This window comes from Chitinophaga sp. (assembly GCF_039596135.1).
Classification (GTDB): domain Bacteria; phylum Bacteroidota; class Bacteroidia; order Chitinophagales; family Chitinophagaceae; genus Chitinophaga.
Window position 1 is genome coordinate 1 of sequence record NZ_JBCNKH010000044.1, and the last position, 55,362, is coordinate 55,362.

Consider the following 55,362-nt stretch of genomic DNA (forward strand, 5'->3'; position numbering starts at 1 on the left):
GGGAAGGTTTGCCTAAAGTCTGCACGGTGCCACGGGGGCGGGAGGTTCCATTCCCCCTGTCATGCCACATAGGGGTGGCGTCGAGGAAACCACCTCTCCATACCTGTGCCAGCATGCCTCTGTCCATATCGTAAGTGTAGTGTACCTGTTCGGGGCTACCTACGTTTACGGCATGCACAATGCGAAAGTCAGGTACGTCCATGAAGCTGCGGAGAATTGTAGTTACCGGAGCATCTACATAGATAGGATCTACATTGTCGCGGCGGTTGTTGACCACCTGTGGATCATTGGCGGCATCTCTTTTTTTGATGCTGATGTTTTTGAAAGCAACGGCACCATGATCGCCCTGCAGGCGAAGCGGACCGGTAGCGCTTTCGGTACCTCCTGCCATAGCGCCACGGGTAGCGCCGAGGAGTTCTACATCTTCATGAATGACAGCGCCATTCAGGGTGATGAGCAGCATACGGGCATTGGCAATCTTTTTGCCATTGGCGTCGAAGCGGGGTGCCTGGAAGGAGACTTTCAGGTGTTGCCACAGGCCTGGTGCACGGCTTACATTGTAACGGGGAGCATGGCCTTCATAACCCTGGAGTCCCGAGGGACGACTGTCTTCCCAGCGCTCGTAAATACCACCGTTATCGCCGGCGGTAGGATTGGTTTTGCTCCAGCTATCCAGGAGCTGGATCTCGTACCTGCCTTCGAGGTATACACCTGAGTTGGAGCCGGGCGCCATCATATAGTCCAGTTCCAGGTCTATATCCCCATATTCGGTATTGGTGAAGAGGTCCTGGCCCGGGTGTTTCTTGTCCGGGAGGTTCAGAAGCACACCTGTACCTGGGGAGAAGCTCAGTTCATGAGGTTTGTCCAGGGCGGCGGCAGCGTCGGTGACGATGCTCCAGCTGGGACCTGGGTCATGAAATGAAGATAAGTCCTGTAGTGGCAGACTGCCGGATTGTGCGGATGCTGGGTTGACAACAGCTATTCCCATACCACAGAGGCAAAGGAAGCACGTCAAAGACCGGCTAGCATGATTTTTCGATCTAAGTACCATAACGTTACAATAAAATTGCGCCAAAAGAATGTGAAATTTTAGCGTTGAGACCTTTTGACGATTATGCAATATAGAAATTGAAATCGGGAAGTACAAGAAGTTAGGGATAGGCGGAGTATACCCTGGCCATAGTATAGTACTGTAAGGTCATTAAAAGATCACCAAAAGGTCACTTCAATATCCCGGGGATATAGAGGTGACCTTTTGATGACCTTTTAGCAATGCTTTAGCACTAAGGCTTGAGCGAAGGCTCGCCCTGTTCAGGGTGGACTAAAGGTGGACTTATACCCTCCTTATTCCTTAATAAATGATAAATGAATATTCCGGTAGGCAGGTTTTGCCAATTGTACTTTCAGTTTTTTGAAGGTCTCCATTGGCCCTTTGGTGGCGAAGAGATTCACCAGCCAGACAGGGATAGAACCTCCAGGGTCAGTTTCCAATGTATAGTCAATATACACCATATTGTTCTGAAGTGGGGTTAATACCCATTTTCCGTAAGAATTACGAACTCTGATAATATCTTTTTTTTCCGGTACATAATTGTGTACTACCGGGCCATCGATGGTCACCACTCTTGTTTTCGCATCCTGGGTTGCAATGAGGTGCGCTACAAAGTCCCGGTTGGTAATGGGCCATGGTAAGGCAACTTCAGAGTAGTAAAATAGTTCAGAGGGACCTACCTGTTTGAGTAGTGTGGCTGATTTTGTACTGTAAACCCAATCTTTTGCCGACGAAATGTCGAGAATAATGAATACTAATTGACTAAGGGTAGCTTCTACTGCAACTTTGACCCGGATGGCCTTTAAGTTGGAGTTTTCAACTGTCTTCGTATAAATCTTAATCCCGTCCTTATTATCTTTTAGTTTCCAGTCATTCTGGGCGTAACAAAAGAGGGATAACAGCATAGCCGTGCTAATGATCATTAAACGTTTCTTCATGTCTGTGCCTTGGCCAAACGGTTGATAGCAAATTGGCCGGGTTGCTTGCAATTTACGGATTAAATGATTCGGGGAAGTTGGGAAGGCGCTTTCCTGAGTGATAGTACAGCATTTTAGCAATACTATAACACTTTTACAGGTAAGCGCCCTTCCATGCTACTTAGCTGACGGCATACACCACCTCGTGGGCTTCTGTAATATCCGGCACTTCCAGCTTATGTACCAGCCGTTGCATCACAGCAGCCGGTACTATAGCTTCCCGCGCACTGTTTTGTTTAAACAACGCTTTGTATGGGACTTCAACATATATGACGATTATCTCCGCCGTATATTGTATGCACAACGAAATTAATTGTTCCCGCATAGAATGTGTGATGTTTGTAGCATTCCACACAAAACTCTGCTGGTTCCGCAGGTATACTCTTGCTTGTTCTTTTGCCTCCTGGATCACGCGGCCATTACCCGATTTATCGGTAGGTGCGATTTTCATACTTATCCTGATGGCATCCAGCGAAACGACCGGCCAGTCTTTGAAATGCTTTTGTACGTAAGTATCTTTTCCTGCACCTGGCAACCCACTCATGATCACCACCTTTGTTTTGGGTTGATCATAAGGGATATATTCGCGGGCTGCACCTGCTTTTTGCAGGTAATTCATACGCGCATGTGCATTGGCAAAATAGGGTGCCTGCCCCCAGCATTGCTGTTCTTTGCACAGCTCTTCGAAGCAATCAATTTTATATAACAGGTCTTGCTGATCATGGCAGATCCTTCCGGATACATCTGCCTTTGCCAACAGTGCCAGCAAACGAGTATCTACCTGCAAAGCTGCGGTAATCAAAGCTTTCACCGGATCCGGTTTTTCAAATATCCACAAGGGCAATCCATGAAAACGTACCAGTTTTGCGATCTGTTCCCTGATAGCAAATGGGGTAGCTATTTCTTTGTATAAGATTTGCCGCGTTGTCATTTCTCCTTTGCGTGCATGACCGGGAGAGGTAACCGTACCATCAGGCAGGGTTTCCGTAGTTCCCGCTTTCTCTACATCGTGCAATAATGCAGCCGCCCACATGATCTCCTGTGTTTGTGCATCGAGTGCCTGGTACGCTGGTAAACCGATCAATGCATCGATCACCATCTGCGTATGTATGGCCACATTTCCTTCTGCATGATGGCGGGCATCCTGCGGTGTAGTGCGCATTCGTTTTACCCAATCATAGTGTGCTTCTAAATAATCCCATGATTTATTTTCACTGATAGTCCACATGTTGACCTCCTTCAAAATTTAACCGGGCACGACGCCAGTTGCGCGTCCAGTGCACATCTGTTTTTACGTGCCCTTTTCTTACATATTTAAATACGTGTTCAGCAAACGATGCTACGGGATAACTACCTGCATCTCTTGTAACTACGCCTTCCATGGTGGCTGGTGCACCGGTGAATGCATCGTGTGCGGCAAAGGCACCGGGGCCTGCGACAATACTGAGCAGTTCACTTTCGAATGATTGTTGGGAAGTGGGTGTAGTCAGTGTTTTAATGACTGGTACAACCGGCAGGTCCAGCATGGCTGCATAAAAGCAGGTTTCTTCCCAACTGAGCCATTGCCCTTTTTCTCTGATGGCAAATACATAGAAATGATGATCGAGATTTTTGTAGGCGATAGAATGAATCGCGTACACATTCTCCAGGAATATTTCCAGTTCGCCAAGATCATTTTTTACTATCTGCCAGTAGCGGCGCAAGCTCTCTGTCCAGGGAGATGTAGTGGGCGCTACGTGAGAGCGTGCAAATACACCATGCCTGGAAAGACAATTATTTTCACCGTCCAGTTTTTCCGTGTGTATGAGTGTGGGTATAGTGCTGATGTATTGCCAGTAATCATGCTGGATACGATCATCACTGGTAGTACCCGGTGAGAACGGAAAATGATAGGTACGGCCATATTTTTCTGAAATAGCCATGTTGTTCAGGGTTTGATAAAGACAAAGAATTCACAGGCCATGCCTGCAAGGGTGCAGGTGGCGGGAGTAGTGTTTAATATGCCTGTGAAATTACATGGCGCAAGGTTTGAATTGTTTTTTTATTGGCGGCAAAGATATGGATTTTTCGGGCATGTAATTTGATTTTTCAATTGTGGAACTAAATGTTTGCAATATGAGACACAGATTCATACCATTGTTGCTGGGCATATTATTGTGGGGAGCAAGCTGTGTACCACCGCGTCATGGACCGCCAAGGCCGCCCAGCCCTCCCAAACCGCCGACCCCACCCCATGGAGTTATTCATGTAGAAATACCGGATAGTAGTTTTCAGGCACCGGTTATCGCAATACGATAAAAAAGGAAGAGGCTTCTGCTACAAAACAGAAGCCTCTTTAATTATTTTGTCCTGGTTTCTTCCTGTAACTGATGGATGATCGCATCCAGTTTTTTAGGATCTTTCATGTAGGGCGAAAGATCGAATAACTCTATTTTTCTAAAATCAGTCGGCGCACTTTCACCTTGTATGGAGATAGTGCCTTCGCTCAGTAAACGTCCTTCTTTGAGCAAGGCCGGATCTGCATCTGCCACATTTCCACCACCTACCTGCGGTTTATTGTATACAAGGACGGTATCGTTAAATACAATGTGTCTGATCACAGAGTCACCTAACACCAACGCACCTACTCTTACCCATTGTTCTCCATGATATGTTTTGGAAGTACTGGTAATGCAATGTTCAGTAATGAGCTTTCCATTGATAACGACATTGGTACCTGGCGTACATAAATTGCCGGTGGAGCGTGGGTCTTTGCCATTACCACCTAACAACTGGTTTTCCAGGGAGATGGGGAAATCCTGGTTTAAACCCATGCTGGCAGCCGTTTGCCCATGCAGCATCAAACCATTGTTACGCAACGCCCATGCCGGGCCGCCTTTCACCTGTTCACCCACAAAACGATATTCTGCAATCAGCAGGTATGCGGAGAAATTCTTTCTATAAAACATATGGCCGAAGCGGTCACCCCAATCTTTATATTGGTCATAGCGTACTTCAAGAATGCCATTTTCCACACGGAAGGTATTGCCGAAATTATCGTTCAGTTTATGACCCCTGATTTTAATATCCCAGTTTTTCAGATCTTTCCCATTGAAAAGTTGAATCCATCCTTTTCCAGGTTTTTGCTGGGCCGAGCAGGCGAGGGACAACAGCAGGTAACCAGCAGTCAACAGTTTTTTCATAACTCTGTTTTTGATTTTAGAAGTATTAAGATATGTCATGTCGACAATATTTCATAGCAGGGTGGGAATGACTGGCAGTCTGTGAAATTCATTACTCAATTAAATTTTTTAATAATTATTGAATATCAACTATTTGAACCTTTAGCAGCATTTATGCATTATAATTTGTAAAAGTGTTATTATGAGCAATTATAATCATCCTCTGAATGGTCATGGCGAACCCAAAGCCACCGCTTTGTATGAACACTCCAATGTACTGAATGTTAGTAAACCCGGACGTATCGCTTCTATTGTAGGCGGTGCATTAATGACCACCAGTGCTATCAGCCAGGTCAACAAACACCCCGTTCGCAGCCTGATCAGACTGATTGCCGGTGGTTATCTTTTATACAGGGGCATTTCGGGTAACTGTCCTATTTCCGCGATGGCAGGCAGAAGATTGTCTGACAAGCATACCAGTGCGATCAATATCCGTACGAAATTCATTGTTGACAAGCCACGTTTTGAAGTGTACAATTTCTGGCGTTCTGTAGAGAATCTGCCGCATTTTATGCGCCACCTTGCTGTGGTTACAGAAACAGACAGTCATCATTCACACTGGGTGGCCACCGGCCCTGGCAAACTCGGCCGGATTGAGTGGGATGCCGAGATTATTAAAGATGAACCCGGAGAACTGATTGGCTGGCGTTCTGCAGCAGGCTCTGACATTGCCACCGCAGGCAGAATTTCGTTTAGTGACGCGATCGGTGGCGGCACTGAAATGGAAGTAATCATTACTTACCGTCCGCCCGCGGGTTATGTAGGTACAGGACTGGCGTGGATTCTGAATCCTGCATTTGAAAATATGATCAGGAAAGATATCCTGAGATTTAAGAACTATGTGGAAACGGGAGAAATTACAGCACTGTAGAGCATGGTTTCACTTTTTTTTTACATTCCACAGGCCGGTCTGGCCTGATATTTGGCACACAGTAACTGCATTTTGTTTAACCTTATAAACTTTTTTTATGAGTACAATGAAATTATTATACGGCGCATTAGCAGGATTGGCAGCAGGAGTTGCCATCGGAATTTTAACTGCACCAGATAGTGGTGAAGAGACCAGGAAAAAGATCAGAAGATCAGCCCATGATGTAAATAATCGTTTCAGAAGTATTGTTGGGAAAGGTGCAGATGGCTTGTCAGAGCTAAAATACATCTTCGAAAATGAGACAACCGGGTTAAAAGAGGATGTGAAGGAACGTGTACTGAAGATTATAAATGAAAGCAATCAATCTTACAAAAAATTTAAGAAAGAAGCGCTTTCATAAGTATATATAAACGGATGGCCACGCGAATAAAATAAAAAGGTCCTGCTGTGTGAGCAGGACCTTTCTATTTATTCAGATTCAGCTAAGAGTGAATTGACAAGCTGATTAAATTCTTTTTTGAATGCTTCGTAATGTTCTCCTGTACCAGGACCGGAAAAACCGGTATGCACCTCCTTCACATTTCCTTTCTTATCTATAAAAATAGTGGTCGGGAAACCTTTGATGCCCGTCAACTGCGGCAGGGTCTTTTCTGCTTTTTGCGGATCGCCGGGTGTTACGCCTGTGATCAAAACAGGATAGGTCACATCAAATCTTTTCAGGAATCCTGACAGGGCCTTTTGGGATATTGCAAAATCATTGGTTCTTTCATATGCCAGACCAATCACTTCTACCCCACGGGCTTTATTTTCCTTGTACCAGGTGCTTAAGAAACCTGTTTCATCCATACAGTTAGGACACCAGCTACCCATCAGGGTAATTACCACTGCCTTGCCTGCAAAACGCTGATCATTGATGCTTACCTTTTTACCATTCATATCAGGAAAGGTAAAATCGAGGCGGTTATTCCCCGGTTTGGTTGTTGCCAGTGAACGTTCGTCGGGCAACGCTGCTTTGTCGTCTTTGCGTGCTACCCATTGTTCCTTACCCGCGCCAATGCCGGCATAGAAAACTCCATTCTCCAGGTAGCCATCTTTTGCCAATGCGGTGAAATAGTAAGCATGAGAACCATCGAAAGTAGACAGTTTCAGGCTATCGCCGTCTACTATCCCTTCCAGGAAACGGTAGTCGCCGGTAGATGTGAGGAAAGTACCTGTTACTTTGCTGCCGGTTTGTTTAAATTCTCCTACTGCGTAAGAAGAATCTGGTTTTCCCGGATTAAAGAACCAGGTGGCATAGCGACCGGTTACATTTATAGCAGCAGGTGATTGTGCATGGAAACGTTCTTTCACATTGTGTGCAGCAGTGAAAGGGATGGTGATATCCCTGTCAGGCATGTGGCGCACCCATAATCCTTCGAGGGAGCCGCTTCTGCTGATGGTTGCTTTGAATTCAGAATCGAAGAACGGCATTTTGATAAATACAGAATCCCCTTTCAGTTTTACGTCGTCCACGAGCATGCGATCCTGCGCATTGAGGATGTAGATTACTTTTTTGTGCGCACTGTCTTTCACTTCAAAGTTGAACACGATATCTGCGCCATCTGCACGATGCAGGCTACCTTTCCAGGTACCGGCAGGCAGGTTTTCCTTTTCCAGGCTTTTACTGAATATAAATGCTGGCAGTACCGCCAGTAACCAACAATGCTTGAGCATAGGTTTAGTCTATTAATTTTATGGGGTAAAGATAATAAATTAATACCGGGCACCAAAAAGCATGCTGCCAATGCGAACCATGGTACTACCTTCTTCGAGGGCGAGGGTGTAATCGCCGGACATGCCGATGGAGAGTTCGGCGAGTGCATCCCCTTCAGGTGCAAAGTTGGCTTTGAGCTGGGTTTGCAGGCTTTTTAAGTGCCTGAACTCGGCCCGCACCTGGTCCAGGTTGTCGGTGTTGGTAGCCATACCCATAAAGCCGGCGATGGTGATATTTTTAAACTTGTCTGGCTGTGCTTTCCATTGGGTAAGCAGGTCGGTGAGTTCGGTTTCGTCCAGGCCGAATTTGGTCTCTTCTTCGGCAATGTGTACCTGGAGGAGGCAGCGGATGGTACGGTTGTTTTTGGCCGCCTGTTTATTGATTTCTTCCAGCAGGCGCAGGCTGTCTACTGCGTGGATCATGGATACGAAGGGAGCGATGTATTTTACCTTGTTCGACTGAAGGTGGCCGATGAAATGCCATTCGATATCAGCTGGAAGGATAGGATGTTTTTCCTGTAGTTCCTGGACATAGTTTTCGCCAAAGATACGCTGACCGGCATCATACAGGGATTGTATGTCGGAGGCTGGTTTTACTTTGGAGACTGCGACGAGTCTGGCATGGTAAGGGGCCAGTTCGGCAGTGATTTTTTGAAATGCGGGTAAGTTTACTGACATGGCGCAAAGGTAGTAATTGTGGCCTGCGGCAGCAAGGAAGAAATCATTTTTGATCATGATCTAAATAAGACCCTCCATCAACTTTACCTTTCCTCTTTTTATTCGACGCCGCATTCAGCGACACCAGGATAATCATAAACGCTACCGCTGCCACTGACGGCGCTATAAACCAGAATGGCACAGACAGCATTACACTGATTACCGTTATCTTCAGAAAATGGGTAAAATCGCTGGAGGAATCTTTTTTATTAGTCATATACAAAAGTGTTTTAGCCGAGTATACTACGCCCGATCACAATCCGCTGCACCTCGCTGGTTCCTTCATATATCTGCGTGATCTTCGCATCCCTCATCAGCCGCTCTACATGATACTCTTTCACATACCCATACCCGCCATGTACCTGCACCGCCTCTGTTGTAACCCACATCGCCGTTTCAGAGGCAAACACTTTCGCCATCGAGCCACTAAGGGTATAATCTTTATGCTGATCTTTTTCCCACGCTGCCTTGAAACACAGCAATCGTGCCGCTTCTATACGGGTAGCCATATCTGCCAGTTTAAACTGGATAGCCTGATGCTGACTGATTTCTTTTCCGAAAGCCTTGCGTTGTTTGGAGTAGTTGACTGCTAATTCATAAGCGCCGGAAGCGATACCCAATGCCTGGGAAGCGATGCCGATGCGGCCACCTGCCAATGTTTTCATGGCGAACTTAAAGCCGAATCCATCTTCCCCTATCCTGTTCTGTTTGGGTACCTGTACGTCCTGGAACATAATGCTATGGGTATCACTGCCCCTGATCCCCATTTTATTCTCCTTGGCCCCTACGGTGACGCCGGGACTGTTTTTTTCTACGATCAGGGCATTGATGCCTTTGCTGCCTTTATCAGGGTGGGTCTGAGCGATTACAAGGTACACACTCGCACTGCTACCATTCGTGATCCAGTTTTTAGTACCATTGAGAAGGTAGAAATCGCCTTTATCTTCGGCAGTGGTGCGCTGTGAGGTGGCATCGGAACCAGCTTCCGGCTCACTGAGCAGGAATGCACCGGTTATTTCGCCCTTGGCAAGGGGTACCAGGTACTGCTGTTTCTGTGCTTCGGTACCATAGTGCTCCAGGCCCCAGCAGACTAATGAATTATTTACGCTCATGCATACTGACGTGGAAGCGTCTATTTTGGATATTTCCTCCATGGCCAGTACATAGGAGATCGTATCCAGGCCAGCACCGCCATATTTCGGGTCTACCATCATTCCGAGAAATCCCAACTCTCCCAGTTTTTTGATCTGCGCTGCGGGGTATAATTGTTTCTCATCTCGTTCTATGACGCCGGGTAATAGTTCAGTTTGGGCAAAGTCCCGGGCAGCCTTTTGAATCATCAGGTGTTCTTCAGTGAGTTGAAAGTCCATGGAATTTACGTTTTGTTGGAGTTATTGATATGAACGAATTTATCGTATTTATCCTTCTGAATTCCACATTTAGTCTTTATCCATTTTTATCTGGAAAACATTAAAGATTATTTGAAGATACCCTGTCCTTATTGGAATTATTACAGGTTTTCACCCGGGTATGTATATACCTCCACAGTGCAACCGGCCGCCCGTTCATTTAAAAACCATTAGCTTGCTAAACAGGAATAACATCCTTTTATGAAAAATATTAAGATCATTGAGGTGAAATCAGAGATTGGCGCGGGAACACGTGGCGCCAGCCTGGGTGTGGAAGCGATCAAGATAGCTGCACTGGACTTTATGAGCAACTTTTTTGTGCATTTCCCTACTGAAACAATTGAGACAGAAAATAAACTGCTGTTTGAACCGATAGAATCCCCTTATGCAAAAAGGATTAAAGGTACGCTGACACTGTATGAAAGGATTAGTAAGAGTGTGTGTGAGACGGTGAAAGCGAATTGGTTTCCTGTTATATTGTCGGGAGATCATAGTACGGCAGGAGCTACGATTGCAGGACTGAAGATGGCGAGGCCAAAGGCAAAGATAGGGGCAATATGGATCGATGCACATGCGGATTTGCACACACCCTATACGACGCCGTCAGGTAATATGCATGGGATGCCGGTGGCCATTTCCATTGCGGAGGATAATTTAGATTGTAAGGTGCATGACCTGGATGAGAATACGATTAAGCAGTGGGAAGCATTGAAGAATATTGGTGGGATTGCGCCGAAAGTGTTGCCGGAGGATATTGTGTTTATTTCATTGCGGGATTATGAAAAAGAAGAGGAATCTTTGATTAAGCAGTATGGGATGAAAGTGATTACGACGAATGAGGTGCGGAGAAAGGGGGCGGAGCAGGTGGCGAGGGCGGTGTTCAGGTATTTGAGTGACTGCGAGTATATATATGTGTCGTTTGATGTGGATAGTTTGGATTCGTCTATTTCTAAGGGGACGGGGACGCCGGTGACGAATGGATTAAGGGAAAGAGAGGTGGAGGATTTGATAGCGAAGTTTATGCAGCATAGGAAGATATGTTGTTTTGAGATAACGGAGGTGAATCCGACGTTGGATAAGGAGAATTTAATGGCGGAGATTGCTTTTAATATATTGCAGCGGAGCGTGAATGTGTTGTTGATGAATTAGCGAAAATGAATTAGCGAAAAAAAGGCGTTTACCTTCGGTAAACGCCTTTTTTTCGCGTGAAGGTGATTATTTTTTGCCTCTGGCAAAAAATAATCACCTGAGTATTTACCGTGGGTTCGTGTGCTTCATCCTGATTAAATTAGCCACGAGACCAGTCCAACCCGTCTGGTGCGCAGCACCCAACCCTTTCCCATTATCTCCATGAAAATATTCATGAAACTGTAGCAAATCAACAAAATGCGGATCCTGCTGCAATTTTTCATTATTTCCCAACACCGGCCTGCGGCCATTCTCATCCTTCCTGAATATCTTTAACAAACGATCCGCCAAAAAAGTACCCACTTCTTTCAGTGAATAATAAGAGCCGGAAGCAGTAGGATATTCTATACGGAAATCATCTGTGTAGAAGTAGTGAAACTTGCGCAGGCTCTCTATCAATAAGAAATTCATCTGTATCCATACAGGCCCCCGCCAGTTAGAATTACCACCATAGGTAATCGTATCACTTTCGCCCGGTACATACTTTACAATCAATTCAGTTCCGTTCTCTCTCAGCCGGTAGGGATCCGCTTCATATTTTTTTGACAAAGACCTTACTCCATATTCACTCAGAAACTCTGTTTCATCCAGCATTCGGTACAGCAGCCGTTTCATACGGTGCCCACGCAATAAGCTCAGCAAGTGTTTATTCTCCTTCCCTTCCTCATACCACCTTGACACCAGCTGTGCTAAATCTGGCCTGTGGCGTAGGAACCACGACATGCGCTCTGCAAAAACGGGATTATTCTCCAACGCTTCTTTTGAAATAACTTCTACCGCGCAGAGTGGAATCAATCCCACCATACTTCTGAATTTCAATTTCAAAATACGATTATCAGGCGCCCGTAACTGATCGTAGAAGAACTCATCTTCATCATCCCACAAACCACTATTGCCCGTACCCATATTCGCCATTGCACCGGCAATGTACATGAAGTGCTCAAAGAACTTCGTCGCCATTCCATTGTACACCTTGTTGTGATTACACAATTCTAATGAAATGTGCAGCATATTCAATGCATACGTGGCCATCCAGCTGGTGGCATCGGCCTGTTCTTCACGAACGCCATCCGGTAATGGAAGACTTCTGTCAAATGCACCGATATTATCCAATCCTAAGAAACCACCTTCGAAGATATTGCTTCCACTACTATCCTTCCTGTTCACCCACCAGGTGAAATTGATGAGCAATTTATGAAACAATGCTTCCAGGAAAAGATAATCCTTCTCCCCTTTTATCGCCGCATCCTGCTTGAATACACGATATACCGCCCCCGCGTGCACCGGTGGGTTCACATCTCCAAACGCCCACTCATATGCAGGAAATTCTCCTGACGGATGCATATACCACTCCTCTGTCAACAGCAATAATTGCTGCTTGGCAAAATCCGGATCGACCATGGCGAGGGTTACGCAATGGAAAGCTAAATCCCATGCCGCATACCAGGGGAACTCCCATTTATCCGGTACGGAAATGATATCTTCATTCACCAGGTGTTTCCACTCTTTATTCCGTCCATTCCAGCGCTCTGCGGGCGGCTTTGGCTGTGAAGGATCACCTTCCAGCCAGCGCTGTACTTTATAATAGTAAAACTGTTTATTCCACAGCATACCTGCCAATGCCTGGCGCTGTATCAGCTTCTCATCTTCATCTTTGATCTCTGCCTGCAGTTCTTCATAGTATGCATTTGCATCTGCCACCCTTGCGGCAAAGAGATCTTCAAAACCGGCAAACGGTTGCTCCTTGACCTTGTCAGCAAGTCTTAACCTGATAGTATGGGTACCATGAGCAGGTACAGAAATATCATAATGCACGGCGGCCTTAGTACCTTTTTTATCAGGATTAATGCTTGCAGCCCCATGTAAAATATAATCATTGATTCCATCCTTTGCATAGGGTGTGATGGAATCTACATTGTATAGTTTCTTATTGTTCGATTCATTTTCGCAGAATAACATTTCCTGTCCGCCTTCCTGGTACAGGTATTGTACCTGCAGTTTCTCATGCTCAAACCGGATTGTCTGTGCATCCTCCTGCCATAGTGCAGGTTTATAAGGTCTACGCCCCCACACCCAGGTATTGCGGAACCACACCGTTGGCAATACTGTGAGTGGTGCTTCTTCATTACTCCTGTTATGAATAGTGATTTTGACAAGGATATCATCCATATCCTCCTTCGCATATTCTATGAAGATGTCAAAGTATTTATCTTCATTAAAGAGCCCGGTATCGATCAGTTCATATTCTTCTTCCGCCTTGCTTCTGCGGGCATTCTCCTGTATCAGCTGTTCGTAAGGGTATTCCTGCTGTACATATTTATACAGCATTTTCATATAGGAGTGTGTGGGAGTTGCATCGAGGTAGTAATAGAGTTCTTTCACATCTTCCCCATGATTCCCCTGTGCATTGTTCAGACCAAAGTAGCGTTCTTTCAGAATAGGGTCTTTCTTATTCCAGAAGGCCAGTGAAAAACACAATAACTGCTTTTCATCACAAATGCCGGCGATCCCTTCCTCACCCCATCGCCACGCCTTACTCCTTGCCATATCGTGTGTGGTAAAATCCCACGAACTGCCGCTACCACTATAGTCTTCGCGTACAGTTCCCCACTGCCTGTCACTTACATAAGATCCCCATTTCTTCCAGCCTTGTATCTGAAGGCGTTGTTGTTCTTCATTCATCGTATGCTGCTTTTGATCATTGAATATGGAAGTAGGCCACCAGCCATCCCACCACTTCACTATAACTACGTATTCCTTTTTCCTGTTTATTCGCCTTCAGGTACTGATCATAAATCATAGCTGTATAATCATCTACCGGGCTGCTGTATCTTTGATAGAAGTTTTTTAACTGGCGGTAATCTTCATGCACGCCAGGCACTGCTTTCTGCCACAACTCCTTTGCCCTGGTGGTATCCTGCCAGCGCAATTGCCGGATACTGTACATAAACATCTCGAAATTGGCGGCATATCTGAACCGAACATCTTTTGCATGACCTGCTACAAGGTAGCCTATAAAATTAGCCTCTTCTTCTGCCCCATATCCCAATTGATGTGCCACTTCGTGACAAATCGTAAACGGATGTAAAAATCCCGGGGTGGTGGTATTCACCTGGGCCTCGCCGGTAAAGGGATTAAGGTAGCCCCCTACATTCATATAATTCATCCAGGTACCATACAGGGAGGTCTTGAGGCAGGGATGCGTATATTTCAGTACCGGCCATTGCTTTGCCGCCTGATCGTAGGCTACTACAGCGCGCTGAAAGAGCTGGGCACTGTCCGCCCCCGGATGCGTGGCGTGGAGAGAATCGCCCATTTCTATCCTGTTGGCGTTCACCCGTTGTAACAGGGTGTCTGCCAGTTTGTACAATTGCTCGGTGCCATACTCACTCACATCCAGCTTCATATCCGTTTCCAGCGAGAAGCGGTCATAGTTAAAGCCCCACAATACCAGGAAGGCCAGGTATAATGTCAGCACCGCACTTATTCCCCTTAGAAAATATAAAAAACTTTCCTTCCATTGGGTTTTAATCAGTTTATAACATAATTTTAACAAATAAATGCTACCTGTTATAACCCAGGCAGCATAAATTACGTCGCCAACACTAAAGGGTATGGATCCCAATGCCACCCTTAATAAGTTACTTATCCAAAAGTAGAACCTATGAAAATACCACCCTTCAAAACGATGGCTGAATGTGAGCAGCCCCTTCAAAATGACGATGCACAAAATAGTTACCACAATACGTACTCCTGTGTGCCTTATCTTTGTATTTGTATCCATACTAATCAGCGCGAAAAATGACAGATGAGATCTTACTGGGCGAACTTACAACAGCGCTATCCTGCCAGTCAGGAGTGAAAATACACATTAATTGCGCAGAAAAAATATCTGGTGGAGATATTAACGAAACATATAAGCTCTCCACGTCTGACGGGATGTTATTTCTGAAAATGAACGATGCGCATATCTATCCTGACATGTTCCTGCGGGAACTGAACGGGCTCAATATACTCCGTAGTACCAATGCTATCGCCGTACCCAGGCCACTGGCCACCGGTACTGTGGGAAACAAGGGATTCCTGGTCACTGAATTTATGGAAAAGGGCGGTGTAACGCCGGACTTCTGGGAAAATTTCGGTGCAAGCCTGTCAAGAATGCACCGGCATACACAAACTTACTACGGATTTCCGGAGACCAATTACATCGGTACCCTCAAGCAATATAATACGCCTTACAGCAGCTGGCCGGTATTCTACGCCTTTAACCGGTTGCAACCCCTTACCAGAACGGCTTACGACCAGCAGGTGATGGACAAAGGAATGGTGGTACAGATGGAGCACCTGTGGAAGCAGCTGCCAGGTATGTTTCCCGACGAGCAACCTGCATTGCTGCATGGCGACCTCTGGTCTGGCAATTTCATGGTAGGCAAGGATGGCAGGGCATGTGTATACGACCCGGCGGTATATTACGGGCACAGAGAAATGGATCTGGCTATGACCAGACTGTTTGGTGGTTTTGATACCCGCTTTTACTTCAGCTATCAGACCATGTATCCCCTGGCCGAAGGATGGCAGTCCAGGATTGGTATCTGCCAGTTATATCCACTCATGGTTCACCTGCTCCTTTTTGGAGGTAGTTATTATAATAGTGTGAAGGAAATTCTTGACGAATTCTGATTACTGATAGATTTTCATTCTATCGTATTCTGCTTCAATAATAGGATAGAATTTTTCCACTTCTGCTGAAATATCGGCAAACAGGGCATCGACCTCCTCAGGAGGCAGCGAGGTGTTTGCATTCAATGTATTTTCCAGGTTCTGCATACGGGCACTAATCCACGTAAGGCCCACCATGGAGAAGTTGGGTTTCAGTTTGTGCACCTGGAATTTCAGGAGTTCCCAATCCCGTGCATCTACTAAAGCCTGAATCTTCACCAGTTCTTCCCGGATTGTTTTCAAAAAAATTTCAAAGAGGTCTGCCGCGTACGAGATATTGTTCTCATACAGGGTATTGAGGTACTTTACATCCAGGTCCTTGTGGAATTCAAATCCAGACATGTTGTTTGTTTCTTCCATTATAAGTTCAGTTTCGTCTTCATTAAGGTATTTGTTCAACACCTGTAATAATTGATCGGGGGTATATGGTTTCGTTAGTATATCAGTGATTCCTGCCTGTCTTGCCTGTGCAAAGGTATTTTCCATGGCCAGGGCAGTGGTGGCTACCAGCGGGGTAGCAACGTTCGGTTTATCTTCATCTTCCCGGATCAGGCCAGCCAGTTCCAGTCCGTTGAGCCCGGGAATCCGGATATCGATCAGGACCAGGTCATACTGCCTTGAATTCAGGAAATAAAGTGCATCCGGGCCATTGGTAGCCAGCTGGTGCTGCACGTTATATTTTTCCAGCAGACTGTTAATGTAATGCAGGTTCATGGCATTATCTTCAATCACAAGAACAGTCGACCCTGAAAAACTGGCCTGCTTACGATGTGATCCCGGGCCTGGCGTGACAACGGCAGACTTGTGGGTATCGATAAAGGGCAGGTTGAATGAAAAACAGGTATTGTAACCGGGTGTTTCTTCCACACAGATGGCTCCCCCCTGTAGTTCAATCAGTTGTTTTGAGATGGCGAGTCCCAGGCCGGTGCCGCCATATTTTTCCCTTATTTCCTGTTCTGCCTGTTTATAATTTTTAAAGATCAGGTCCAGCTTGTCGTTACTGATGCCAATACCCGTATCACATACACGAAAGCGTACCCACACTTTATCGTCCTGCCAGCTTTCGGGGGTGACCCGGATGGCAATTTCCCCTTCGGGTGTAAATTTCTCTGCATTCCCTAACAGGTTCATTAAGATTTGGTTCAATAGGGTATCATCTCCGACCAGGTGATTCTGGATCCGGGGATCGATGGTAGCAGAAATTTTTACGGGGCGCTGGCCCAGTTTGAGCTCAAAAGTGTGCCGGAGGGATTGTACCAGGGCGGTGAGGTTAAACTCCCGCTGGTTGACCTGGAACTCCCCGGCTTCGATCTTTGAAATATCGAGGATATCAGAGATCAGTCCCAGGAGGATATTGGAACTGTGTTTTAATATATTAATATAGTCCTGCTGGCGGGCGTCGAGGTTCGTTTCTTCCAGCAGGTGGGTCATGCCGATGATGACATTGAGGGGGGTACGGATTTCGTGGCTCATGCTGGCCAGGAATTCTTTTTGTGCCCCCTGGGCATCTTCAGCCTGCTGTCGGGCCTGCTCAAGAGTAGCCTGCTGGAGCTGGCGGCGGGAAACGTCGGTTACCTGCCACATGCTGCCATTAAAGATACCGTTGTGCCAGAGGGGCGTATAGTTCAGTTCGAAGATACGGCCGTCGCAAAACCGGAGTTCCAGTCCAAAAAAGGGATTTTTTTCTTTTAACAGGTCTTCTACGGTGGCGAGGAAGGCTTCGGGATTCCGGGCGCCCCGGGCCAGGTGCCGGGCAATGAAGGCAAAGGGCAGATCGGGTACCAGGTCGAAGTCATCGCCTGTAAATTGTTGGAACACAGCATTTACCCACACCAGGTGCTGTTCTACATCGAGCAGGAGAATACCGGCATTGGTGTGTTGAAAATAGGCGCTGATAGGCAGTGAAAATATGTCCGGCGGCGAAATGCTTCGGGTAATGGGATGTTTTCTCGTACCTTTGATCCGGGCCATTGGTTATGAATGCAGGTGTACAGTGAAGTGGATTTTATACAGCACGAATATAATAATTAATTAATTGGTTTTCACTAATCTAACTGTACAATCCAGATATTCGGGCTATTGTGAAAAGGCGAATGTAGGAAATTTTTGCATTTGCAAATATTTGGTTACCTTTGCATCCCTCTAAAAGTGAGGATTTTATTATGAAACAACTCCGTCAATTTGAAATTGCCTTTGTGGGTCTTAAGCCCGGAGAGCATATATTTGAATACCAAGTTACGGATAGTTTTTTTGAAAACTACGGACCGCAGGATTTCAGCGACTGTAAAGCAACAGTAAAGCTGACCTTGGACAAGAAAAGTGATTTTTTCCTGTTAAAGTTTGAAATTGGCGGAACGGTTAGCGTAATTTGTGACCGTTGTGGGCAGCCATTTAGTCTTCAGCTCTGGGATGATTTTACCCAGGTGGTAAAGATGGTGGAGAATCCTGAGGAGATGGAAGGTGATGAGGATCCGGAAGTATCTTATATTTCGAGAACGGAATCGCACCTGAATGTCGGTGAATGGATTTACGAATTCATCAACCTGAGCATTCCTATGCAAAAGATACACCCGGATGTGGATGGCAAGAGTACATGTGATCCGAAGGTATTGGAGATGCTGGAACAGATGAACAAACAATCTGACGCTCAGGACAATCCAATTTGGAAAGACCTGGACAAATTCCGGAGCAATTAAAGCCGGCATTTGAGGAAAAGATACTTATTGAAACATTAAACTAGGACAATTAAAAACTAAATACGATGCCAAATCCGAAACGCAGACATTCTCAGCAAAGATCAGCTAAGAGAAGGACGCATTACAAGGCCTTTGCGGATACTTTAAGCACAGATAGCGCAACTGGTGAAGTGCACCTGAGACATCGTGCTCACTGGGTAGAGAACAAACTGTACTACAGAGGAAAAGTTGTATTGGAAAAACAAAGCAGCGCTAAATAATTTTGCTATTTTTACCCCCGAGCAAAGACAAATTTAAACGTTCATGAGAATCGGGCTAGATATGATGGGCGGTGATTATGCCCCCGTCGAAGCAGTAAAAGGAGTAAAGTTATTTTTAGATACTGTTGCAACAGATGCACATCTGGTGCTGATTGGTGATGAGGCAGCCCTGGCTCCTTTATTATCAGCAGCTCAGTTGGACCAATCAAAATATTCAGTTGTTCATTCATCTCAGATCATTGAGATGAATGAACATCCTACCAAAGCACTGAAGGAAAAGCCGCATTCTTCTATCGGTATCGGGTTTCACCTGTTACAGAGCGGAAAGATTGATGCGTTCATCAGTGCAGGGAATACGGGCGCAATGATGGTGGGAACATTCTACTCCATCAAAGCGATTGAAGGGGTTCAGCGACCAACGATATCTACACCTGTGCCAAGATTGGACGGCTCCCTCGGGCTGTTACTCGACGTTGGTATCAATGCCGATTGTAAAGCTGAGAACCTGCTTCAATTTGCAATACTTGGGTCTCTCTATTCCAAACATATCCTGAATGTTAGTAACCCAACCGTAGGTCTGCTCAATATCGGAGAAGAGGAAGGTAAAGGTAACCTGCTGGCACAAGCCACTTATCCTTTGCTGAAAGAACACCCTGGTTTAAATTTCATTGGCAATGTAGAAGGTCGGGATGTACTGACTGGCAAGGCTGATGTCATTGTATGTGAAGGTTTTACGGGTAATATTGTACTCAAAATGGCTGAGTCACTGCATGATATTGCAGTACAGCGGAATATTAATGATGAGTACATGGACCGGTTTAACTTCCAGAGCTATGGCGGTACCCCTGTATTAGGGGTATCAAAGCCGGTGATCATTGGACATGGGATATCGAAAGATACTGCCTTTAAGAACATGATCGTGCTGGCACAACAAATGATCGAAACGAAACTGCTGGAGAAGATCCGGGAGAGTTTTGTGAAATAATTTACATCCTATTAGAACTAGAAATTATTGATACCGGTCGTGAGGCCGGTATTTTTTTTATGGGATTAACTGGCTTGCGGAAGGTTTTTCCCCCTTCCGCAAGCCAGTTAAGATAAAGGCGTATTATTCTCTAACGGTAATTTTACATAGAATGTCGTACCAACCGTCAGCTGCGTCTCAAACCAGATCTCTCCCCTCGCCTGCTCCACAATATTCTTACACATCGCTAACCCTAAGCCGGTTCCGGAATTCTTCGTCGTAAAGTTCGGCACAAATATCTTAGACTGAATCTCAGGTGGAATACCATCCCCATTATCCGATACACTTACTACTACCCAACCCAGATCTACCTCTTCCATATTAATCGTAATCATTCCTTCCCTATCTTCAGGTATTGCCTGTATGGCATTCTGCAGCAGATTGGTAAACAACCGGTTCATTTGTGTCTTATCTGCAAATACATAAAATGCACGCCCCGGATGGCTAAAGCGTATCGTACTATGCTCATGGCTTTGGTACAATTCTTTTAATGAATGTAATACTTCGTTCAGCATCAACACCTCGCTATTTGCCTCCCCTATGCGCGCAAAAGCAGAGAAGTCAGACGCAATATTCGCCAGGTGCTCTATCTGCTCTACCAATGTACGCGCTACATTCGTAGACAACTGTTTTACATTCGGCGCGTCATTATCAATAGCCCGTTGCAAATATTGGATACTCAGTTTCATAGGCGTCAACGGATTCTTGATCTCGTGCGCCACCTGTCTCGCCATTTCCCGCCATGCACCTTCACGCTCACTCTTTGCTAACCTTGCTGCACTCACCTCAAGCTTTCTTACCATCTTATTGTATTCTTTTACCAAAGCCCCAATCTCATCATCCTTCTCCCATTCTATCTCATCATTCTGCTGACCTAAACTCACATGTCGCAAACGCTCTGTTACCAGGGAGAATGACTTCGTGATAGAGTTGGTAATTAACAAGGCTAGCAAACCTGCTATTAAAAATATAAACGCGTTGAAATTGATAAGCGCCACCAGGAAGTTGGATATTTGCTGATTCAATTCCGTCTGCGTTGCAAAGTAAGGTACATTCAGATAAGCGTAGATCTCTCCATTGTTACGCAACGGTGCATAACCAGATAAGTATCCCATAGAGCCTATCTTTTCTTTCTGGATCCACTGGATCTTTTGCTGACGTCCCAATTGCATATACGCATCGGGGTTTATTTTTCTCGACAACAACCCTTTCTCTGTAATCAGCGGCTGTGTTGTCACCTGCAGGTTCCCGTCTCTATCGTAAATGTTAATATCCAATGCCCGCTCATCGGCAATTTCCCCAATCGATTCTGACAAACTGGATTGGAAAATCGGATCATACAGATCCTCCAGGTCATCAAACATTCGCTGATTTGAAAATACCTTTTCCACTTCATGCGTGACCTCATTGATCGTATGACTCAGGCGTTCTTTATTCTCCCGCTCAGAACGATCGATAAAGAACAATACCGTCGTCAAACCTAAAATTACAAACGCAAATACCACAATGAAGATGATCGTACCAGTTACCTTTCTCCTGATATTAATATTGACCAGCGATTTCAGGTTACTAATCCGCATACGCGCCTTCACCAGCAAATCCAGCACCCTGTAAATTGCAATAATCAACAGGAACAAACAGAACATGTACGCAAAGAGCGTGATAAATTCTATAAAGCTCCTGATCTCTTTTGCCACAATCACCACTTTTTCTTTAGTGGCTTTGTAATACATCAGCGAATACCCATTCACCTTCTTCACTGTCACCTCTTCTGTGGGCACATCCGATTCATACAACCTCACGGGAAACGAGTAATCATTGTTATTGATCACCAGTTGTCCCTTATCATAAATCGCGTAAGAATAAGTAGAACTGGATTCTTTCTCAGGGTCATAAATTTCCCCATCTACCAGCAGTTCAGGATACAACCGCTGTGTATTAATAACCGCAGGTGTCAGTTCATACACAAGATAGCCGGCCTTTTCGCCATTGCGGTAAAAATCCTTCTGCCCTATATAACTGTAATCATTGAATCCTCTTTCATTATAATAAAGATCATTCCCGATCAGCTCTGACTCTACCAGCATTTTCCTGCTCAGTCCATAGAAAGAGCTGGTATCTCCGCCATAGATCGGCATCCCATTCTCATCAAAAGCATAGATATCTACCTTAAATCTTCCCAGGTATCCTTTAAAGTACTTTTGCTTCAACTCATTTTCCAGTGTACTCCTGGGCATATTGCCCCCATTGTTCTGCTGGAAAAAGTATTGCAGCAACTCATCCTGCTCCATTTGCTTTGTTACATCCGTCAGGAGCATTTCGAGGTAAGGGTCTTTTTGTTTTGACAATTCAATGGCCATTCTTTCACGCAGGCTCAGCTCCTTCTGGTCATTGTAATACACCAGCACCGCAGATGTTGTGATCGTCAGCAAAAACAACCAGAACAAAAAGGGCACAGTGGCCAGACTATTCTCAAATCTGACTGCCAGTACATCCAGCAGGATCACATAGATGATCAGCCATATCACCAGCGCGATAGAATAATGGAGCTCGGGGTTATGAATCCGGAACACCAGCCACACCACCCCGACTACCGCCAGGAATATGTACTTGGTACGATGCCTGAAACTGGTCAGCTCATTGAGCAATGAATTGACAATCTGGGAAAAGAAGAGGAAACTGAATGCGATGAAACCTAATATAATCGCACCGATAATGCTATATTCATTCAGACTGAATGGGTTCGCCACATCAAAAGAGATACGGGAATCGATCACCAGACTCTGAATGAGCTCGGACAAAAACTGTCCGACCACATACATCACATAACTACTCAGAATGATCACCAGCCTTTGCTGCCATACATTCTTCATCGGCGGCGCTTTGATAGACTTCACGTGCTGCCTGAAAAACAGCAACAACCAAAACGTCAGCGATACGTTTAGCAACAGGTCACCCAGCGATCGGAAAATCTCATCCTTTGCATAAATCAAAGGTGTGAATATATTGAGCGTTCGCAGGTTGAAAGGGAATGGATACAGGTAACTCAATAACCTGAAGATGATGACGACTGCAGCCAGGAACAAAAAACCGTTCAGGGCGCTCTTTTGCCTTGCCAGCGTGGCGGCAAACAGGTTAATGAAAATCAATACACAGATACAACCCATTACCCGGAGTATGACACTCAGCAGGTTTGGAGGTTTGGTATCCAGTGTTCTATCGTAGTGCAGGTAAAAGAGAATCAGCCCTTTGCTGTTGAGTACGGGTATACCCGGGGCTTTGAGGTGGATACTGTATTCCCGTCCCAGTGCAGGCTTATCATAAAAGTGATCGACCAGATAATTGTTTGTAATACTATACTCCATCATGACCGGTATCACACCGACCATAAAGCGCTCATGCCCCGCCTCGGGACTAAACACCCGCCGGCAGAGCACTTCATAATACCCGTTCTTCAATTTCACAAAGCGGTTTCCATCCACCAGCGGCACCTGCCATTCTTCCGGCATCACCATATTGGTGCTCCAGAATACCAGCCAGCGGCCAGCTTCGCTGCTATCGTAGGCAAACACATAAAAGTCCTTTGTGTCCAGACTTTTTATTTCCTTCTCATCATAATTTCTTGAATAAAGATGGTTCAGCAGGAACTGGTCTTTGATCATTTTTTCAAATGACGCTTCCCGCTGTGAGATACTCTTTTCCAGGCTACGCTTCACGCCCATGGGGGACGAATAGTAGGACCAGTAATTACTAAACAGGAAGGAAAAAGTAAACAGCCAGGCTGCTACGATCAGTAAATATCCGTGGCGGATGAAGAAAAGCCGTATTTCTTTAATGTCTAACATTTTTTCGCTTCGTTCCAGAGTTCATCCATTTCACCCAACGTCATTTCGTCCAGAGATTTGCCTTTTTCGGCCGCTTTTTGTTCAATATACCGAAAGCGGCTGATGAATTTTTTATTGGTACGTTCCAGTGCATTTTCCGCATCAATCTTCAGGAAACGTGAGTAATTGACCAGGGAAAAGAGTACATCCCCGAATTCTGCTTCTATATCATCGGCGTTGCCGGTAGCCACTACTTCTTCCAGCTCCTGTACTTCTTCTTTTACTTTTTCCCATACCTGTTCTGTGGTATCCCACTCAAAACCGACGGTTTTTGCTTTGGATTGCAGTCGCATAGCCTTTACCAGTGCGGGTAGAGACACGGGTACACCACTGAGTACAGAAGTCTTGCCTTCTTTCAGTTTCAGTTTTTCCCAGTTTTGTTTTACGGCCTCTTCATCCTCTGCTTTGACATCGCCATAGATATGTGGGTGGCGGGAAATGAGCTTTTCACAGATGCCGTTGATTACATCTGTTATGGTAAACTGCCCTTGTTCGGACCCTATTTTGGCATAAAAAACGATATGCAGGAGCAGGTCGCCCAGTTCTTCCTTAATGGATTTCCAGTCGGAAGAGGTGATGGCATCTGCCAGTTCATACAATTCTTCAATAGATTGCTGACGCAGGGTGTGGATGGTTTGTTTTCTATCCCAGGGGCATTTTTCCCTGAGATCATCCATGATACTGAGTAGCCGTTCGAAGGCTGCGTTATTTTCCATTTGTCAAATATAAGGAATATGTCTCCGCTGCTAATTTCGGGCCGAAATTTGATAGTTTCCGGCCGGCCATTATATGTTAATTTCTTTTTGTTGATGACAAAGGCATTTTATTTACATTTGTCGGCCGGTTTTTAATAACCGTAAAAAGACTAATTTTCGTTTCATGAATACCAAACACATTGCACTTATTTCGTCTGAATTGGGCATTCCAGCCCGTTCAGCTGAGAATACCATGAATTTGCTGGCAGAGGGGTCTACCGTGCCCTTTATCAGTCGCTACCGTAAGGAAGTGACAGGCAGCCTTGATGAGGTGCAGATAGGCCGTATCGAAGACCTGCAGAAACGTTACAAGGAGATTGATGAACGTCGTGCGTTCATTATTAAAACTATTACAGACCAGGAGAAAATGACTCCTGAGCTGCAGGACAAACTGGAAAATACCTGGGTACTGACTGAACTGGAAGATATTTATCTGCCATACAAGCCCAAACGTAAGACCAGGGCAACTGTGGCGATCGAAAAAGGCCTGGAACCACTGGCTAAAATGCTGTTTGAACAACAGGATGGTGAACCACAATCCCTTGCAGAACAGTTCCTTAACGAGCAGGTAGCCTCTACGGACGAAGCCCTGAAAGGTGCCCGGGATATCATGGCAGAGTGGATTAACGAAAATGCTGAGCTGCGTGACAAAATGCGTAAGCTCTTCACCCATACTTCTGTTTTAACCTCCAAAGTGATAGAAGGTAAGGAAGAGGAAGGCAATAAATACAAGGATTACTTCGATTTCAACGAAGATTTCAGTAAAATTCCTTCTCACCGTGTGCTGGCTATTCTGCGTGGGGAGGCCGAAGGGTTCCTGTATGGCACCATCGCTCCGAACGAGGAAGAGGCGATTGAGATCATGGATAAACAATTCATTACCACCAGGAATGCTGCTGCCGAGCAGATAGGAAAGGCGATCACCGATTCTTACAAACGATTGCTGCGTCCTTCCCTGGAAAATGAATTCCGTGCACTGGCTAAGGAAAGAGCGGATCAGGAAGCGATCGAGGTGTTCGCAGAGAACCTGCGTCAGCTGTTGCTCGCTGCACCACTCGGGCCTAAAGCCGTGATTGCCATTGACCCGGGTTACAGAACTGGTTGTAAGGTGGTAGCGCTGGATAACCAGGGTAATATGCTGGATAATGATGTGATCTACCCACTGGAAAAGAACTATAAACGTGATGATGCAGAAGCCCTGTTGAAAAAATGGGCCGATCGTTATGATACTTCTGCTATTGCAGTTGGTAATGGTACTGCGGGTAGAGAAACAGAAGAGTTTGTGAAGAAGATTGATTTTGGCAAAAAGATCAATGTATTCATGGTGAATGAGAGTGGAGCTTCTGTGTACTCAGCTTCGGAAGTAGCGCGCGAGGAGTTTCCTGAGTTTGATGTAACAGTGCGTGGTGCAGTATCTATTGGCCGCAGGCTGATCGATCCGCTGGCAGAGCTGGTGAAGATTGATCCGAAAGCGATTGGAGTAGGTCAGTACCAGCACGATGTGAACCAGTCACAGTTGAAACAGAGCCTGGACAGAGTGGTGGTAAGTTGTGTGAACAATGTGGGTGTGAACCTGAATACGGCTTCCAAGCACCTGCTGGCATATGTATCAGGTTTAGGTCCCAGCCTGGCTGAGAATATTGTAAAATACCGCAAGGAGAATGGTGCATTCAGCAACCGTTTACAGCTAAAGAAAGTAACCCGTCTGGGTGAAAAGGCATTTGAACAGTGTGCGGGCTTCCTGCGTATTGAAAATGGCGATAACCCACTGGACAATTCAGCGGTACACCCTGAGCGTTATAAACTGATTGAAAGCATGGCTTCCAAACAGCATTGTACTGTGCAGGATCTGATGGCGAAAGAAGAACTGCGTAAAGCAATTAATCCTAAGGAGTATGTGAGTGAAGAAGTAGGTCTGCTTACTTTGGAAGACATTCTGAAGGAGTTGGATAAGCCTAGCCGTGACCCACGCGATGAGATTGCGATCTTCGAATATGCGGAAGGGATTAAGACGATGGAAGACCTGAAAGTAGGTATGACATTGCCAGGTGTGGTGACGAATATTACGAACTTTGGTGCGTTTGTGGATGTAGGGGTGAAACAGGACGGTCTGGTGCATATTTCTCATTTGAGCAATAAGTATATCAGCAATCCGAATGAGGCGGTGAAGTTGAATCAGAAGGTGACAGTGACAGTGTTGGAGGTAGATCCGGGCCGTAAGCGTATATCATTGTCTATGAAGACGAATGAGCCTGTGCAGCAAGGTGGTGGTCAGAGAAGGGAAAACCGGGATAGGAAACCGGAGGGGAATAAGAAAAGCGGGGCACCTGCGCCATTGAATGATTTCCAGGCTAAGCTGGCAGAATTGAAGAAGAAATTCAATTAATAATAAGAGGCCCATTCCTTACCGGAATGGGCCTTTTTAGTTTTTATCGCTATTGGTGAATTTTCTAATTCCCGAATTTCTCTTTCCACCTTAGCAGTTTTTCCGGAAACCCGGCACCTTGTTCTTCACTATACAGCTTTACAACCCCATTTACCGCTACACCTGCATATACGATATCACGTTTCATATCGATTGCGATCGCGGCTTCATCAGCCCCGCAATAGTGTTTACGGCAGCCCTGGTTGTATAGCACATCATTTTCTACTTCAATGGGAGGTGCGACATCAAAACGCTGTCGCAGGGTATTGTTATCATTCCCCAACAAAGTTTTGAGCCGCGATTTGAGCGGTTCCTGCTGCAGTATATCCGTTTCGGTGATATACTTGCCATCATACCGTTCAAAATGCTTCCAGGAGGTTACTTGCACGGGTTCAATCGCGTCGTTAATGGTTATCATCGTGTCTGTCTCCGGAGCAGAAATGTTGTCTTTCTTTTCCCTTGCATTATTCACTGAGGGTTCTTTGCACCCGAGGATGCATGCAGCCACCATTGTAATGGCTGTCACATGTCTGGTAAATGTCATGATTTCATTGTTCACGGCTTGTCTACAGCCGCTATCATTTTCCTTTAAATACGGGTATTCGTTTTTCTACAAAAGCCTGCATGCCTTCTTTCTGATCTTCGGAGGCAAACAGCAGGTAGAAATTTTTTCTTTCAAAATGTAAGCCTTCTTCCAGTGAGCTATCAAAGGCTTTCAGTACAGACTCTTTCGCCATGCGAACGGCGAGGGGGCTCAGTGCTGCAATTTCGGTCGCTAACTGGATTGCTTCCTGCAAATATAATTCAACCGGAACGATACGGTTAATTAGTCCTGCATTTAATGCTTCGGTGGCGGTAATAAATTTTCCCGTCAGTACCATTTCCATGGCGAGGGCTTTGCCTACGGCCCTTGTCAGGCGTTGGGTGCCGCCGGCTCCGGGCATAACACCGATTTTGATTTCAGGCTGTCCGAATCGGGCGGTTTCGCTGGCTACGATCATATCGCAAAGCATAACGAGTTCACAGCCGCCGCCTAAAGCAAACCCGCTCACTGCTGCAATCAACGGCTTCTTTGTTTTCTTTATTGTATCCCAGGTGCTGAACTGATCGATATTATACATATCCATGGCAGTTTTCCCTGCCATCTGTTTAATATCAGCGCCTGCTGCAAAAGCCTTATCATTTCCGCTGATCACGATCACGCGTACACTATCGTCGGCGTCCAGTGATTTTAATGCTTCCTTCAGCTCTGTCATTAATTGCAGATTGAGGGCATTCAGTTCTTTGGGGCGGTTCAATTGGATGTGGGCGACATGGGGCGCCACTTGCTGGTGTATGATTATAAATTCTGGTTGCATCTTCTAATTTACGTTAAAATTGTAAGCAATAGCTTTAGGGAATGGCCTGTTGCCATAGAAATGAAAATAGGGGTGCTATCTATAATTTTTTTAGTCCATTTTACGTTTTAGGGAAATATTAAATGGGATTAGGATTGGATTTCAATAATTTACAAATCCTTCATACGCATGATCCCTTAAATCATTATTTTTGCATTTAATATGTACACGAGAAAAACTTTCTTTGCAATAGCCATATTTCTGGGACTATACACGGGGGCCAGTGCCCAGTATTACTACCTGGATATCGTCAATACTAAGCAGACGGAAGCAAACCAGGCCACGTTTCAAAAGGCCAAGGTGCAGTCTCAGGTAGTAGTCAGCCTCGATGCCGAGGGGCGCAAGACGGATTATGACTTTAAGAGTGAGCGTGATTTCCTGGACAATTATCGTCAGCTATTGACGGTAACAGCTTCGATAGCTACAGGTCGTTCTATTATGCGGACCTACTTTAATGCCAAAGGCCAGCTGACGAAGATTATTGATAGTACCCGGAGCATCATTACTACTACCATCTATACGTACGACAAGTACGATTCTTCCCGTAATATCAAGGAAATTTATGTCAAAACCGAGGATCCGAAGAATAAGTACACGGTATCAGAAACGAGGCGTTATGTGTACGATTCTCTGAACAGACCTACGAGGATGATCCATTTCCGTGGAGAAAAGCTGGAGGATTCCACTACGGTTAAGTTTGTACTGGATAGTGCAGGGCATGTGGTAGAGGAGCAGGAAACCGGCAAAGGGAAGATTTACTATAAGTACAATGACCAGGGTTTACTGACAGATATTTACCGCTACTACCCTTCCAAACAGAAAATGTTGCCGGATTATGTATTTGACTATGATGCGAAGAACAGGATTGGAGCAACGACGACGGTGAATGTAGAGTCAGGCGATTATATTATTTACAGGAACACATATAATGAGATGGACCTGTTAGAATCGCAGGATGTGTATGGCAGGCAGAAAGTGCAGGTGGGCGTGGTCAGATACAGATATAAATTTTAAAGATTTTTAGAAAAGGCTGCGGTATCGCAGTCTTTTTTATTTACTTTAAAGCTGGTCTGGGCTTATATTTTAGAGGATGGATGACAAATTTTTAAAATAAGGATAAGATTTTTTTGTTTTTATAAAACAAATCCTATCTTTGCAATCCCAACGAAAAAACAACGGGTTATTTCAGCGGGAAATAAAGTTCTTCAACACAAGCGGAAGTAGCTCATTTGGTAGAGCACAACCTTGCCAAGGTTGGGGTGGCCGGTTCGAGCCCGGTCTTCCGCTCCCTAACAGACTTCCAAATTGCGGTGCAGTTTGGATTTTTTGTTTAGAGGATACCCGGGTGGTGGAATTGGTAGACACGCGGGACTTAAAATCCCGTTCCCAGCAATGGGAGTGTGGGTTCAACTCCCATCCCGGGTACATGTGAAGCTGGCGCTTCGAATTAATTAAAAAAGGCATCGCGAGAGCGGTGCCTTTTTTAATTTCTGTAATTCCTGAAACAAGCCTAACTATGTAGACGCGAAATCATTTATGATTTTTTTCTTTATTCGTCATTTCTATTTTGTTCTTCTCGCGGTATTTAGGGGTTACGTTTAGATACGTAAACACTTTTTTCGTTTTTATACCTCCGTAATTTCAATAGGGTTTTTCCAATGAAGAGGGCTACCATATATTATGGCAGTTTCCGCTGCAGGAGATGTGAGCGGACATGGATGATCAGTAATACATAAAACAAAAGGTCCGGTAGGGTGATATTATACCCCAGCCTGAACTACAATATGAAAAAATTGAAATTAATTGTCTATTTTACAATAACTCCAAAAAACAACAACATTAACCCTTAACCCAACAGACTAGATTAGCCCAAACACAACTTATATTCATTTCCACCACTTAATGAAAAACATATGAAACCCAAGAAAAGGAAAGCCTCTTTCCCAAAAGCAATGCTGTTGCTACTACTCCTCTGCGCACAATTACCAGCGCTCTCACAAACTATCAAAGGAATTATCAGGAACGCAAAAGGGGAACTGCTGGCCGGCGTAACCGTAAAAATAAAAGGCGGCACAACCGGTACGATGTCCAAAGAAAACGGCACTTTTCAATTACCTGTAGCAGAGCCGAACAAAGTAATATTACAGATCAGCTATATGGGATACCTGACACAGGAAATAGCAGGGCGCAGTACTTTAGAGATCACCCTCAAAGAAAGTACCGCCGGACTAACTGAAGTGCTGGTGGTGGGTTATGGCACACAAAAGAAAGTATCTTCCACCGCTGCAATATCATCAGTAGGCGGTAAAGAACTGGCCAAATCCACCGTTCCCAACATCTCAAACTCCCTGGCGGGAAGAGTGGCTGGCGTGAGTATGCGCCCCAATGGCGGACAACCCGGCGCCGATAACCCGGACATCCATATCCGCGGCATCGCTACCACCGGTAATAACGGGGCATTGATAGTAGTAGACGGTATTATCCGGAATAATATTAATGAAATACCTGCTACCTCCATTGCCTCTGTAACAGTCTTAAAAGATGCAGCAGCAGTGGCCCCCTATGGCCTGGGCGGCGCAAATGGCGTACTACTCATCACAACAAAAAAAGGGCAAACCGGTGCGCCCCAGCTTTCATTGAACACTTACTACGGGATCCAAACACCCACGTATTATCCCAAAATGCTGAATGCACAGGATTACATGCGCCTGCACAACGAAGCCTATCTAAACGAAAACCCTAATGGTACTCAACTACCTTATGCGCAAACGTTGATAGATCAATACGGGGAACTACACGCAAAAGATCCGGACAGGTACCCTATCAGTAACACAAAAGACCTTGTGAAGATGCATGCGCCTACACAAAACTATAACCTGCAACTAAGTGGTGGCTCTAATGCGGTGAAATACTTCGTTTCACTGGGCTACCTCAATCAAACAGGTTTATTCGACCCCGTTAAATATCAACGATATGATTATACCATCAACCTGGATGTACAGGCTACCAAAACCACTACAGTAAGCATATCCATGATAGGGGCCCAGCAGCAGACAAATTCCGTGGATCCGGGTGTTACAACCGGCACATTGTTCCGTAGCGGCTATAAGTTCGTACCTATCGCCAATTTACGCTATACCAACGGGCTATGGGGCGAATTTGCGGGCAACTCCCCGATCGGCATTCTGAAAGCGGGGTACCAGCATACTAATAAAAGTACCATGTTGTCTACCATCGCGGTTAACCAGGAATTACTGCCGGGGCTAAGCGTTAAAGGCACTTTCAGCTTCGATCCCATGCAAACGACCGTAAAAGGATGGCATACCCCATTTTACTTTTACTCGCAGGACCTGTCCACAACACCATATACATATACCAGGCAGATCTCCACATCCGAGGGTAGCGCTCCCACATACACGTACCTGAATCAGGACTACGCACAGCAAAGGGCGTATACCTTCCAGGGATACCTGAATTACAAGCGCACATTTGGTAAGCATGATATTACCGGCCTGGTAGTAGCAGAAGCCCGCAAAAGCGATTCTACCGCCTTCTCTGCACGCAGAAACAACTTCGGCGTAAACATCGATGAACTGAGCATGGGCAGCTCCAATAAGAATGATTTCGATAACAGCGGCTCTTCCTCCACAGGCAGCCAGATAGGCTTTGTTTACAGGCTGGGTTATAGCTACGCGGGCAAATACCTGGTAGAAGCATCAGGGCGATATGATGGGCATTACTACTTTGCCCCCGAAAAACGCTGGGGGTATTTTCCAGCAGTATCTCTGGGTTGGGTGATGTCGGGAGAATCCTTTATGCAGGAACTGCCATTTGTAAATTACCTGAAATTAAGAGGGTCGTGGGGTAAATCAGGTAACCTTGCCGGCGCTCCCTTCCAGTATCTGCAAGGTTATTCCTTATATGGGAATGCTTATGCCTGGGGTAACGGCACCATGGTGCAGGGTTCTTTTGTACCAAGGGAAGCCAACCCCAATATCACCTGGGAAATATCTACAAAAACAGATCTGGGCCTTGAAGCGTCTTTGTGGCAAGGGCTGCTGGACCTGGAAGTAGATTATTTCCATGAAAGAAGAACAGGCATGTTGCTTCCACCCGCAGTAACCATCCCCATTGAATACGGCCTTGGTCTTTCGGATGAAAACGAAGGCATCATGGAAAACCATGGTATAGAGGTCACTGCCGCCACCAACCATCAATTCACAAATGGAATTCGCGCAGGCATCAGTGTTAATTTCAGTTATGCAAAGAATAAAATGCTGCAGATCTTTGAAACAGCTGCTACAAAAAACAACCCTAACAGAAGCCGCACAGGCAGGCCACTGGGTACACCATTCGGTTACCATGCAACAGGTCTGTTCAGCACCAGCGACGATAAGAACCACGATGGGAACATTGGCCCGGAAGATGGTTATAATGTGATCCAGCTTGGTAATCTACACCCCGGTGATATCAGGTATGCCGACCTAAGCGGACCAGAAGGTAAACCAGACGGTAAAATAGATGCTAATGATGAAACTCAGATCGGCTATCCTAACTATCCATCCATCACTTATGGGTTTACACCATCTGCCTCATGGAAAGGGTTTGACCTGAGCCTGTTCTTTCAAGGCTCCGCGCTCACCAGCTTTAATATAGCCGGTTTCCAAACTATCCCATTCAATAACAACAACAGTAACTCCGCCTACGAATACTATAACAACCGATGGACGCCTACTCACCAGGATGCGAAGTATCCCCGGGCTAATCAATCTCCATATGCGAACAATACACAAACATCTGATTTCTGGATGCTCAATACAGGTCTGCTTCGCCTGAAAACCGCGGTATTGGGATACACATTACCTTCGCAGTTACTGCAACGATGGAAGATGCAAACACTGCGGGTATATGTATCAGGGCAGAACCTCTTCACCATCAGCAAAATGAAATTCATGGATCCCGAAGTAGGCTACACAGATGGCGAAACTGCTTACCCCAATCAGAAACTTTATGTAATGGGATTAAACGTAACCTTTTAAATGGCACCCACAATGAAACAGATCATATACCTGCTTTTGTGCATCTCCCTTCTTTCATGCACAAAAGACTTCCTGGATAATAACGATAAAACACAACTAACGGATGAAATGCAATGGTCCACAGAAGGCAATGCAGACATCTTCCTGAATGATGTATATGGCGCGCTGCCTAATTACTGGAACCAGCCTGAGAACCTGGACAATTTTACGGACGACAACGATGCAGGGTTTTACTACACTTCCTATAACTGGAAGCAAGGGATCGTATCCCCGGCAGGTACCGACTACACCGTGTGGGGAGGTATTACGGGCTCCGGCGATCTCACTAACTGGCCTGCTATCTTTGCAGCCGTGCGCAAATGCAATACATTCATTACGAAGGTGCAGACCCATACAACTAACTTCTCAGCTGCATGGCAAGAGAAACGATTGGATGAAGCACGGTTCCTGAGAGCTTTCTTCTACAGCGAATTGTTTATGCATCTCGGCGGCCTGCCCATCATCACAAATGTGCCCGACCGCAATAATGGCGATAGCAGTCAACTTTATTATCCCCGTAGCACATTTGCAGAAACAGTGGATTTTATTGTGAATGATCTCGACACAGTGTTGCTGCATAATCATCTTACAGTTAAATACAACCCTGGTGATGCAGATGCGGGTCGCGCTACCTTAGGCGCAGCATTAGCATTAAAAGCCTGGATCCAGTTATATGCAGCCAGCCCTGCATTCAATGCAGCACAACCCGCTGCAGGTGGAGATCCCAACAAAATAGCAGGCTATAATAACTTCGACGCAAATAGATGGACCGCTGCCGCTGCTACTTTCAAAGAGTTCTTAGATCAATATGGGAACGGACATCCATACGGTTTATTCTCAGACCTGTCTTCGCTATGGTACGAAGCCAATGAATATAATTCAGAAGTAGTATGGGATCGGCAAGTGGTAGCAGTTACAATGGGTTCTTCTTTTGAACAATATGGAGGACCTGTGTGGATCAATGGCGCTTATTATACCTGGGGTAATTATGATCCCACTCAGGAATTGGTGGATCAGTTCAGAATGGCGAACGGAAAAAACATAGAAGATCCCACCTCAGGCTACGATCCTCAACATCCATATGTGGGCCGCGAGCCCAGATTCTACCAATGGATCGTATACGATGGCGCACCTTATAAAATGGCGTGGATGGATAAAGAGGATACCATTTATACACGTATAGACCTCGTGCACCCCTCTAAAAATCAAATTGATTTCGGTACGGATGATGTGGGGAACACCGGCTATTACTTTAAGAAAAGATTAAACCCGCTTGTAAGACCCGGTGGCGGCACTATCAGTGGGGCTAATTTCATTTACTATCGTTACGCTGAAATGTTGTTAGGATATGCAGAAGCTCAGAATGAAGCAGTAGGACCAGATGCTACAGTATATGATGCCATCAATCAGATACGCGCAAGAGCGGGCGTGCCGGCACTATCCGCGGGGCTTAACCAGGATGCAATGCGTGCAGCTATCCACCAGGAAAGACGTGTGGAGCTCTGCTTTGAGAACAAACGCTTTTATGACCTGGTTCGCTGGAAAGCGGCGGAACAACTGCTTACCGTAGACCGTCATGCGATGAAGATCACAAACAGTGTTCCGGCAGATAACAGTGGTGTATGGCAATATGAGGTGGTTCCATTAAACCATCCACATGTGTTTGTTCCTAAAATGTATTTGAATCCTGTTCCACAGGATGTGATAGACCGTAACCCAAGAATAGTACAGAATCCAGGGTATTAATTATGTCAAAATAAATAAACGTTTTTTTCTTAAAGTTAAAACATCCCAAACTCGCTAATATCAACCATTAATTCGTTAGATAATTGTCCTTCACTCCGTACAGATGAAGCTGGCGCTTCGAAATAGTTGAAAAGGCATCGCGAGAGCGGTGCCTTTTTTGTTTCAAAGAGTTAATTTTTAGACCATAAATGAAAAGCTCATAACTTTGTTGCCGAACAAATTCTAATTTAAGCTTTAAACTTTCAATTAATGTGCTTGTTATCTTAGGGGGTGGCAGCCATTTATTTTTACAGCCCAACCAATTGGGCGAATTCTTTTGTAAATATGTTAACCACTTTTCAACCTGTTCTTTTATTTCACCGGCGTCATTTTTCTGATAGACGCTAAGGAAGCAACTCTGTGATAAATATCACAGGTAAATTGTGCCATATCTCCTTGCCCCCGTCATTTGACCGATAGAACTTTGCAGAAACAAAACAAAAAAAATGTACGATAAAGTAAACTGGCCGGAAAAATGTGACCCACGTATATCAGCCATCTATGCACTTAATGACATTGATGTAAAAGCTCCCGCAGAAGTAGTATGGAAACTGCTCGTTGATGCAGAAAACTGGTTTAAATATTTTCCGCCGGAAAATCAGGTAAAAATCCTTAGCGGAGAAAAAGAATTAGCGGTTGGAACAAAATGGAGCCGGGTAACTGTCGGTTTCCCGATGAGCTTAACTGTTACGGAATTCGAACCGTTCCGCAGACTTTCCTGGGCAACGACAGTTGATGGAGATGATACCAATTCCAGTGCTTACCACGGATGGGTTATCACACCTACAAAAGACGGTTGTCACATATTAACTGAAGAAACACAGCAAGGCACGTGGTTTTTAGAAGAACTTGGAAGAAAGAATCCAGGAGCGTTGTATCGTTATCATCAGGATTGGGTAGAACGATTGGCTCGTGCAGCAGAAGCCGCTGTGGATAAAAAATAATATTTTTATTATTCATTAAATAAAACAGGATATGGACTTACAATTAAAAGATAAAACCGCACTAATAACGGGTTCTACCACAGGAATCGGTTACGCCATTGCCAGGTCGTTAGCTGCTGAAGGTGCTAAAGTTATCGTGAATGGTCGCACACAAGAACGTGTAAGCGCAGCCATTGAAAGTATTAAATCTGAAACCGGTAATCAAAATGTTGTCGGAGCGGTGGCTGATTTTATGGATGTAAATCAGGTAAATGCTATTGTCGAACAGTATCCTTATGTAAACATTTTAATAAATAATGTTGGCGTTGCAGAACCGAAAGAATTTAAAACCATTTCAGATGAGGAATGGCTAAGCATCTATGAAATAAATGTATTGAGCGGGGTGCGGCTTTCCCGGGCTTATTTTGATAAGATGCTGAACGATAATTGGGGGCGAATTATATTTATATCGAGCGAATCGGCGGTGCAAATTCCCGCAGAGATGATTCAGTACGGCGTTTCCAAAACAGCCCAAATTTCTTTATCCCGGGGACTTGCCGAATTAACGGTTGGCACAGGGGTTACTGTAAATACCGTTTTGCCTGGACCAACATCAACCGAAGCAATTTCAAAGTTTTTAAAAGCAACTGCCGAGCAACAAGGCATTAGCGATGCAGAGATGGAAACACAGTTTTTCAACAGTATGCGAGGCACATCTCTTTTGAAACGATTTACCACACCGGAAGAAATCGCCAATATGGTTACTTTTATTGCCAGCCCGTTGTCTTCGGCAACGAATGGCGCTGCACTTCGGGCAGATGGTGGCGTAATAAAATCGGCATTTTAATGATATTCAACTATAAGTGAAGTGGCGGGCATTTTGTTCGCCATTTTTACTTTTGAGCATTTTGTTTTCTTATCCTGCTTAACGTTTCTCTTGAAACACCCAAATAAGAGGCAATCATATGCAAAGGAATACGGCTTCGAAATAGTTGATAAAAAGGCACCGATTCATCATCGGTGCCTTTTTTTGGGAAAGATTATTTAGTGAATAAAGCCATTAAAATATCATCTATTTCCCCTGTACATTATCATATTTTACTGATAATTCCTGATCACGCCAAGATTATAGGGAATATTACCATAGTCGCCATAGTTACCATTCGGTACACCCTGTATCAATAATTGACACCTGTCAATATTATCGATCTCCAGTTTGTCGTCAGTACCAGCGCGAATTGCCTCCACATGAGAAACCTGGTCTGTCCATACTTCAGACAGGAACCGGAGATTATCCCTGGCGGCCCATTTCTCTGCCACCTGCGTCCAGGTACCTCCCAGCGAACTGGCTGTCCAGAGTTCCTGGTACCGGTTGATGTCTTCTACAATCATATAATACCTGCCATCTGCCTTGTTTTTATAAACATGCACTGCCTCAAAGGTATTAGTGGCTGCCACAGTCGGCGCTTCCCAGTTATACGGGAAATTGGCTACCGTGGTTCTGCGCCTTTTTATAGTGTGCGAGCCATCCTGTGCAGAATAAAAACAATACACATAGGTGCCATCAGAAATACACCAGAAATCAATACCATCTGTAAAGCCCATGCTTCTTACAGGTGTCCATGAAGCCGGGTTACCAACATCTGTCGATGTCGAAAAAGAAGCACCTTGTCCACTCTGGTAAATCAGGAACCACTTCCCCTTTGCAGGAAACCAGAATACCTGGGGCGCACAGAAATAGGAACCCGCATTCAACGCACTCATATAAGTACGGCTGGCCGTTTTAAGACCGGCAATAGAACCTGCTGCTGCATACCCCATCCGCCAGAGACCTCCTGTTCCTTTGTCACGGCCCGTGTAAAAGAGGTGGTATTTACCACCGGCGTAAACAATCGACGGATCTTTCACTGCCAGATCGTCAAATGCGCCCGCAGGCCCATCCAGGAAGCATCTTGCATCCGCGTACCAGGTGGGATTAGCAACAGCTGCAGCTGTCACGGCCACCCTGTTTTTACCCGTTACTGCACCTGCCCCGTCCAGCGATTTCTTTGTACAGGCAGTAGACAGCAACAGGCATATTATTCCTGCAACTATGTAATTTAACTGTTTCATAGTGGTAACAATTATGGTGAAAGACCAGGGTTAATTTGAAACCAACGTTGTGATGCTGGACGCTGGCAGGTTAATGCCAAATGCATTGTTGGTAATACTCAGCGAACTGGATGCAAGGTTGGAAGAACTGGTTGTTACATAACGGCTGAAACTACCCACTGTTACACCCGCGATCGTGAATGGCTGATAGGTCACAGCTGCATTGGTATTAATCGCTACGATCACAATTTTTGATCCGTTCCTGTAAGCTGTGGTATATACGCCTGTGCTGGGATTGGCTGCACAGGCAATTTTAACGTATCCAGGGCGAACATACCTGGCGAAATGTGCCATTACATAACCTACCTTGGTGATGGCACTGTTCTCGTCAATTGGGCCATAAAACCGGCGGATGTACCACCATACATATGCAGACCAACCGGCCGTCATACAATCATGGATCTCCCTGGCGGCATTCATGGCATTAGGCCAGTCATTGCCACTGATGGAAGAATTTGTATAGTGCTCTGTCATCCATACTGACTTCCCGATATTACCTAAATTATAAGGAGTTTTGCCGTAGATGTGACCGCTCACGAAAAGTGTTTTCGATTTTGCAGTTGCATTGCTCAGGTAAGTATTGATAAAAGTCTGGTCCATATTAAATGGTTCCGGTGCCATAATCGGAGCGCCGCAATTATCGCCATATGCAGCTACGAAATTGGCCACCTCTGTAGCAGAAGCATGCATCCATTCTGAAGCCAGGTAATTAGGTTCATTCCATGGAGATAATGCATAGACACCTCCTACGGCCTGCGTATAAGACCTTAAATGTGCAGCAAAATCACCCCATGAACTGGCCTTCAGGTAAGCACCATCCATCATGCCCGAAGGAGCATTCCAGACAGTAGCGATCACCCTTGCACCAAAACCTTTTGCAGCATCGATCGTCGCTTTTTCAGCGGCAAACTGGCTACTGTTAGGCGGAACCATTACCCGCAAAATACTCAACCCGATACCACTGCTGGTAGAGAAAGCTTTTGTTCGCTGATCGGCTGTTAAATCGCCTATCCAGATCGGCACACTCATACCTCCAAATCCCTGAACGGTTTGTTGTGAAGTGTTGGCATCAACGGTTGCTGTTGCCATTACACTTACATCGGCTGCTGCTTTTGCGTCACCGCCTGGCTTGTTGTCAACAGCAGCTACATCTGCACCCGGCTTTGTGCAGGAACTAATCATTAAAATGAGGGAAAGAAAGGGTACTCCCAGGTTACTGAGAAAAGGGTTTGTTTTCATAGTTTCATTGTTAGTTAAATTAACTGTTTTACCAAATGGCTGTTAGCAGGCCCACACGGGTTGTGTGAGCCTTTTATACGCCGCTAGATAGGTGGGTTTTCTTTCATGGTCTTTCAATTTGATGGTTATACTTGTTAATTACTATACCATGGATTCTGAGGGAATGCCGGACCTTCGGTAACCAGGTCTATCTGCTGCTGCGGAATAGGTCTCAGCATATGTTCCGCCACAACATTGGCGGCTGCTTCATCATTGTATTTTTGAACCCTTGCAACCAGGGTTTTGGTTCTTGACAGGTCATACCACCTGTTACATTCTCCATACAGTTCACGGGTGCGCTCATCCAGGATAAAGTCAAGTGTCACGTCAGCAGATGTGATTGTCTGTGCCGCAATGGCTGCTGCATACTGGGCATCAGTTTGGCCTGGTATGTGGGCGGCCCTGACCCTCAGCACATTCAACATATCTGCTGCCTGCTGTAAGGTACCACCTCCCTTGAGTGCTGCTTCCGCAGCGATTAGATATACTTCTGAAAAGCGAAACAGGATATAAGGTCTATCAGAATAATCATTCATATCTGCCCTTGTTGAATCATCCCATTTTCGCAAAGAAGGATACAGCAGGCTGGTATAGGGAACAGTGGCTCCCGACAGGTAATCCGGTTCAAAAATAATCCCCTTGAATGCCGCTCTTTCTGCTGGCGTCACAACCCGGTCTGCCATCCATATAGCTGTGTCCACGCCATTCACCAGCGTGCCCCTTGGTGTGGCTGCGCCGGTAGTACCTTTTACAGATGCAGCTACACTATTAGACAACCAGATGGTTTGGAATGTGCCGTTATACCTTGAGTCCGTCGCCCTGTTGGCAAAAGCTACACTCAGTACATACCGCATATTAGGTCTTATTCTTTGCCATGGACGGCCGTTCTGTACATCTCTTACACACACATAAGCACCGCCTGCAGCAGGATAGTTTGCATTGACAGTTGGATAGTTTGGCCGGAAGAAAAAGTTGGATTTGTTTTCCTTCAGGTTTGAAGCACCCGTACCGGTCTGCGAGTTCTCCCCGAACTTCAGGTCCTTTGTATGATCTACGACCATCAGCGTCTCCCTTCCATATTCATTCCCTTCCAGGAATCCTTGTGCAAACACCGGCCATAAGTCAAGGCCATAAGCACTCTTATTATCGATAATGCTCTTTGCCGTATTAAATGCATCTGCAAAATCGCTCCCTTTTGCGGCGGTAGACCAACCTCGCCATAAGTAAGTTTTTGCAAGCAGGTACAGGGCTGTTGCTTTAAATGCTGGCTTACCCAATCCCGCTGCAGGCTGGTCAGGCAGGCTGGCAGCTGCATCCTTCAGATCAGTGATGATCGCCTCATACACATCCGCAATGGGCGTCCTGCTATCGGCTGCTGAAACGTTGGTATTAAATGTAAGATGCAAAGGCACATCCCCAAATGTTGTCACCAGCTGGAAATAACAAAATGCGCGGAGAAACTTTGCCTGGGCCAGGAGTTGTGCTTTCTTTGTTTCATCCATACTCGCTCCCGGTCCGAACTGTAATACACCATTGGCCGTATTGATATCTATATAAAGGGAATTCCAGAATCCACTGTAATCGTTCGTATTACTCTTCATCAGCAGCGAATAGGTAAAGTTGTGCTGCACATCTGCGGCCCCACCCCTGATCATCTCATCAGTACCACCATTGAACAACTGCGTAAAAATCTGAGTGCCCCAGTGACCGCGAAACGAAGAATAGATACCAGCTACACCGCCTGCCAACCCCTCGGGTGTTTTGAAATAAGCAGGGTCGATAGTAGCACGGGGTTGCTCTTCCAGCATCTTTTTACAACCCACACATACTGTAAGTAATAACGATAAAACCAGCCCGGATAATTTTATATTGAATTTCATAATAACTTAATTTCAGGATTAAAATTTCACATTAACACCAAACATGTACTGCCTTGTAGGAGGCGTGCCCATACCAACAGTGATCGCACGGGCTACCACCGGTGTTCCCCCGGCCGTAGATCCGACAGCGTTACCATTTCCATTACCTTCCGGATCTATACCCAAACCATCCCGTACCAATGGTGCCCAGAGGATAAATGGATTCTGTACTGCCAGGTATAACCGCAGGGAACTGAGTCCTATCTTACCTGTGATTTTTGAAGGAATATTATATCCCAGGTTGATAGACCGGACCTTTATAAATGACCCATTCCGGTAAGACAATGTAGAGGTATATTGTAATGCATCCCTGCTGGCATCCGGCTCCGGAAAATCATTCGTAGGGTTATCGGGGGTCCAGTAATTCACTTTGTACTGGTTGACACGTCCGTTCATAAAGAAGGGATAACCAGCTGCTCCCCCGTCAGCAGTCAGATAGGTAACGACTACGGTCTGACCTATACGTCCAAAGGTTACAATGTTCAGATCGAAATTCTTATAGGTAAACCTGTTATTGAAACCGAACACAAAATTGGGTTGAAAATTGCCTATCACCTGCCTGTCCTCTGCACCAATCGTGCCGTTGCCATCCACATCCTGTATTTTTATGTCGCCTGGTGCTGCGCCATAAGTAGCCGCTTTGTCTTTTTCGTTGATCTGCCAGATGCCTGTTTTCTTCACATCATAAATAACAGTCAGCGGTTGCCCTACATACCAGCCATTACCAACGTCCTGCTTCAATCCAGGCTGCAGCGCTACAATTTTTTCCCTGGCCATGGAAAAGTTAAGGTCTGTACTCCAGGTAAATCCGTTACGGCTTTTTACATTCAGGCTGCTAAGCGTAATTTCCAGTCCATGCCCTGCCGTCTTTCCCTGATTAACAAGTACTGAGTTGGCACCGCTGCTCCTGGGTAATTCTTTGCTTAAAAGTATATCTCTTGTATTGACATTGTAATATTCAACTGCACCATTTATACGGTTATCAAATAAACCAAAGTCAAGCCCCAGGTTGTACCCCCGCGTAGATTCCCAGGTAAGCTTTGGATTTGGCAACGTATTGATCAGGTATCCTGATACATAGTTGATGTTCGCCGAGGTACCTGACCCGTAGTTGTAAAAATTGGATGAAAGACTACCTATTGTTGTGTAGGGAGCAATCGTCTGGTTCGAACTGACGCCCCATCCTGCACGGAGTTTCAGGTTATTGATCCATTTTACATCGTGCATAAATCCTTCATTCGCCATGTTCCAGCCTGCTGATATGGCCGGGTAGGTAAACCACTGGTTACCCGGAGCCAGCACAGAAGCACCATCTGCACGCACAGTAGCGGTTAACATATACCTGTCATTATAGGTATAAAAAACACGTCCCATGTAAGACAACAATCCCCTGTTACTATAACCTGAAGGATCTGCTGTAAGTGAATTAGCTAACTGTAAATTATAATCCTGGATATAGTCTGCCGGTACACCTTGTCCGTTTATATTCTGACTCTGATTGAAGTTCTTCACCACTTCATGCAACGCAGTCACCTGTATCTTATGTTTTTCTGCAATTGTCTTTTCGTAGGTAAGTGAGTTATCGACGGTATAACTCCATGTCTCGTCGTTGGACTGACTAAGCGTAGCACCCGCTGTAGTCGTATTCGTGTTAAATACCGTACCAGGGCCGTTATAGTTATTATTCATCGTTTGTATCCAGTCAAGGGCCAGGCTGGATTTTAGTTTCAGTCCTTTTATAATTTCCAGCTCTCCATATACATTGGTCAATGTCCTGAACCGGCGCGTCCGGGCTTTTATCTTATCATTGTTCCCGATAGAGGTGAGAGGACTTATCTGCTGGGCATCATTGGATTGCTGTATAGCAGGTTGAAAATTAATGCTGCCATCCTCATTGTAGGGCAGGTACAGCGGACTCAATCTGGTGGCTGCACCAAGGGCACTCGTGTTGATACGATTTGCCCAGCTCATTGTATTGGTGGTCGTGAGCCCAACTTTTAACCGTTTACTCATCTTGTGATCAATAGCGATATGAAATGATCCCCTGTCGAATCGTTGATCCGGTATGATGCCTGTCTCTCTGAATACGCCAAACCCGAAGCTGTAAAGTGTTGTTTCATTACCACCTGCCACACTCACGTTATGATCAGTGCGGATAGCGTTGGTAAGTAGTAGTTTTTGCCAGTCTGTATTGACGCCTTTCGCCAGGTTTTCCTGCTCAATAGGAGTGAGTGCGTTAGGGTTCGGATTATTCGGATTAGGTTGTCCCTGTTTGGCTGCGTCCTTGAATGCAGCATATTCCTGCCCGCTGAAAAGTTTATACGTATTGGTCGCTTCCGACATGCCGATGTACCCGTCGTAACTGGTTACAGATTTCCCCGGCCGCCCTCTTCTGGTGGTAATGATAATTACGCCGCCTGACCCGCGGGAACCGTAAATGGCAGTAGCAGAAGCATCTTTCAGCACGTCGATGGTAGCAATATCATTTGGATTGATATCATTTATACTGCCACCTGAAAGTGGGATACCATCGATCACTATCAGCGGACCATTCTGCGCATTATTGGCCGATGAACCGGAAGCCAGGGAACGGTTTCCCCTGATCCTGATCTCGCCACCGGCTCCTATACTGGAACTATTGTTGACAATGTCAATCCCTGCAGCTCTTCCCTGCAGCTGGTTATATACGTTCGGTGCCCCCAGTTCCCGCAGCGTTTCTCCTTTCACAGATACGGTGGCACCTGTTACATCTTTCTTTTTTGCGGTGCCATAACCAATTACCACCACCTGTTCCAGGTCGCTGACTGAGGGTTTCAACGAAACATTGATGGTCGTCTGCCGGTTCACATTTACCTCCTGGTTCATGAATCCTACAGATGTGATCACGAGGGTGCCGGTTGCAGGCGCGTTAATCTTAAAATAACCTTCATCGTTGCTGAGCACCCCTACCTTTGTAGCTTTCACCCGGATGCTGGCACCGGGTATCCTGGTGCCATCTTCGCCGGTAATGCGTCCGCTGACAGTAATTTGTTGTCCTACCCCATAAGAAGTGCCCCAAAAGAAAATAAATAACAGCATCGTTATCCTCAATAATAACCTAAAAGAGGGCAACGCCTTCTGTAAGTGATGCGTAAAAGAAAAATTCATAATCGTGGTTTTATTCAGTTTTTCTAAAAAAAGCAGTCCCAGCCCTGCATACTTAACATGCAGGGAATATTGACACCACAAGAGGCGTATATCAAAATTGGTTGATATTTCCATCAGTTACCGGGACGTCTTCCTGATGGAAAGCAGTTACTTCATAACATTGTTACTTTATATGTTTGGGCTACAGTTGTATCAGTGGTCGTTATTTTGTTACATTACCAGTTTTAGGCGCAATTACTTTATCAAAAGCCATTTTTGGATTGAATTGGCGGTCAAACAACAAGGGATAATTAGTTCTGCCAGGCACCGGCCAGTTGTTTAACCAGGAATCTCCATCACTCACGCCCCAGAAGGTGACCCGGCCTATCTTATCTTTATACTTCAGGAAAAGCCGGAACAGGTCTTCATAATCCCTGGCCAGTTGTTGCTGCACACTGTCTGGCAGCGAACCAACGTAGGGATTTAGCATACTGTTATACACTTTCTGCTGGTTGACGTCTGCTCCCTCCACGCCCCTGGGATCTGGCAAAACGCTGATGTCCAGCTCTGTGAACATGACATCAATTCCCAAAGCAGAGAATTCGAGGATGCTCTCTTCAATGTCTTTTAAAGGTACCTTTCCCAGGTGCCAGTGCCCCTGTATACCGACACCATCTATACGTGCTCCTGCTGCCTGTATTTTCCGGATAAGGGCTATCGCACCTGCACGTTTTTTAGGCTGCTCTATGTTGTAATCATTATAATATAATTTCGTATGCCTGGCAGCCTGCCCGGCCAGCTGGAAAGCCTGTACCACATAATCATCTCCAAGGTTCCTGAGGAACAGGGATTTACGCATAGTACCGTCTTCATTAAGGGCTTCATTTACCACATCCCAGGAATATACCTTCCCATCATACCGCGAAGCGATAACGCTAATATGGTCTTTAAAGAAACGCTGCAGCGAATCCTTGTCATGCAGCTGCATCACAAATGCAGGTAACTGGCTATGCCATATAAGCGTATGCGCATTAATCTGCATATGGTGCCGCTGACCATAGGCAATCAGCTTGTCTGCCTCTGTAAAATTATACCGCCCCCACTCCGGGTGAATCAGCGCAGCCTTCATATCATTTTCAGGGGTAAGGGTATTAAACTGCCTGGATATAAATGCAGTGACCATGGCATCCGTCTCATTTACCTGGCGCCTGTTAAGTGCAGCACCTACTACAAAATCATCTTTAAAGGCATCCTTCAGGGATGGAGTTTCCCCCACAGCGGATTGGCTGTTACTGCCTGTACAGATACAACAGATAAAAACTATAAGGACAAAGGAAATTAGTTTATCCATAATGCCAGACTTTTAAGGTGCGGGCGCTACTCATATTAAAAGAGCAGCACCCCTACCAGGTGTAGTTGCTTTATTGGTCGTGGAAATTACATGAGCGAATGTAGCTTGACAAGCGCAGTATGAGTAGCTTATTTGTAAAAATGAATAGCACAAATGTTTAAAGACACCACCACTGGCACTATCCCCGTTCCTAAACAGCAGTTAATATATAACATCATTTATACATACCATCAATCAGGTTCCTTTTTCTTTCGTGCCTGGTATTCTGAAGGCAGCAGGTTAAACTTGGCTTTAAAAGCCCGGGCAAAATAATTGGGTGTAGAGAATCCAACTGCATAACCAATCTGGGCAATTTTCATATCGCTGGTTTCAAGCAAACAAGCCGCCTTGTTTAGTTTTATAGAACGGATAAATTCAACAGGCGTTTCTCCCGTCAGCTGCACGACTTTATTATACAGGGAAGCCCTGCTCATAAAAAGGTGCCTGCTCATTTCTTCTACGGTCAGACTGTCGTTGTTAATGTTGTTTTCTATATACTGCGTTACCTTTACCAGGAACTTTTCATCTGCTGATTCAACATCGTCCACAGAAACCATTACATCTAACTGCCGCCGATAGGTGTCTTTTAGACGCTTATTTAATAGTAGCAGGTTCCTGATCCGCATATTTAATATATCAATATTGAAAGGTTTGGTGAGGTAGTCACTAGCGCCCGTTTCCAGTCCCTTAATGTGAAACGCATCTCCTGTCAGGGCTGTCAGGAGAATGACGGGAATATGGCTGGTCCTTTTATCAAACCTCACCTTACGGCTTAGCTGTATACCATCCATATAAGGCATATTGATATCACTCACAATGACCAGCGGATGCGCTGACAGTGCTTTCTGCCACCCTTCTCTCCCATCTGCCGCCTCCACCACTTTGTAAAATGGCTGCAGATTATCTTTCAGATAATACCGAAAGTCTTCGTTGTCTTCCACCAGCAGCACAGTCAGTTTATCGGCAGCAGCCACTTCCGCATGTTGGCACGATACAGGTTGAAGCACTTCCGGTTCATTCTGTTGTATCTCTACGGCTGATGGCTGCATCGCTTCCATTTCCTCCAGTGGCAGCAACACCGTAAATATGCTTCCCTTTCCGGGGATGCTCTCCACATTTACTGACCCACCGTGCATTTTCACAAATTCAGCTGTTATAGAGAGACCAATGCCACTCCCCTGGTTGAGGATAGCAGGATTCTCATCGCCCTGATAGAAGCGATTAAAGATCTTTCCCTGCACTTCCGGCGTCATACCTATGCCAGTATCCGCAACTTTTATAATAATACCTGCATTCGGGTCAGGATCGACATTTAGGGATATCGCTCCCCCCTTCGGCGTGAATTTAAAGGCATTGGAAAGCAGGTTAAACAGTACCCGTTCCAGCTTATCCCTGTCAAAAGCGGTATAGTAATGGGAAATGGAGCTTGTAAATATAAAGCTGATCTGCCTGTGCTCAGAGATGTCTTTGAACAGTTCTATTACTTCGGTTATAAAAGTGACGATGTCCTCGTGGGTGAGGTCCAGTTTTGTCTCCTGCTCTTCCAATTTTCGAAAATCCAATAACTGGTTGACCATGTTCAGCAGGCGCCGTGCATTCCGTTTCACCAGGTTCAGTTGCTTCAGTTTTTCAGGTGCTATTTCACCATGGATAAGTTTATCGACCGGCCCGGCAATGAGGGCAACCGGCGTGCGGAACTCATGGCTCAGGTTCACCAGGTATTTGATCCTGGCCTGTTCAAATTCGCGTTGCCTTTCTGCTTCCTTACGGTCCATTTCAATGGCCTGCCTTACCTGTAATCTTTCCTGCTCCAGTGCAAACCGGGCTTTCAGTTTCCGGATCGCCCTGTGCCGCAGTCCCCACAAAATAGCAATGACCGCTACCACATAAAACAGGTACGCATAAATAGTCATCCAGAAAGGAGGTCTGACATATATTTTAATCACGGCTTCCTCTGTATGCCATGCCCCGTCATCACAGCTGGCCCTGACCCGGAAAACATAATTGCCAGGTCTCAGATTCGAAAACACCGCCATGCGCGATGTACCGATATCATTCCAGCCTCTGTCGAATCCCTGCAACATATAGGAATACCGGCTCTCCTGCGGAGCTGTATAGTTCAGCGTAGCAAAATTGATGGTAAAGTGTTGTTTATAATCCAGCTGGATACAATCTGCTAATGAAATGTGTGACCGGATAGCAGCATGTTCGCCAGGAATCACGGAAGTATTGCCAATTTTGAGATCTGTCAATACAATGCGGGGGACAATCCTATTATAATTGAGCAACCTGGGATTGAAATAATTAAACCCTTCCAGTCCACCGAAAAAAAGTTCTCCCCGCTCTGTCTTTATACCCGCACCCAGGCAGAAAGTACTGCGCTGCAATCCATTATATTGATAATAATTCTTGAAGGTACTGGTCAACGGGTCAAAACTGCTGATTCCTTTATTGCTGGTTACCCATACCTTTCCGGCATCATCTTCAAGGATCTTATAGATAACCGCATTAGACAGTCCTTCCTGTTCTGCGTAACGTTGAAATTTCCCGGTTTTCGGGTCTAAAAGGCATAATCCTGCACTGTGAATACCTACCCATATTCTACCGCTTTGTCCGACACATATCGTTTGAACATTATTGGCCGGAAGATCACTGTTTTGCATGGTAAAGGTCCTGATTATTCTACCCGATGGATCCAACATGAATATACCCGCTCCTATCGTCCCAATCCAGATATTACCTGCTTTATCTTCCTCTATTGTCCTGATAAAACCACGGTGTAAGACAGTGATGCTATCCTTTTTGTAACGAATAACGGGATCAAAACGCCTGAACACGCCGGATAACGGATCATACACATTCACACCATTCCCATTCGTTCCGATCCAGACATTGCCACGGCTGTCTTTTTTCAGACAAAAAATATCATTGCCGGAAGGCTGGTGATCGTCATCTCCTTTCAGATAGTGATGCACCTTGCCCGTTTGCATGTTCAGTGTATATATACCATGCATAAAGGTGCCTATCCAGAGCAGACCGTCCGCATGTTCAAGAGAAAGTACAGCCGGTGGTTTGCCGCCCTCATAGAAACCGGGATGGGTGAACAGGCCGGTATTCCTGTGAAAGAGATTAATACCGCCACCATCAGTGCCTACATAAATATCGCCATTGGCATCTTCAGAAAAAGAGGTAACAATGGGCGCTGTCAATCCTTGTGGGTCAAACGGGTTGCTTTCCCTGAGATTAAAAAAAGCCAGGTTCCTGTCATATTTACTAATACCTCCCTGGTAGGTGCCAACCCAGTAAATACCATTGTTATCAATGTAAATACTTCGCACTGATTTACCCTGTAGGCTGTAACGATTCCTGGCGTCATGTTCTATCCGCTGCAAAGTCTTCTTTTGCAGGTCGAAGATATTCAACCCTTCTTCGGTTCCTACCCAGATCCTGTTCGCATTTTCCGCCGCCAAAGACCATATACGGTTGCTGCTCAGGGAATTCTTATCTGTATTGCTATGTTTATAGGTACGGAAATGCCCGCCATCCGGCAGCAACATGGCCAACCCGTCATCCTCTGTACCTATCCATAAGTTGCCGTTATGGTCTTCAGTAATTGCTTTGATGGAATTGTCAGGTAAAGAAAGTGAGTCTGCCGGTTCGTGACTGAAGTGCTTAAAATAGTTCCCTTGCGGCTGATACAGGTACATACCTGCATTACTTCCTATCCATAGCCGGTGGCGGCTGTCTTCCATCACACAGGTGATGATGTTCGACAACAGCGAACCCGGCTTTCCGGGATTTGCTGTATAACGGACCACTTCTCCTGTTCGGGGATTTAACCTGAACAAACCGATGTAACTCCCAATCCACACCTGTCCGGTATGATCACAGAAAAGGGTACGCGCCGTATTATTGAAGGTAAATTTGTAATTGATGAAGGCGTCTTTCTTCCGGTTATAACATGACAATGTGTTGTTGGTGCCTATCCATAAATTACCGGAACGGTCTTCGTGCAAGGCCAATATCGAATTACCGCCCAGGCTGGATGAATCCCCTTCTTTATGGCGGTACACAGTGAACGTAAGACCATCAAACCGATTCAGTCCGTCATCTGTTCCAAACCACATGAATCCATATTTATCCTTCAGAATAGCATTTACTGTGTTGGAAGACAACCCATTACTGGTGGTGAAGTTGACAAAGTTGAAATCACTCTGTTGCGAAATAACTACCTGCGGTATAAACAACAGGCATAATATATGAAAAATATATTTCACAATAACATGGAATTAGTGGGTCTCTGATAGATTAACAGGTAAAGTGTATTTCTGACAATTTAATGAATTTATCAGCATGATAGCATAGGATAATATATTTTTTTCAGCTGATCCTGTGCAAGGGGTTGGGGTTAATCCAGGTAATACCCTAACTTCTTTAATCGCTCCAATATCGCCCCCTTCGTCCTGTCGAAATATACCGTCAGCCTGCTCACCGGCATCCCCTTCTCAAACATGATCTTCAACTCCTCATCCTGCCTCGCCGTCCATGGCTTGCCCGCCTCTTTAAGCGCTTCCCTCTTCTTTATAAAAGTCTTTTCAGGCGTATGCTTATTTATCCTCCTGAGTGAAGAAGTCCGGACATTATTATAAGGATTCCCCTCCGCCTTCACCTTCAGCACATTAATATAAGGCGAACCCGGAAACCCCACAGGCACCAGTGTTTCAGGAATATTCAGCTGTCCTTTGGTTCTCGTAACCGCTACATACAACAGGTTGATCTCTTCCATCAGCCGGTCTACATCTGCCTCCTCCTTCTTCATTAATTCCTTCAGCTTCTCCTCCGCTATAAAATCATTCACCAGGTACACCGTATCATACTCCATCCCCTTCGCCCTATGCACCGTAGAAAATATCATCTCCGCCTTATGCCGGTGCTCATCTCCCACATGCAGTTCCTTCAACTTCTTCATGATTCCAAAAATCTCATTCCCATATTCCTTCACTATCTCTACCATCGTAGCCAGCTGCACATCCTCCGTTTTCTCTATATACTCTTCCAGCTCATCCAGGTTCCGCATCGACTTCACTACCTTATCATTCACCCGGTCTAAATTCCCATTCTGCAGGTTTAACACATCATACAAGGATGTACCGTCATCTGCATACGTATACGAATTAATATTCCCCTCGAAATAAATATGCTTCACTTTAGGGTTATCCGTGATAAAATCTATCGCATTCAACAACAATCCAAGATTCGTACGCGCAATCGTCGCTTTCAGGTTCCCCAGCTTCACAGGTTTGGGTCTGCCGAAAATGGATACTTTCTGCGTTTCAGCCAGGTGATTCTTCCAATAAAGAATTTCAGACGCCAGGTTAGCAACATCCTGCACATACCTAAAACTCGTTGATAACCGCAGTAAATCGAAACGGGCTTTCTCCAGCGAGTTCACCGCATGCCGCCATCCATAGATCTGCTGATGCACATCGCCTACAATCACTTTGGTCGCATCCTGCTTTAGAATCACATCCAGCATCACCCCCGAAGCATCCTGCGCTTCATCAAAAAGTATGTAGTCGTAATATAATATTGGATTGACCAGCTGGAACTTCTTCAAATAAAAATCATGTGTGATCTCTATTTCACCGGTATTCATTTTATTTAATATCGCCCTCGTTCCATTTTCTATCGTGGTGTAAAACTTTGTTACAAAGTCTATCGCTTCCTTGTCTGTCAATGTCTCCAGGTAATTGAGGTCCACTACCCTTATGGTACTACTGTTACAATAGTAGGAAAGAAATTTATTGATATGCGTTGCTATCACATATTCATTATGCTTTTCTCCATTCCCTTTCAATCGCAGCATATCCACGATTTCTCCATTCTTATACCCCTGCCCTCTTACCTTATAATTATGCTGAAATACAATCTGCTTATACGCCAATGAATGCGCAGTTTCCACCCGTACATTTGAAAGCCCCTTCGCTTCAAACTTACGCGTCGCCTCCAGCCTTACTGATTTATTGAACGCCAGGTATAATATGGAAGGATTGCCCGGCCTGGACGCGGCATACTCCACAATAGTCGTGGTCTTGCCGGATCCCGCAATGGCATTGATCCGGACGCTGCCCTTTGATTGAATAATTGCAGTCTGCTCTTTTGTTAATTTTACTGAAGAATAGCCATTCGTAGGTTCCATAACCACGAATTTCCCCCTAAACCCTGAAATAAAAAAGCAAATCTTATTTTATAAACTTAATCTCCATAATTTTCTGCTCAAAATCATTCGGTGGTACCAACGCCCGCGACTTAATCCTCGTCTTATACGTATACACAGTACTCACACTATAATCCAATATCTTCGCAATCGCCTCATGCTCACTAATGCCTAACCGCATCAATGCAAATATGCGCAATGTGGCATTGAGCGTTTCGCCTGACTTAGGCCAGATCTGATCCTCCGTTTTCAACAACGCATTAAAAGATGCAATGAAATTAGGGAACATCGTCAAAAAAACACTATCCAGCATATTATACAAACCCGCCTTCTCCTCATTAATATGAATCCCCTTCATCAGCTCATTCACCTCATTATACTTTTTCAGCTTTATACTATGCAATGTATGCTGCTTGATTTTTTCCAACGTTTCTATATTAGAAGAACAGATCTTAAAAAACAACCCAATCATCTCCTCCTTTATCTTCGAAGACTCCCAAAGCTGTTCATTCACATTTTCCAGCTGTTTATTTTTCTCCTTTATCATCAGCTCGCTGGCCTTTATCTGCAATAGTTGTTTTCTATAAATAAATAAGAGGAAAAAAAGCACTACCGCCACAATCAAAAATGTCAAAAAGCCTATCAACAACTTATCCCGCTGGTGCTGTTTTTCATCTATCACCTTCCCCGCTACCAATGGCAACAACGATTCTATCTGTACCGCCCGGTTCCGCGCACCATAAAAATTGGCATTGCGCGCCGCTGCCTGCATAAAAATGTAAGCGTCATTCGTCTGGTTCATATGATACAACTCCTGCGCAAGCAAAAAAATAGCCAGCGTCTCCTTTGTAGACGACCGGACATCATTAATCGCAGCCAATGCCAGAAAAAGTACCCTGTCTTTCTCCCTGTATGCAGAAGCTATACGCGTAGCTACCATCGCAATACGATGAGGGGTCAACTGCTGCCGCATGATCAAACCAAAAAAATAATCCGGGGTCAGATTCTTATCCTTTAGTGAATCCGGCACAAAAGCCAGGTCTACAGTCTTTTCAAAATTATTAACAGGCACAATCACCTGTGCCTTTCTAAAATCCCGATCCGATTGTTCATAATACCCCCTGGAAAAAAACGGGTCATTGTCATAATCTGCTATACTCTGATTCAATCTTGCCCGCATAGTCAGGTAGTCACTCCACTGTGCCTGCGTAAACCTGCCCGTATCAATTTTTGCAATTACATCAAATGCTTCCTTATAAAATCCTGAAAAATATAACGTGTACCCCAACCTGATCTCACTTTCAATCAGCAAATCACCTTTATGAAACTGCTCCGTCAGTTCCACCATCTTCTTTACATACACATAAGCAGAGTCAAATTTAAAGGAAGAATATTCCTCATATATCTTTGAACAAAGATCATATTGCAAGTCAAAATTATTGCTGTCCACACGAAGCAATGAAGACCGTAATTGCCCGATCCGATTTATCCTCGCCTGGTCGTAACTGCTTTCCTTTTTCAATTCTGATTTTAGCACATTGACTAAACTATCTGCATCGAAATGCTGCGCATACCCCTGAAAAAATGCCAGTAAGAAAATGGTAATAAATGCTACTCTGTTCATATGTAAGTACCTTAAAAGTACATTTTTTGTCCTGAAACCCCTTAGATTTTTCACCCCCACAAACCAAACAACAACCTGATTACCAATAATATAAATTCAAAAATAGTTAGATTTTTCTCTCCCCCCGTCCACTACCTCATACACCACGCTTAATTACTCATTTATTTTGACCCGCTGCAGCGATATTAAAAAAAATCCACGTGAACTCATTAAGCACTCCGTTATGCTAAAAAACTTTCTACGACTTTTCATTTGTCTCATTTTCATTACGCTGGGGAATTCCACCTTTGCTCAAAACAGGGCTATTTCCGGCAAGGTCATTGACTCTACCACCAATGACCCATTGCCTGGTGTAACGATCAGAGTGGTAGGATCCAGGGCTGGCACTACTACTGACGCCAATGGTTCATTTATGTTATCCGTAACTGCATCTGACCAGGCGCTCACCTTTTCTTCCATCGACTACCTTACCAAAACAGTCCAACTTTCCAATCAAAACTCCCTGCTGGTAAAACTGGCTCAGAATGTTCAGGAATTAAAAGGTGTGGAAGTTGTCAGTGTTGGTTACGGCACGCTGAACAGAAAAGAAGTGTCCAGTGCCATCACCCACGTGACGGCAAATGAGTTGAAGTCTGTGGCTGGCAACAACCCGCTCATGTCCCTACAGGGAAAAGTAGCAGGGCTGACCATCACCAATACTGCCACTGCCGATCCTAACTCCTCTCCCAACATCCAGCTTCGGGGTGTTTCTTCCCGAAGCGCAGGTCTTGGACCACTCTACGTCATCAATGGTGTACCCGGGGGGAATATCGACAACATTAACCAGAACGACATCGAGTCTATCGACGTACTGAAAGGTGGCGCCGCATCTGCCATCTATGGTACCCGTGGTAGCAATGGGGTTATTATCATCACCACCAAAAAGGGAACCGGAGATTCAAAAATGGTGTACAATGGCTATGTCAGCATCGACAAAGTGACCATGGCTCCCCACGTGCTTACTGCCAGCGAGTTCCGGCAATTTCGTGTCAATGCCACCCCTACCCAGGGTATTGACTATGGCGCCAATACTGACTGGATGAAAGCCGTGACCCGCAATCCAACCTATGGCCAGAAGCATACCCTGCAGATCTCCGGCGGTACCGCAAATGACAACTACTTTGCCTCTGCCGACTACCGGAATGCCACTGGTATTGACCTTCGTGCCTACAAAAAGGAATATGGTGCACGCCTGAATGTAAACCATACTTCAAAAAGTAATGTCTATACCGTGTCGCTCAATGTGGCACCCAGGTATATGAAAACCAGCAACTCCGATCAGTCCAACTTTAATAATGCAATAACGCTCAATCCGACCCAACCCGTGTACGACAGTACCGGCTACCATTATCTCAATACTGGTTTCTTTTCCAACAACCCGGTGGAAAATGCCCGGTTAATCAAAAGCCAGGCTGAGATAAAGGAACTGGACATGAGCGGTTCTGTAAGAATGAATATCCTGAAGAACCTGTATACTACAGCGACC

At 45.3% G+C, this 55,362-nt stretch carries 38 protein-coding genes and 2 tRNA genes; 16 read left to right on the forward strand and 24 right to left on the reverse strand.

The window, feature by feature from the left end; translation table 11 throughout:
• From ABDW16_RS21810 to ABDW16_RS21830, 5 genes are all read right to left on the reverse strand, one after another.
• Nucleotides 1-988, reverse strand: a 988-nt coding sequence (locus tag ABDW16_RS21810) for a DUF1080 domain-containing protein (protein ID WP_343672683.1), incomplete at its 3' end; no start/stop codon positions are given.
• A gap of 356 nt (nucleotides 989-1,344) precedes the next feature.
• Nucleotides 1,345-1,989 (reverse strand): START domain-containing protein, encoded by a 645-nt coding sequence (locus ABDW16_RS21815; protein ID WP_343672684.1) that lies wholly within the window; start codon nucleotides 1,987-1,989, stop codon nucleotides 1,345-1,347.
• A gap of 160 nt (nucleotides 1,990-2,149) precedes the next feature.
• On the reverse strand, nucleotides 2,150-3,256 hold the full coding sequence (locus tag ABDW16_RS21820) for an AAA family ATPase (RefSeq protein WP_343672685.1): 1,107 nt from the start codon (nucleotides 3,254-3,256) through the stop codon (nucleotides 2,150-2,152).
• Nucleotides 3,240-3,950, reverse strand: coding sequence for an RNA ligase family protein (locus tag ABDW16_RS21825; protein WP_343672687.1), 711 nt, complete (start codon nucleotides 3,948-3,950; stop codon nucleotides 3,240-3,242). Before ABDW16_RS21825 ends, ABDW16_RS21820 begins: the two co-directional genes overlap by 17 nt.
• Nucleotides 3,951-4,367: 417 nt before the next feature.
• Complete coding sequence (locus ABDW16_RS21830; RefSeq protein ID WP_343672689.1) at nucleotides 4,368-5,210, reverse strand: DUF1080 domain-containing protein; 843 nt, start codon at nucleotides 5,208-5,210, stop codon at nucleotides 4,368-4,370.
• Nucleotides 5,211-5,391: 181 nt separating this feature from the next.
• Between ABDW16_RS21830 and ABDW16_RS21835 the strand changes: the two genes are divergently transcribed.
• Together ABDW16_RS21835 and ABDW16_RS21840 are read left to right on the forward strand one after the other, a co-directional pair.
• On the forward strand, nucleotides 5,392-6,120 hold the full coding sequence (locus tag ABDW16_RS21835; protein WP_343672690.1) for an SRPBCC family protein: 729 nt from the start codon (nucleotides 5,392-5,394) through the stop codon (nucleotides 6,118-6,120).
• Nucleotides 6,121-6,217: 97 nt separating this feature from the next.
• On the forward strand, nucleotides 6,218-6,520 hold the full coding sequence (locus ABDW16_RS21840) for a YtxH domain-containing protein (RefSeq protein WP_343672691.1): 303 nt from the start codon (nucleotides 6,218-6,220) through the stop codon (nucleotides 6,518-6,520).
• A gap of 68 nt (nucleotides 6,521-6,588) precedes the next feature.
• On the opposite strand, the gene ABDW16_RS21845 is transcribed toward ABDW16_RS21840, so the two are convergent.
• From ABDW16_RS21845 to ABDW16_RS21860, 4 genes are read right to left on the reverse strand one after another with little or no spacing between them, the layout of a single operon-like run.
• Nucleotides 6,589-7,833 carry a TlpA disulfide reductase family protein gene (locus ABDW16_RS21845; RefSeq protein ID WP_343672692.1) on the reverse strand — a complete coding sequence of 415 codons (1,245 nt, stop codon included), beginning with the start codon at nucleotides 7,831-7,833 and terminating at the stop codon, nucleotides 6,589-6,591.
• Between the two features lie 39 nt (nucleotides 7,834-7,872).
• Nucleotides 7,873-8,550, reverse strand: a complete 678-nt coding sequence (locus ABDW16_RS21850) for a YggS family pyridoxal phosphate-dependent enzyme (RefSeq protein WP_343672693.1) — start codon at nucleotides 8,548-8,550, stop codon at nucleotides 7,873-7,875.
• A 43-nt stretch (nucleotides 8,551-8,593) separates the two neighbouring features.
• Complete coding sequence (locus ABDW16_RS21855; protein WP_343672694.1) at nucleotides 8,594-8,806, reverse strand: hypothetical protein; 213 nt, start codon at nucleotides 8,804-8,806, stop codon at nucleotides 8,594-8,596.
• A 13-nt stretch (nucleotides 8,807-8,819) separates the two neighbouring features.
• The gene (locus ABDW16_RS21860; protein WP_343672696.1) at nucleotides 8,820-9,959 is read right to left on the reverse strand and encodes an acyl-CoA dehydrogenase; all 1,140 of its coding nucleotides are present in this window, start codon (nucleotides 9,957-9,959) and stop codon (nucleotides 8,820-8,822) included.
• A 240-nt stretch (nucleotides 9,960-10,199) separates the two neighbouring features.
• Here ABDW16_RS21860 and ABDW16_RS21865 point away from each other — a divergent pair, with 240 nt between their 5' ends.
• Nucleotides 10,200-11,147, forward strand: a complete 948-nt coding sequence (locus ABDW16_RS21865) for an arginase (RefSeq protein WP_343672697.1) — start codon at nucleotides 10,200-10,202, stop codon at nucleotides 11,145-11,147.
• 105 nt (nucleotides 11,148-11,252) lie between these two features.
• Here ABDW16_RS21865 and ABDW16_RS21870 read toward each other — a convergent pair whose 3' ends face one another.
• Both ABDW16_RS21870 and ABDW16_RS21875 read right to left on the reverse strand, forming a co-directional pair.
• On the reverse strand, nucleotides 11,253-13,928 hold the full coding sequence (locus ABDW16_RS21870; protein WP_343672698.1) for a glucosidase: 2,676 nt from the start codon (nucleotides 13,926-13,928) through the stop codon (nucleotides 11,253-11,255).
• Nucleotides 13,885-14,970 carry a DUF3810 domain-containing protein gene (locus ABDW16_RS21875; protein WP_343672699.1) on the reverse strand — a complete coding sequence of 362 codons (1,086 nt, stop codon included), beginning with the start codon at nucleotides 14,968-14,970 and terminating at the stop codon, nucleotides 13,885-13,887. The genes ABDW16_RS21870 and ABDW16_RS21875 overlap by 44 nt, the downstream gene beginning before the upstream one ends.
• A gap of 17 nt (nucleotides 14,971-14,987) precedes the next feature.
• Here ABDW16_RS21875 and ABDW16_RS21880 point away from each other — a divergent pair, with 17 nt between their 5' ends.
• A complete protein-coding gene (locus ABDW16_RS21880) occupies nucleotides 14,988-15,866 on the forward strand; it encodes a fructosamine kinase family protein (RefSeq protein WP_343672700.1) in 879 nt (292 codons plus the stop codon).
• Here the strand turns inward: ABDW16_RS21880 and ABDW16_RS21885 are convergent, their stop codons facing one another.
• Nucleotides 15,867-17,876, reverse strand: a complete 2,010-nt coding sequence (locus tag ABDW16_RS21885) for an ATP-binding protein (protein WP_343672702.1) — start codon at nucleotides 17,874-17,876, stop codon at nucleotides 15,867-15,869. It lies immediately after the preceding gene.
• A 191-nt stretch (nucleotides 17,877-18,067) separates the two neighbouring features.
• Here ABDW16_RS21885 and ABDW16_RS21890 point away from each other — a divergent pair, with 191 nt between their 5' ends.
• The 3 genes from ABDW16_RS21890 (at nucleotide 18,068) to plsX (ending at nucleotide 19,846) form a co-directional block, all read left to right on the forward strand.
• Nucleotides 18,068-18,601 carry a DUF177 domain-containing protein gene (locus tag ABDW16_RS21890; RefSeq protein WP_343672704.1) on the forward strand — a complete coding sequence of 178 codons (534 nt, stop codon included), beginning with the start codon at nucleotides 18,068-18,070 and terminating at the stop codon, nucleotides 18,599-18,601.
• Nucleotides 18,602-18,666: 65 nt separating this feature from the next.
• Nucleotides 18,667-18,861, forward strand: coding sequence for a 50S ribosomal protein L32 (rpmF, locus tag ABDW16_RS21895; RefSeq protein WP_072356725.1), 195 nt, complete (start codon nucleotides 18,667-18,669; stop codon nucleotides 18,859-18,861).
• Between the two features lie 43 nt (nucleotides 18,862-18,904).
• Nucleotides 18,905-19,846: a phosphate acyltransferase PlsX gene (gene plsX, locus ABDW16_RS21900; RefSeq protein ID WP_343672705.1), complete on the forward strand. Its 942-nt coding sequence runs from the start codon at nucleotides 18,905-18,907 to the stop codon at nucleotides 19,844-19,846.
• 107 nt (nucleotides 19,847-19,953) lie between these two features.
• Here the strand turns inward: plsX and ABDW16_RS21905 are convergent, their stop codons facing one another.
• Together ABDW16_RS21905 and mazG are read right to left on the reverse strand one after the other, a co-directional pair.
• The gene (locus tag ABDW16_RS21905) at nucleotides 19,954-23,730 is read right to left on the reverse strand and encodes a HAMP domain-containing sensor histidine kinase (RefSeq protein WP_343672706.1); all 3,777 of its coding nucleotides are present in this window, start codon (nucleotides 23,728-23,730) and stop codon (nucleotides 19,954-19,956) included.
• Nucleotides 23,724-24,485, reverse strand: a complete 762-nt coding sequence (mazG, locus tag ABDW16_RS21910; protein ID WP_343672707.1) for a nucleoside triphosphate pyrophosphohydrolase — start codon at nucleotides 24,483-24,485, stop codon at nucleotides 23,724-23,726. The genes ABDW16_RS21905 and mazG overlap by 7 nt, the downstream gene beginning before the upstream one ends.
• Nucleotides 24,486-24,648: 163 nt before the next feature.
• Between mazG and ABDW16_RS21915 the strand changes: the two genes are divergently transcribed.
• Nucleotides 24,649-26,910, forward strand: a complete 2,262-nt coding sequence (locus ABDW16_RS21915) for a Tex family protein (protein ID WP_343672709.1) — start codon at nucleotides 24,649-24,651, stop codon at nucleotides 26,908-26,910.
• A gap of 64 nt (nucleotides 26,911-26,974) precedes the next feature.
• Here the strand turns inward: ABDW16_RS21915 and ABDW16_RS21920 are convergent, their stop codons facing one another.
• Together ABDW16_RS21920 and ABDW16_RS21925 are read right to left on the reverse strand one after the other, a co-directional pair.
• Nucleotides 26,975-27,493 carry a hypothetical protein gene (locus ABDW16_RS21920; protein ID WP_343672711.1) on the reverse strand — a complete coding sequence of 173 codons (519 nt, stop codon included), beginning with the start codon at nucleotides 27,491-27,493 and terminating at the stop codon, nucleotides 26,975-26,977.
• A gap of 34 nt (nucleotides 27,494-27,527) precedes the next feature.
• A complete protein-coding gene (locus tag ABDW16_RS21925; protein ID WP_343672713.1) occupies nucleotides 27,528-28,307 on the reverse strand; it encodes an enoyl-CoA hydratase-related protein in 780 nt (259 codons plus the stop codon).
• Between the two features lie 201 nt (nucleotides 28,308-28,508).
• On the opposite strand from ABDW16_RS21925, the gene ABDW16_RS21930 reads away from it, so the two are divergent.
• From ABDW16_RS21930 to ABDW16_RS21960, 7 genes are all read left to right on the forward strand, one after another.
• Nucleotides 28,509-29,360: a hypothetical protein gene (locus ABDW16_RS21930; protein WP_343672714.1), complete on the forward strand. Its 852-nt coding sequence runs from the start codon at nucleotides 28,509-28,511 to the stop codon at nucleotides 29,358-29,360.
• Nucleotides 29,361-29,560: 200 nt separating this feature from the next.
• Nucleotides 29,561-29,633 (forward strand) — tRNA-Gly (locus tag ABDW16_RS21935).
• Between the two features lie 52 nt (nucleotides 29,634-29,685).
• Nucleotides 29,686-29,771, forward strand: a tRNA-Leu gene (locus ABDW16_RS21940).
• 488 nt (nucleotides 29,772-30,259) lie between these two features.
• A complete protein-coding gene (locus ABDW16_RS21945; RefSeq protein WP_343672715.1) occupies nucleotides 30,260-33,385 on the forward strand; it encodes a TonB-dependent receptor in 3,126 nt (1,041 codons plus the stop codon).
• 12 nt (nucleotides 33,386-33,397) lie between these two features.
• The gene (locus ABDW16_RS21950; protein ID WP_343672716.1) at nucleotides 33,398-35,170 is read left to right on the forward strand and encodes a RagB/SusD family nutrient uptake outer membrane protein; all 1,773 of its coding nucleotides are present in this window, start codon (nucleotides 33,398-33,400) and stop codon (nucleotides 35,168-35,170) included.
• Between the two features lie 485 nt (nucleotides 35,171-35,655).
• A complete protein-coding gene (locus ABDW16_RS21955) occupies nucleotides 35,656-36,153 on the forward strand; it encodes an SRPBCC domain-containing protein (protein WP_343672718.1) in 498 nt (165 codons plus the stop codon).
• Between the two features lie 31 nt (nucleotides 36,154-36,184).
• Nucleotides 36,185-36,979, forward strand: coding sequence for an SDR family oxidoreductase (locus ABDW16_RS21960; protein ID WP_343672719.1), 795 nt, complete (start codon nucleotides 36,185-36,187; stop codon nucleotides 36,977-36,979).
• 251 nt (nucleotides 36,980-37,230) lie between these two features.
• On the opposite strand, the gene ABDW16_RS21965 is transcribed toward ABDW16_RS21960, so the two are convergent.
• From ABDW16_RS21965 to ABDW16_RS22000, 8 genes are all read right to left on the reverse strand, one after another.
• A complete protein-coding gene (locus tag ABDW16_RS21965) occupies nucleotides 37,231-38,244 on the reverse strand; it encodes a non-reducing end alpha-L-arabinofuranosidase family hydrolase (protein WP_343672720.1) in 1,014 nt (337 codons plus the stop codon).
• Between the two features lie 30 nt (nucleotides 38,245-38,274).
• On the reverse strand, nucleotides 38,275-39,522 hold the full coding sequence (locus ABDW16_RS21970) for a hypothetical protein (protein ID WP_343672722.1): 1,248 nt from the start codon (nucleotides 39,520-39,522) through the stop codon (nucleotides 38,275-38,277).
• 134 nt (nucleotides 39,523-39,656) lie between these two features.
• Complete coding sequence (locus ABDW16_RS21975) at nucleotides 39,657-41,441, reverse strand: RagB/SusD family nutrient uptake outer membrane protein (RefSeq protein WP_343672724.1); 1,785 nt, start codon at nucleotides 41,439-41,441, stop codon at nucleotides 39,657-39,659.
• An 18-nt stretch (nucleotides 41,442-41,459) separates the two neighbouring features.
• A complete protein-coding gene (locus tag ABDW16_RS21980) occupies nucleotides 41,460-44,627 on the reverse strand; it encodes a TonB-dependent receptor (protein ID WP_343672725.1) in 3,168 nt (1,055 codons plus the stop codon).
• Nucleotides 44,628-44,829: 202 nt separating this feature from the next.
• Nucleotides 44,830-45,957 carry an endo-1,4-beta-xylanase gene (locus tag ABDW16_RS21985; RefSeq protein WP_343672726.1) on the reverse strand — a complete coding sequence of 376 codons (1,128 nt, stop codon included), beginning with the start codon at nucleotides 45,955-45,957 and terminating at the stop codon, nucleotides 44,830-44,832.
• A 230-nt stretch (nucleotides 45,958-46,187) separates the two neighbouring features.
• A complete protein-coding gene (locus tag ABDW16_RS21990; protein WP_343672727.1) occupies nucleotides 46,188-50,273 on the reverse strand; it encodes a two-component regulator propeller domain-containing protein in 4,086 nt (1,361 codons plus the stop codon).
• 131 nt (nucleotides 50,274-50,404) lie between these two features.
• A complete protein-coding gene (locus ABDW16_RS21995) occupies nucleotides 50,405-52,195 on the reverse strand; it encodes a 3'-5' exonuclease (RefSeq protein WP_343672728.1) in 1,791 nt (596 codons plus the stop codon).
• 43 nt (nucleotides 52,196-52,238) lie between these two features.
• A complete protein-coding gene (locus tag ABDW16_RS22000; RefSeq protein ID WP_343672729.1) occupies nucleotides 52,239-53,837 on the reverse strand; it encodes a DUF6377 domain-containing protein in 1,599 nt (532 codons plus the stop codon).
• A gap of 223 nt (nucleotides 53,838-54,060) precedes the next feature.
• Between ABDW16_RS22000 and ABDW16_RS22005 the strand changes: the two genes are divergently transcribed.
• Nucleotides 54,061-55,362: carboxypeptidase-like regulatory domain-containing protein (locus ABDW16_RS22005; protein WP_343672730.1), on the forward strand; the 1,302-nt coding region annotated here is incomplete at its 3' end.

Bases quoted from the DNA above. Each gene is read 5' to 3' on its own strand.
- ABDW16_RS21985 (WP_343672726.1), bottom strand. From the start codon at position 45,957: ATGGATAAACTAATTTCCTTTGTCCTTATAGTTTTTATCTGTTGTATC.
- ABDW16_RS21945 (WP_343672715.1), top strand. From the start codon at position 30,260: ATGAAACCCAAGAAAAGGAAAGCCTCTTTCCCAAAAGCAATGCTGTTG.
- ABDW16_RS21950 (WP_343672716.1), top strand. From the start codon at position 33,398: ATGAAACAGATCATATACCTGCTTTTGTGCATCTCCCTTCTTTCATGC.
- ABDW16_RS21860 (WP_343672696.1), bottom strand. From the start codon at position 9,959: ATGGACTTTCAACTCACTGAAGAACACCTGATGATTCAAAAGGCTGCC.
- ABDW16_RS21890 (WP_343672704.1), top strand. From the start codon at position 18,068: ATGAAACAACTCCGTCAATTTGAAATTGCCTTTGTGGGTCTTAAGCCC.
- ABDW16_RS21830 (WP_343672689.1), bottom strand. From the start codon at position 5,210: ATGAAAAAACTGTTGACTGCTGGTTACCTGCTGTTGTCCCTCGCCTGC.
- ABDW16_RS21970 (WP_343672722.1), bottom strand. From the start codon at position 39,522: ATGAAAACAAACCCTTTTCTCAGTAACCTGGGAGTACCCTTTCTTTCC.
- ABDW16_RS21845 (WP_343672692.1), bottom strand. From the start codon at position 7,833: ATGCTCAAGCATTGTTGGTTACTGGCGGTACTGCCAGCATTTATATTC.
- ABDW16_RS21825 (WP_343672687.1), bottom strand. From the start codon at position 3,950: ATGGCTATTTCAGAAAAATATGGCCGTACCTATCATTTTCCGTTCTCA.
- ABDW16_RS21815 (WP_343672684.1), bottom strand. From the start codon at position 1,989: ATGAAGAAACGTTTAATGATCATTAGCACGGCTATGCTGTTATCCCTC.
- plsX (WP_343672705.1), top strand. From the start codon at position 18,905: ATGAGAATCGGGCTAGATATGATGGGCGGTGATTATGCCCCCGTCGAA.
- ABDW16_RS21855 (WP_343672694.1), bottom strand. From the start codon at position 8,806: ATGACTAATAAAAAAGATTCCTCCAGCGATTTTACCCATTTTCTGAAG.
- ABDW16_RS21980 (WP_343672725.1), bottom strand. From the start codon at position 44,627: ATGAATTTTTCTTTTACGCATCACTTACAGAAGGCGTTGCCCTCTTTT.
- ABDW16_RS21920 (WP_343672711.1), bottom strand. From the start codon at position 27,493: ATGACATTTACCAGACATGTGACAGCCATTACAATGGTGGCTGCATGC.
- ABDW16_RS21955 (WP_343672718.1), top strand. From the start codon at position 35,656: ATGTACGATAAAGTAAACTGGCCGGAAAAATGTGACCCACGTATATCA.
- ABDW16_RS21885 (WP_343672702.1), bottom strand. From the start codon at position 17,876: ATGGCCCGGATCAAAGGTACGAGAAAACATCCCATTACCCGAAGCATT.
- ABDW16_RS21975 (WP_343672724.1), bottom strand. From the start codon at position 41,441: ATGAAATTCAATATAAAATTATCCGGGCTGGTTTTATCGTTATTACTT.
- ABDW16_RS21835 (WP_343672690.1), top strand. From the start codon at position 5,392: ATGAGCAATTATAATCATCCTCTGAATGGTCATGGCGAACCCAAAGCC.
- mazG (WP_343672707.1), bottom strand. From the start codon at position 24,485: ATGGAAAATAACGCAGCCTTCGAACGGCTACTCAGTATCATGGATGAT.
- ABDW16_RS21995 (WP_343672728.1), bottom strand. From the start codon at position 52,195: ATGGAACCTACGAATGGCTATTCTTCAGTAAAATTAACAAAAGAGCAG.
- ABDW16_RS21915 (WP_343672709.1), top strand. From the start codon at position 24,649: ATGAATACCAAACACATTGCACTTATTTCGTCTGAATTGGGCATTCCA.
- ABDW16_RS21865 (WP_343672697.1), top strand. From the start codon at position 10,200: ATGAAAAATATTAAGATCATTGAGGTGAAATCAGAGATTGGCGCGGGA.
- ABDW16_RS21965 (WP_343672720.1), bottom strand. From the start codon at position 38,244: ATGAAACAGTTAAATTACATAGTTGCAGGAATAATATGCCTGTTGCTG.
- rpmF (WP_072356725.1), top strand. From the start codon at position 18,667: ATGCCAAATCCGAAACGCAGACATTCTCAGCAAAGATCAGCTAAGAGA.
- ABDW16_RS22000 (WP_343672729.1), bottom strand. From the start codon at position 53,837: ATGAACAGAGTAGCATTTATTACCATTTTCTTACTGGCATTTTTTCAG.
- ABDW16_RS21820 (WP_343672685.1), bottom strand. From the start codon at position 3,256: ATGTGGACTATCAGTGAAAATAAATCATGGGATTATTTAGAAGCACAC.
- ABDW16_RS21840 (WP_343672691.1), top strand. From the start codon at position 6,218: ATGAGTACAATGAAATTATTATACGGCGCATTAGCAGGATTGGCAGCA.
- ABDW16_RS21925 (WP_343672713.1), bottom strand. From the start codon at position 28,307: ATGCAACCAGAATTTATAATCATACACCAGCAAGTGGCGCCCCATGTC.
- ABDW16_RS21960 (WP_343672719.1), top strand. From the start codon at position 36,185: ATGGACTTACAATTAAAAGATAAAACCGCACTAATAACGGGTTCTACC.
- ABDW16_RS21930 (WP_343672714.1), top strand. From the start codon at position 28,509: ATGTACACGAGAAAAACTTTCTTTGCAATAGCCATATTTCTGGGACTA.
- ABDW16_RS21850 (WP_343672693.1), bottom strand. From the start codon at position 8,550: ATGTCAGTAAACTTACCCGCATTTCAAAAAATCACTGCCGAACTGGCC.
- ABDW16_RS21875 (WP_343672699.1), bottom strand. From the start codon at position 14,970: ATGGATACAAATACAAAGATAAGGCACACAGGAGTACGTATTGTGGTA.
- ABDW16_RS21905 (WP_343672706.1), bottom strand. From the start codon at position 23,730: ATGTTAGACATTAAAGAAATACGGCTTTTCTTCATCCGCCACGGATAT.
- ABDW16_RS21880 (WP_343672700.1), top strand. From the start codon at position 14,988: ATGACAGATGAGATCTTACTGGGCGAACTTACAACAGCGCTATCCTGC.